The sequence below is a fragment of the Parabacteroides sp. AF48-14 genome, assembly GCF_003477465.1.
Lineage (GTDB): Bacteria > Bacteroidota > Bacteroidia > Bacteroidales > Tannerellaceae > Parabacteroides > Parabacteroides acidifaciens.
In genome coordinates this window covers 1-45,695 of the sequence record NZ_QUDI01000043.1, presented here as the reverse complement: position 1 = coordinate 45,695, position 45,695 = coordinate 1, and the positions used below count along the sequence as shown (strand labels likewise).

Genomic DNA, 45,695 nt, shown 5'->3' with positions numbered 1-45,695 from the left:
CGACCGTGCTAATGTGTAGTGCACTCGGCACCTCGCGAAGATTAGCACGGTCGTAATGGCGATTTGGACGGTCGTAATTGGAAAGAGGACCGTCTTTAGGGCAAAAAACACCCTGAATTTCCTTGGGATATTTGGGACGCCGTCCGTTTTATTTTCAAATATTCGATTCTCCGGGAGTTAAGGTTTATCACATTGTCGGCGTTTCTGCCTTCCAACAATCAAAAAGAATGCTTTTCAGAACGGACTGCGCACCTCGTTTTTCCTATTGTCAGAAAGGGGAGCTTAAACCGTAAAAAGAGTCAATCCAAAATCGATCAAGATTTCAGACGAAATAGAAAAACGGCCGAAACAGGGGGTTATTGTAATATTTATATTTTATTCGGGAACTAATAATTACAGTTCACAAAAAACGCCACATAAACTTTGATTTTCAAACAATAATCACCTACCTTTGCCGAAAAATAAAAAAACAACATTAAATCTTAAATGATCTATTAGGGTAGAATTTTAAAATTTATGCAAAAAAATCAGACACTACATATTTATTTTCTGATTTGTATTCTATCAATCCTGACAGGTACATCCTGCAACGATTCCTATGAAAAGAGGAGGATATTAGTTATTCACTCATATGAAGCGGAATATGCCGGCTATAAACATAACGGAGAAAAGATACAACAACAGTTCCACCGGCAAAAAATCCACGCCGATATCCGGACTTTCTATTTGGACTGCGACAGTTATCGGGAAAAAGACGAGCTTAACCGGATGTATAACTTTCTGGACACCACTGCCAACTGGAAACCGGAGATTATCCTGGTGTATGACGACCAGGCCACTTATTCCCTGATGGCTTGCGAACATCCTTTGGTAAAGCAGACACCGGTCGTATTCGCGGGAGTCAACTATCCGAACTGGAAACTGCTCAAACAATATCCTAACGTTACCGGATTCTGGGACAAGCCGGAATTCATGAAAACCGTCGAACAGATAGAAAAGTTGTTCGGCCCCATGAGAATCCATTTTTGGCTGGACAACACCTATTTGGGTCGGCAAACCATGGAGCTATTTATCAGTGAGATAGACCCCTTACGCATGAAAGAATATGCCCCTTCTCTCAACGTCATAAATGAAAACGGTTTTTTTCACGTGCTAAGAGATACCATCCAACATAATAACCAACTATTCACAAACAACAGCATACTGCCGGCAAAGCCAGCACATACAATTTTCAATTTTATCAATTCAAGGGAAACCAGTTCCAATAATTTATTGTGGGTCTTATCCGGCTTGCACCGGCACTCGGTCTTCGTACAGAGCAAACGTGATTTCACATCCAAACGCCTCGGCCTGTTTGCCAGTAGCCCCACCTTTACCGTTATAAACGAAGGATTCGGAGTCGGAGAAGGATTGACAGGCGGATACCTGACCTCTACGGAAGATGAAATAAAGATATCTGTAGACAGGGCTATCGAGCTGTTAAGAGGCAAAGCCATATCCGAAACTCCAATCACCCAATCTCCCAAACAATTCGTACTGGACTGGATAGAAATGCAACGGTGGCATATCAGCAGAAAAAACATTCCAGCTTCCTACCAGATTATCAATATGCCGCTGACAGAGCGATATAAAACACTGTTCATAACGCTCGGCATCCTTCTGTTACTCATTGTCACGACGGTAATCCTGTCCCTTTTACGTCTCTACCGGAAAGAAAACAGGACCAAGAAGGAAACACAGAAAAGCCTGAGGAAAAGCGAACGATTCCTGTCTCTCGCCTTGAGCGGAGGAAAAGTTTTTGCCTATCAGCTCAAGGACTACACTTTCTATTTTGACAACGAGTTTTATACGAATGCCGGACTTGAACAAAAACCGATTCTGATAAACGAATACCTAGACCATTTGCATCCCGGTGATATCCAAGTCTTTAAAAAGGATATACAGAGAGCTTATTCCGGAGAAATCATGGAAAACATATCCCAGATACGTTGTAATTTCGACGGAAAGGGATACCAATGGTGGGAGTTCCGCTATACATATAATAAAGAAGATGATGCCTTCAATGGCCTCTGCCTGAATATTCAACAAAAAAAGAAGGCAGAACAGGAGCTCATAGAAGCCCGGCAAAAAGCGGAAGAATCCGATAAGATGAAGTCTACATTCCTGGCCAATATGAGTCACGAGATACGAACTCCTCTAAATGCCATCGTTGGCTTTTCCAATATCATCGCCAGCAATGAAGTTGAGTTGGAGATAGAAGAAAAGGTTGAATTTGTCAGGCTGATTAACAACAATTGCGATTTACTTTTGAAACTGATCAATGATATCCTTGATTTATCACGCATCGAATCCGGCCGTATGGAATTCACCTTCACCCGGCAAAATCTGACAACCTTGATAAACGACATTTATCAGACGCACCAGTTATTGCTTCCTGCCGAGGTCAAATTGATACAGGAAACACCCGAAACCCCTATATTTATAGAGACAGACCGGCACCGCCTGACACAAGTCATCACAAACCTCATTAACAATGCGGTCAAGTTTACCCAAAAGGGATATATTAAACTGGGCTATAAATACAGTGAAGCAGATTCGTCCGTATATATTACGATAGAAGATACGGGTATCGGTATCCCTAAAGAAAAGCAGAAAGCCATATTCGAGCGTTTCAACAAACTGGACGAGTTCGCCCAGGGGACAGGGTTGGGATTATCGATTTGCCAAGTGATTGTCAAACGCTTAAAAGGCCATATCACGTTGCAATCGGAAGAAAGAAAAGGCAGCCGGTTTACCGTCTGCCTCCCTTTGATAGATCATCAACAATAAGTTTTATTGTATAGAAAAGGTATCTGCATCTTTCCAAGCCGGAAACTTGGCTCGCAGATCATCCAGTTCGGTACGGGTCAGCGTACAGGTCCGAGTTACCTCTTCGCGTTTGCCGGCATCGGCCATCTTCTTCCTTTCGGGGAGAATACCATCGAGTCGCCGCGATAGACAAAACCTTTCCCGTCAATGCCTACCCGGTTTACGCCACAGACATATGCCATATTCTCCATTGCACGTGCCTGAAGAAGCGTTTTCCAAACCTTTTTGCGGGCTTCCGGCCAGTTGGCGACATAAATCAACAGGTCATATTCGTTGTTCACATTCCTGCTCCACACCGGGAAACGCAGGTCATAGCAAACTTGCAAACAGATATTCCAGTCCTTATACCGTACGATCGTCCGTGTGTCTCCAGCCGTGAAATGCCGGTCTTCACCGGCCATCCGGAACAAATGACGTTTATCATACAAATACGTTTCTCCTTCAGGAGTGATGAAAAAAGCACGGTTAAAATATTTACCATCCTCTTTTGCAATAAAACTACCGGCCACAGCCAGTTTATACTTCTTCGCCCACCCTTTAATAGTGGGGATAGTCGGGCCGTCCATCGTGTCGGCCAGTTTTTCAACTTCCATAGAGAAACCGGTTGTGAATGTCTCCGGCAAAATAGCGATGTCGGTCTTTCCACTGACACGCCGGAGCAATTCTCCATAATAACCCAGGTTTTCATCTCTGTCCTCCCAGATAATATGGGACTGGACCATACTGATTCGCAAATTGTCTGCCATAATATTAAATTTGAACAAAGTTTTCAGGATGACAAGCCGTCACCCCTCTGTAGTTCTTACGGATTTCATAGAGATCTTTCTCCACGTCACCCGTCGGATAGAATATCCCTTTAAAACCGGCCTCTTTCTTTTTATAATCCAAATAGGCCACCAGGATAGGAACATTGGCTTTCTGCGCGATAAAATAGAACCCTTTTTTCCACTCTTCCGCCCGCTTACGGGTTCCTTCCGGAGTAATGGCCAGTTGAAACTCTTCCCTGCTGTTGAAAAGTTCAACCATCTGGTCCGTCACCGACGTCCGTTTATGACGGTCGACAGGCACACCCCCCAGCCAGTTAAACAACAAATTGAACGGGAAAAAGAACCATTCTTTTTTAATCAAGAAACGAGCATTACGCCCGATCGAGGTGTAAAACAGTTTTCCGACTAAAAAATCCCAGTTACTGGTATGCGGCGCTACACATATCACGCATTTAGGCACATCTTCGACCACAGGTCCGAGTTTCCAACCCGCCAGGCGAAGAAGCGCCTTACTAATCGCTTTCTTCATTATTTGCGTTAATTTGCTCTTATTTGCTCAGCTCACCTATTTCTGTAGCGATAGCGTTTACTTCTGCTTGCAGATCAGCGAGCAATTTATTATAATACTCTTTCACACGCGCTTTGTTATCCTTTCCATCCGGACGGTTGGCACGACGAATATATTCATCCTGCATATCGAGTATTCTCGACATCACTGCGTCTGCCTTATCCGAATCCACGCCTGGGATATACAATTTACAAACCAATGCTTCTGAAAACAAATCGCCAGCCACATAGCTGATGTCTTTCTTTAAAATTCTTCTTTTAGCCATAGTCGTTTATATTAAAATACCCACAAATCTACATATTTCATTTATTAAACAAGCTCTATAGTTGAAAAAAAGACAAAAATTCGTATCTTTGCCCCCGCAAAATATCTGATTATAAACAAAATCGTTTATGGATAATATAACAACAACGCCAGAATATCTTTTTGAAAGCAGTTGGGAAGTGTGTAACAAAGTCGGAGGTATCTATACCGTCCTTTCAACAAAAGCGCATACGTTACAACAATCTTTTAAAGATAAATTAATCTTTATTGGACCAGATGTGTGGGCTAACACAAACGCCCCCGACTTTATCGAAGATGATATTCTGTTCGCTGAGTGGAGGGCTTATGCAAAGACCACGGGCAACCTGAAAGTAAAAGTAGGCCGATGGAATGTTCCGGGAACACCACCCGTAATATTAGTTGATTTCAAACCATTCTTCAAGGAAAGGGATGCCTTCTTCTATTCTATGTGGGAAAATTTCCGCGTAGACTCTATCCACGCATACGGCGATTACGACGAGTCTTGTATCTTCGCCTACTCCGTAGGTAAAGTAATTGAAAGCTTCTACCATTTCTATAAGTTGGAAGATAAAAAGGTCGCAGCCCTGTTCAACGAATGGATGCTGGGAATGGGTGCTCTTTACATCCAGAAACAAATTCCGGCAATAGCGACGCTCTTTACGACACATGCCACTTCCATCGGACGTTCCATAGCGGGCAATAACAAAGCATTGTACGCCTATATGGACGGCTATAACGGCGACCAGATGGCGAAAGAACTGAATATGGAAGCCAAGCATTCGCTGGAAAAACAGGCCGCCCATTATGTGGACTGCTTCACAACAGTGAGCGACATCACGGCCCGCGAGTGTAAACAATTGCTGGACAAAGCGCCGGACATCGTGACCCCGAACGGTTTCGAGCCGGATTTCGTACCGGAAAAAAAGGAATATGAAAAGAAACGTGCCGAAGCGCGCCATGCCCTGCTGAATGTAGCGGAAAAGTTATTAGGATGCCCCATTTCACCGGATGCATTCCTTGTCTCTACAAGCGGCCGCTACGAATATCGCAATAAAGGTATCGACGTCTTTATCGAAGCAATGAACCGGGTACGTACTTCCGGCAAGTTGCAACGCGAAGTGGTAGCCTTCATCATGGTACCCGCCTGGGTGCGCGATGCCCGTGCAGACCTGAAAGAAGTGATCGACAAAAATATCCGTACCACCTCCCCCATGCAGATGCCGTTCGTCACACATTGGCTGAACCTGATGGAGCAAGACAAGGTACTGAACTATATCTCGCATTCCGGATTCACCAATTCGGCAACCGACAAACTGAAAATCATTTTCGTACCCTGTTACCTGGACGGACGCGACGGCATCCTCAACAAACCGTACTACGACCTGTTGGTCGGTATGGACGCAACGGTCTATCCTTCGTATTACGAACCGTGGGGATACACTCCGTTGGAAAGTATCGCTTTCGGAATCCCGACCATCACGACCGATCTGGCCGGATTCGGACTCTGGGCTAAGAGACACGTGACAGGCAACGACATCAGCGAAGGTGTTGCAGTCGTGAACCGTGACGACTTTAATTATTTCGAAGTAGCAGACGCTATCACATCCTCCATCCTGACTCTCGTCAGCAAGAATAAAAAAGAAACGGTCGAGATACGGAAACGCAGTTTCGACCTGGCGGCAAAAGCGGAATGGAGCAAATTTATCGTCTATTATGAAGAGGCTTTCAGGATCGCTTTGGAGAATGCGGCCAAAAGAAATAATTAAAATAGGCTCATAATTAAACAGATAATCCCTATCTTTGCTGCGTTTTAAACAAAGATCAGAGATTCTATAATATTAAATTGAAATTGAAACATTTTAAACTTCACAATAATGAAAATCAAAGCGAATAACGCAAACAGCCCGATTTGGAAAGATGTTTATTCTCATTCTATGCTCCCCGAGCCATTACAGCCATTATACGAAATGGCAACAAACCTATGGTGGGTGTGGAACCATGAAGGAGCCAAATTATTCGGTAAGATCGACCCGGAACTGTGGGCCTCTACAGAAGGTAACCCCGTACTTTTACTTCAAAGCTTATCCTATAAACGTATTGAGGAAATTCTGGCAGATAACGTCCTGATGGCCGAAATCAAAGCTACTTACTCAATATTCAAGGATTATGTAAATGTTAAGCCGGACAAGACGAAACCGTCTGTTGCCTATTTCAGTATGGAATATGGTTTGACAAACGTTCTGAAGATTTACTCCGGTGGTCTGGGCGTATTGGCAGGTGACTACCTGAAAGAAGCCAGTGACAGCAATATCGACCTGACTGCTGTCGGTTTCCTGTACCGTTACGGTTATTTTACCCAATCCCTGTCTATGGACGGACAGCAGATTGCCAACTATGAACCGCAGAATTTCAACGCACTGCCTCTTACACAGGTGATGCAGGCTAACGGCGAACCGATGGTACTGGAAGTACCTTACCCCGGCCGTACCGTTTATGCCCACATCTGGAAAGTAAGCGTAGGACGCGTTCCTTTATATTTGATGGATACGGACATTCCTCAAAATAGCGAATGGGACCGCTCTATCACTCACCAGCTCTATGGCGGCGACTGGGAAAACCGTATGAAGCAAGAATACCTGCTGGGTATCGGTGGTATCCTGATGCTGAACAAGTTAGGTATCAAAAAACAGATCTACCACTGCAACGAAGGACATGCAGCCCTGATCAACGCACAGCGTTTGGTAGACTTCATTCAGAACGACGGTCTGACATTCAACCAGGCTCTGGAAGTTGTCCGCGCCTCTGCACTGTACACGGTTCACACTCCGGTTCCCGCTGGTCACGACTACTTCGACGAAGGTCTGTTCGGCCGCTACATGGGTGAATTCCCCGGCAAGTTAGGTATCAGCTGGCAGGAGTTTATCGACATGGGACGTGAAAACCCGGGGTCGAACGAAAAGTTCTCCATGAGTGTATTCGCATTGAATACATGCCAGGAAGCAAACGGTGTAAGCTGGTTGCACGGAAAAGTATCCCAGCGTATGTTCGCACCGGTATGGAAAGGTTACTTCCCCGACGAACTGCATGTAGGATATGTGACAAACGGCGTACACATGCCGACATGGGCTTCTACGGAATGGAAACGTTTCTTCGCAGAACATTTCGACAAGAAATTCTTCAAAGACCAGTCTAACAAGAAATACTGGGAAGCCATCCAGAACGTACCGGACGACGAAATCTGGGAAATCCGCAAGAGACTGAAGAACAAACTGTTCGAATACATCAAGAATCAATACAAGAGCAACTGGCTGAAAAACCAGGGCGATCCGGCAAAGGTTGTTTCCATCTTGGATAAGATCAACCCGAACGCTTTGATTATCGGTTTCGGACGCCGTTTTGCAACATACAAACGTGCTCACCTGTTGTTCACAGACCTGGACCGTCTGGCTAAGATCGTAAACAACGAAAAATACCCGATCCAGTTCGTATTCACAGGTAAAGCTCACCCGGCTGACGGTGGTGGACAAGGCTTGATCAAGCACATTGTCGAAATCTCACGCCGTCCGGAATTCTTAGGAAAGATTATTTTCCTGGAAAACTACGATATGCGTCTGGCCCGTCACCTGATTGCAGGTGTGGATGTTTGGTTGAACACTCCGACACGTCCTTTGGAAGCATCCGGTACATCTGGTGAAAAGGCAGAAATGAACGGTGTTCTGAACTTCTCCGTATTAGACGGATGGTGGTATGAAGGTTATAAAGAAGGTGCAGGTTGGGCTTTGACCGACAAGCGTACTTACGAAAACCAGCAGTACCAGGATCAGTTGGATGCTGCAACAATCTACCATACACTGGAGACACAGATCATCCCGACTTACTATGCAAAGAACAGTAAGGGATACTCTCCCGAATGGATCCAGTACATCAAGAACTCCATGTCTGAAATCGCTCCTGACTATACAATGAAACGTATGTTGGACGATTACATCAGCCGTTTCTATGACAAACTGGCAACCCGTTCCGCCCACTTGCGCGAAAATGACTTTGCTGAAGCAAAATCTCTTGCAGCATGGAAAGAAGAAGTGGTTGAACATTGGGATAGCTTCCAGGTAGAATCGTTTACAAGCTCTCAGGATTTGTCTATCGATGGTCCGGTAGTAGGAAAAGAATACACATTCAACCTGGTCATCGACCGCCACGAACTGCAAGGCATGTTAGGTGTAGATATGGTTGTTACCAAAGAAAACTCTGACACCCACCAGTTGGAACTGCTGTACGTCGAACATTTCAAACTGAAAAAAGAAGAAGGTTCCAAACTGTTCTTCGAACTGAAAACAAACCCGAGCGAAGCAGGTCTCCACAAAATCGGTTTCCGCGTTTACCCTGTAAACAAAGAATTGCCTCACCGCATGGACTTCGCTTACGTTCGCTGGATTCAGTTATAATCGAAACGATCCGATCCAAAATAAAAAAGGTTGTTCTCCTTCAAAGGGGGACAACCTTTTGTTGTTTATGTCATCAAATCAGTATAAAAAACCGAATTACCTCCATAGCAGCTCCCCGTACTATTTGGTAATCCCAACATTCTTCCGTAACTTTGTTACCACCGTAACTGTTACCACCGTAACAAAACACAATATATATATGAAATTCTACAACCGGACAAACGAATTAGCTGAGCTACAGCGCATACAAGACTTATCATTCACGGATCATTCGCGGCTGACCGTAGTGACAGGCAGGAGGCGTATTGGGAAAACGAGTCTGATCATGAAGGCTGTTGAAGAGACACCGACTGTCTATTTGTTTGTCGGGCGGAAGAATGAGGCGACGCTTTGTGCCGAATTTATTCCTATGATAACACAGTCGCTAAACATTTATGTTCCGGATGGGATCAAAACATTCCGTTCGCTTTTCCAGTTCCTGATGGAACAGGCTACGACCAAAACGTTCAACCTCGTAATCGACGAGTTTCAGGAGTTTTATAATATCAATGAAGCCGTATATAGCGACTTACAGAATATATGGGACCAATACCGGTTGAAGTCGAAGATGAATCTGATTGTCTCCGGTTCGGTATATTCCCTGATGCAAAAGATTTTCCAACAGTCCAAAGAACCGTTGTTCGGCAGGGCCGACAATATCATCAGACTTTCGGCTTTCAACCTTCCTACCCTGAAAGAAATCATGCATGATTACAGGCCCCAATACACAAACGACGACCTGCTGGCACTTTATGCCTTCACAGGGGGAATCCCTAAGTACATCGAACTGTTCTGCGACAACAGAACATTGAGTGTAACGGAAATGATCGATTTCATGATACGGGAAAACTCTCCGTTTACCGACGAAGGAAAAAACCTGCTGATAGAGGAGTTCGGAAAGAATTACGCTACATATTTTTCTATCCTGAGCGCCATATCCGGAGGAATCAATACACAACCGGAAATAGAAGCAGCATTAGGAAACAAAAGTATCGGAGGACAGCTCAAAAGACTAATTGAAGACTATAATATTATTGCCCGCCAACGTCCTATTCTGGCAAAAGAAGGGACACAGAACGTCCGCTATGAGATTACGGATAATTTCATCCGCTTCTGGTTCAACTACTTCGACCGTAACCGCTCGCTGATAGAGATCAAGAACTTCACGGGGCTACGTTCCATCGTCAAAGCCGACTATCCGACCTATTCGGGTAAAATCCTGGAACTCTATTTCAAGCAACAGTTTGCGGAAAGTTTCCAATACCGTGCTATCGGCTCCTGGTGGGATGTTAAAAACGGGGAAAATGAGATTGATATCGTTGCTTTGAAACTGGAGAAAAACAAGGCCGTCATAGCCGAAGTTAAAAGACAGAAGAAAAACTTTAAACCGGAACTGCTGGACGCCAAAGTCGAACACATCAAACACAAACTTCTGGCTAAATATGAAATCGAAAAACGATGCCTCTCATTAGAGGATATGTAAAAAAGGGGGAATTGCAAAGCATCCCCCCCTTTTTCACTGATATAATATTTATCGATTAAAAAGCATAAGAAAGTCCGATAGCCGGCATTAAGGCCACCGTATCGTAGTTGCCACCGAATGTTCTCGGCTGTTTCAGCAAGTCAAGGTCCGTATAGGATCCGTCACGATCGAAGCCGCTTACATAAGAGAACGCGACATCCACAGACAGGTTTGTCAACGGACGGAAACTCAAACCGGCTGTCAACCCCAATTTATTCATACTCGGAGTTTCCGGATTCAGATAATCCTTTTCAACCGGTGATTCATCCAAGTAAACACCCAAACGGACATCCAGACGGTTGGTAGCAGCAAACTGGCCACCGATACGATAAATACAGGAATTCTTATATTTCTTCGGAGCATTGATATCATATTCGCCTAACTCTTCCGTAGGGTTGAAATTAACCGTTAGTGCATCATAAGCACTCCATCCAATTACCTGAACCTCACCGGAAAGCGTCCAGCGATTTGTCGGACAATAGGTAATCCCTACACTCCAAACACTCGGCAAAGGCAGTTCGGCTGAAAAAGTTCCTTTATCCAGTTCCGGTACTTCAATTTTTTCCGGCACGCCTGGAGTTCCCGGAGGTAGCATTCCCAACAAGCCGTTTACCTTCTGTAGCAGTCCTTTTAACTCCAACTCATTAGCATAATCTAACGCAACATCGCCCTCTTTAACGCGAGCCATCACCTTTGAACGATAAGAAGCTCCGATAGTAATCTTCTCGTTAATATCGAACATCGCTCCGACATTATATCCCAAGCGTACACCGGCATCACCTTTCAAACCGACAGAAACAGCCGAGATATTATCATATTTAGCCATAATTTGTTTCAACTCCTGAGGGATCATGGCGCCCAAAGCCGGATTGCCTGCCGTCAGTTTGTTTGCCAAGTCGCTCATGGCTCCCGGAGCAATCAGTGAACGATTCAGCGAGATATTACCAAACTCCATCATCAGACCTGCTCCAATACTCAGGCGATCCATGATTTTCCAAGAAACCGTAGGTTGTATATTAAACGCTTTCAAAGAAATATCCTGGATCAGATGTGAACCTCTCCAGTCATTTCCCCAATGGATGCCACTGCCAAACGGGGTGTTTACCATCACTCCGGCAGCCAGATTATCATAAATCTTAAATCCGGCATATAGATATAAAGGCGTACTGGCCTTATTATCCGTTTCAAAAGAATAATCGTCTGTTAATGATTTATATTTTGCCGTAGCAAAAACGCCTGATACACCGGCAGACAAGTCTATACTATTTTCCATAAACGCCAATCCGGCAGGATTGAAGTGCATGCTTTCCGCACCCAACTTCATAGCAACACCTACATGTCCCATACCGGCCTGCTTCGTACTTTGTGCATTTACTTGATAGCCTTCTGCGGCCACATACGTCATTGGAAGCATGGAAAGACATGCTAACGCGATAACTTTCTTCATAAAAACTTTATTTGTTAATACTTTATTTATTATGCCTTCCCGGGCATAAACGGCGGCAAAGATAAAGACTTTTTTCTAATACTGCACACTTTTAACAAGAATGTGCAGCACAAAACCCCAAAAGTTGTGCAACCGGTAGGCCGTTTTTGTCCTCTAATTTTTAATTTTCAATTCTCAATTTTCAATTAATAAAGTATCTTTGCAGTGAAAAGGAACGTTTCCTTTTCCGTGTGCTTGCTAAACCACGTACTAAAAACAAGAAAGATATGAAACATCAAGAAGCCGCTTTGGTCTGCTTCTCAGGTGGACAAGACTCCACGACCTGCCTGTTTTGGGCAAAGAAGCATTTTTCCCGCGTAGAAGCCGTTTGTTTTACTTACGGACAAAAACATTCCCTGGAAATCGAGGTTGCACGAAAGATCGCAGCCAACGCCCATGTTCCCTTCCAAGTATTGGATGTATCGTTGATCAGCCAGTTAGATTCAAACTGCTCGCTGACCCACACCGACATTGCGATGGATCAGGAAAAGCCGGCAGACAGCTATCCGAACACGTTCGTTCCGGGACGTAACATGGTATTCCTCACCTTCGCCGCCATCCTGGCACGCTGCAAAGGAATCTTCAACCTGGTAACAGGCGTTTCGGAAGCCGACTACAGCGGATATCCCGATTGCCGCGATACGTTTGTGCGTTCCCTTAACGTCACGCTAAACCTCGCGATGGATGAACAATTCGTAATCCATACCCCGTTGATGAACCGCGATAAAAGCGAAGTATGGGAACTTTCCGACCAGTTAGGCGTATTCGACCTCGTACGGACACAAACCCTCACCTGCTACAATGGCGTTATAGCCGAAGGCTGCGGCCATTGCCCTGCCTGCAAATTGCGCAATGAAGGATTAAAAAAATATATAGAGAGAAAAGGTAAATAGTATGGATACAAGAAAAGAAGAAAACGAACTGCATCTCTTGGGCGGTTCAACGGTCTACAAGCAAGATTATGCACCGGAAGTGTTGGAAGCTTTTACCAATAAACATCAAGGAAATGACTATTGGGTACGTTTCAACTGCCCGGAGTTCACCAGCCTTTGCCCTATCACGGGACAACCGGACTTTGCCACGATCTATATCGACTATATTCCCGACGTGAAAATGGTGGAAAGCAAAAGCCTTAAACTGTATCTGTTCAGTTTCCGCAGTCATGGAGCCTTCCATGAAGATTGTGTCAATATCATCATGAAAGACTTGATACGCCTGATGGACCCGAAATATATCGAGGTCACCGGAATCTTTACCCCTCGCGGCGGTATCAGTATCTATCCGTATTGTAACTATGGCCGTCCGGGTACAAAATATGAGCAGTTAGCCGAACAAAGGCTGTTCAACCATAAACAATAAAGGACATTTTTAAATGATTCCATAAAAAAACGGCAATATGGGAACTATAGTATTGCGTTTTTTATACATTTGCAACTAATAAATTCTAAACCATATAAAATATTTAGACCATGAACAAAAGCATTACAATGAAGACGGCTCTGGCCGCCTTGGCTTGTACAGCCTGTATCAGTGCAAGTGCACAAAAACAGTATCCCGAACAAGAAAAGATGAGACCCGGTATGTCCGAATACTGGACACCGCAACCGAAAATCGTCACTCCGGGTGACATAAAGACGAACAGCGCTCCTTCAGACGCTATCGTTCTATTTGACGGCAAAGATCTTTCAGCGTGGGAAACACCGAAAGGCGGTCCGGCTGAATGGACTGTAAAGAACGGAGCTTTTACAGTCAATAAGGAAAAAGGAGACATCCAGACAAAACAAAAATTTGAGAATTTCCAATTGCATATCGAATGGTGTGTACCGAAAAACATAAGCGGAAAAAGCCAGGCACGTGGAAACAGCGGTATCTTCCTGCAAGATATGTATGAAATCCAGGTATTGGATTGCTACGACAACGAAACGTATGTAAACGGACAAACCGGTAGTGTTTACAAACAGACTCCTCCTTTGGTAAACGCTATGCGCAAACCGGGTGAATGGAATGTATATGACATTATCTATACCGCACCGATCTTCAAGGAAGACGGAACTTACCGCGTTCCGCCTCATGTAACAGTGATCCAGAACGGTATCGTACTGCAAAACAATACGACTATCCTGGGAACTACGGAATATGTCGGCTTCCCGAAAGTAATCAAACATGGTGCAGGTCCGATCCGCTTGCAGTCACACGGAGATCCGAGCGAACCGATCAGTTTCCGTAATGTTTGGATCCGGGAAATGTAAGTAATTGAAAATTGAGAATTGAAAATTGAAAATGATAAGAGCGCGAAGCTAATTTTCAATTTTCAATTCTCAACTTTCAATTAATCGAGCGTCAGATTAAACTCATCCTTCAACTTAGCCAAAACCGGATTTATACTCAATAAATGCTCATACTTTTCAGCGGATGTGTAGGCCAGATGCTTCTGGTTCGTTTCGTCTATACGGACGCGCATCTGGATACGGGTATTCTTCAACTGCCCCCGCAAATAGCTCAAAATATCAATACAGTTATTCGTCAATTCGTCCTGTTGTCCGGGATTGTGCACACAGACCTCAAAATAATAATTATCCTGCAAAACCGGTTTGCAGTTGATCATCGTATTCTTCAGATAGACTTTCTTATCGATAGAAGCGGCAAACGCATCCCAATAATGCACCAAGGCTTCCTGGCTGAACGGGCTCTGCATCTCTTGCACGACAGTTTCCACATGTGTGGCAGACTGTGCCTTCGGATGCTCCACTCCTATCTCCTTTATGGATGTTCCGAATTGCGGCGGACGCGCCACTCTTTTCGGAGCGGTGGCGGGAGGCGCTTGCGGAATAGCTGACGAAGGCGGCACATGGGTGGAGACAACCTGCTGACGAGGTATAGCTCCTGTCATTTCCTGCGGAGACTGTACGGGCTTCTGCAAAGGGGGAGCCGATTGCACGGTATAAGTCTGACCGGCTGCCTGTTGGGATTGCGGCTGGACAGGAGCCTGCCCATTAGAGGCAATCGGTTCAATCAGGCCTTTTTTTTTATCCTCGACCGGTTGTCCGGTACTGCTCAATTGGCAAAGTTGGATAAGCGTCAACTCCAGCAACAGCCGTTTATTCCGGCTGGCGCGGTAATTCAGGTCGCAGGTGTTAGCCAGTTCAATCGCTTTGAACAGCAATTGATCCGGACAACGTTTTGCCATTTCCTTATAACGTTCGCGTATGGATGCTCCTACCTCAAACAAAATCAAAGTCGATTCATCCTTGCATACAAGCAAATCGCGGAAATGCGATGCCAACCCCGTTATAATATTCTGCCCGTCGAAGCCTTTGCTTAAAATATCATTCAATATCAGAATAGCGGAACGGACATTTCCCGAAAGCATGGCATCCGTCAAACGAAAATAGTATTCGTAATCCAGCACATTCAGGTTATCGATCACCGCCTGATAGGTAATGTTACCATTCGTAAAGCTGACAACCTGGTCAAAGATAGACAAGGCATCACGCATACCGCCGTCCGCCTTTTGCGCAATCACATTCAGGGCTTCCGGTTCAGCCGTCACTCCTTCACAAGAAGAGACATACTCCAGATGCTCCACCATATCGGCAATCGAGATACGCGAAAAGTCGTATATCTGGCAACGTGACAGGATGGTTGGCAAGACTTTATGTTTTTCCGTCGTAGCAGGATAAACAAGGCATGGTGGGGCGGTTCTTCCAACGTCTTCAGAAACGCATTGAAAGCTGCCGAACTCAGCATATGTACCTCATCGATGATAAACACCTTATATTTTCCGATTGGAGGCGGAATACGCACCTGGTCAATCAGCGAGCGTATATCGTCCACCGAGTTATTGGAAGCGGCATCCAGTTCATGTATGTTATACGAACGCTGTTCATTGAAAGCCTTGCACGATTCGCATTCGTTGCAGGCCTCTCCGTCGGCAGTCGGATTCAGACAGTTGATTGTCTTGGCAAAGATACGGGCACAAGAGGTCTTGCCGACTCCGCGCGGACCGCAAAAGAGATAGGCATGAGCCAGCTTGTTACTTTGTATTGCATTTTTAAGAGTAGTAGTCAAAGACTTCTGTCCCACCACGCTACGGAATGTAGAAGGACGATATTTCCTTGCCGATACAATATAATTATCCATTCTCTGCTTTTTTATTAATAAGACAAAGATACAGATAAAATTTTATTTACCTTTGCAAAAAGCAATTCCGATGTCACGCATAAAAGACTTTTATAATAAGTACCTATCTCGAATCAATGCCTACTGGCTGATAACGATTCTGTTTCTTGCCCTGACTTTTACGATGGGCGACAGCAGCTTGTATAAACGTTATACCTATGATGAAAGGATTCGCAGCCTGGAAAAAGAGATTAAACATTATCAGAAAGAAATTGAAGTCAACAGCAAAAAGCTGAACGATCTGCATACCGACAAGGAAGGACTTGAACGCTTTGCCCGGGAAGAATATTATATGAAGAAGCCAAACGAGGATGTCTATATTATCAAGAATAAGTAAATGAACGAAAAAGCAAGAACAATCGTTTTTAATATCTCCGCCCTCCTGTTACTCGCCGGAGCCGGATTATATCTGGCATTGCCTGTTGTCGCACCTTATCTGTTTGCCGTAGGAGCTGCAGGTATAGCCGTCAGCTATCTGACAATATCGACTAAAGAGATGGATTTCCGCAGGCGCAGGCTCCACCGTTATAATATCTTTGCCGGACTGTTGTGCATATTTGCCTCCGCACTGATGTTCAGCGGACGGAAAGAATGGGTGATCTGCCTGACCATTTCAGCACTGTTGCAGTTATACACAGCATTTGTCGCCCCTAAAAAAGAATAACGGTTTTCCTGTATCCGGAGAAAAGAGACCGTACCACACAAAATACCTACTTATAGTTACAATACTGTCAAAAATATAATTACAGAGACAAGTAAAATTACCTAAAATCCGCGATTGATGCGCTTCCCTTTTATAAAGACCTTTGCATCGTTTTATTAACGATACAAAACTCTTTATAAATTGAAAGCAACGATTCTTAAGATTTCCTTTTTATTCATACTCTTGTTACCAGCCGCATTTGTCTATTCACAGGACAGGGCAATGGTTTCCGGGAAAGTATTATCGACGGAAAAAGAAATTGTAGATTTTGCTACCGTCTATCTGAAAGGCACCACCTATGGAGTCACGACAAACGAACAAGGCATCTACCATCTGAAAGCGCCTGCCGGCAACTATACACTAATTATATCCGCCATCGGATATGAGACGGTGGAGAAAAAAGTCACGCTCATCGAGGGTGAAAGAGTGAAACAAAACATCACAATCGCACCTAAAACAGAAGAGTTGGAAGAGGTTGTCGTTGTCTCAAACGGGGTTAGCCGCCTGAAACGTTCAGCCTTCAATGCGGTGGCGCTTGACACCAAAGAGCTGCAAAACTCAACCCGGAGTTTGAGCGACGCATTGGCTAAAGCGCCGGGAATGAAAGTACGCGAATCCGGCGGTGTCGGCTCGGACACACAGCTTACGCTGGACGGCTTCAGCGGAAAGCATGTCAAAATATTTATCGACGGCGTGCCGCAGGAAGGTGTGGGAAGTTCTTTCGGGCTGAACAACATTCCTGTAAACTTTGCCGAGCGCATAGAAGTATATAAAGGTGTTGTCCCGGTAGGCTTCGGGACAGACGCTATCGGAGGTGTAATAAACATCATCACCAAGAAAAAACGTGACAGATGGTTCCTGGATGCATCCTATTCTTACGGCTCGTTCAACACACATAAATCCTATGTAAATTTCGGGCAAACATTCAAAAACGGTTTCACTTACGAGATCAATGCATTCCAGAACTATTCGGACAATGACTATTACGTAAACGCCCCGGTAGAAAACTTCGAAACGGGAAGTATCGACAGAAGCAAGAAAGAGCGTGTAAAACGTTTCAACGATACATATCACAACGAGGCAGTCATCGGCAAATTAGGCATTGTAGACAAGAAATGGGCGGACCGCCTGATCTTCGGTTTCACCTACTCGAATATGTACCAGGACATACAGACCGGCGTACGCCAGGAAATCGTGTACGGCCGGAAACACCGCAAAGGCCATTCGCTGATGCCGTCATTGGAATACGGCAAGCGCGACCTGTTCACCAAAGGATTGGACATGGTGTTGACCGCCAACTACAACAAAAACCTGACGACAAATGTGGACACCTCTTCCTACGAATACAACTGGCGCGGAGAAAAACACCTGATGAACTCCGCCGGAGAACAGTCCAGACAGTATTCACGGGCAGACAATAACAACTGGAACGGAACAATAACCCTCAATTACCGGATCGGCAGAATACACACATTCACCTTCAATCATGTGCTGAACACCTTCCACCGTTCCAACACCTCCCTGCTCGCAGCAGAAGAGATGAAAAGTGCCATTGCCAAAGAAACCCGAAAGAATATATCCGGTTTGTCTTACCGGTTGATGCCATCCGAGCACTGGAACTTCTCCGCATTCGGAAAATATTACAACCAGTTTGTAGCCGGTCCGATGGCTACTTCCTCCGCACAAGATGAATATATCCGGAACAGCCGTACCGTCAACTCATTCGGATACGGGGCGGCCGGAACTTATTTCATCCTGACCGGCCTGCAGGCAAAATTGTCTTACGAGAAAGCTTACCGCCTGCCGACCATCGAAGAAATGTTCGGCGACGAAGATTTGGAGATGGGCGAGTTAGGCATCAGACCGGAGAACAGCGACAACGTAAACCTCAACCTGAGCTACAACAAAACATTCGGCAAGCATTCCATATATGTGGAAGGCGGAGTCGTTTACCGCAATACAAAAGATTATATCCAACGCAACATCACAGACCTGAGCGGTGGCAAACAGGCCGCCACTTACATCAACTACGGCAAAGTGGAGACTAAAGGCTTCAATCTCTCCCTCCGTTACAACTTCGCCAATTGGGTGAGTGTCGGAGGTAACTTTACCCAGATGGACGTGCGCGACAGGATGAAAACCTCCATTTCCAGCAGTGCCGAAAACCTGGCCTATGGGGAACGGATGCCGAACCTGCCATACCGCTTTGCGGATTCGGATGTATCGTTCTACTGGCGCAACCTCTGGAAAAAGGGCAATGTGCTGACCGTTACCTACGACAATCAGTACCTGCATCGTTTCACTTACTATTCTTCCGCCATCGGAGCACAAAATAACGACTATGTGGTGCCCAACCAGTTCTCTCATAACCTGTCTCTTTCTTACAGCCTTCAGAACGGGCGGTACAACCTGTCATTCGAATGCCGCAACTTCACAAATGAAGACCTGTACGACAACTTCAGTTTGCAGAGAGCCGGACGTGCTTTCTACGGCAAAGTAAGAGTTTACTTCGGAAATTAATTCATTATCATAATTACTAAATATAAATACATTTACAAGATGAAAAAGAATCATTTACTCATCGGTATCACCTCTGCCCTGTTGGCAGGCGGCATGTTTATTTCCTGTAGCGACAACGAGATTCCGGCACCCAACCCGGGACCGGGAACAGGCGATGCACAAAGCGCATTCATCATCCCGGCTTCCGTTACGGCTTCCGGAAATACGACCAATGTCCTGCTAACAGCCGAAAGCATAGACGAAGGAACGATCACAACACAAAATAACGGCCTCGTCAATGACGGTGCGACACAATGGGTGTTCTACAAAGATCAGTATCTATATGGTTTGACTTACAACCAGGGCAACGCCGGAGACACCCGTTCGTATGTCCTGAATGCAGATGGCAAACTGGAGACACGTTCACAGAGCTATAAGGTGAAGCGGTTCACAACCTACGGCATTTACGACAAGTATATCATGACCCTCTCATCGGGCGACGGTCCTACGGAATGGGCGGACGAAAACGGCTACGTGCCTCAGTCGTTCCTGGTTTCATGCCTGGACGTGGCAGCCGAGACGAAGACAGACAACGATACAAAGGATAAGAACTTTCTGTCCGAGAACTTTCTGGGCAACGGCGAGTACGTGACACTGGCGGGCATCTTGGAACACAACAGCAAGATTTACAGCGTGGCAGTCCCGATGGGATTGAGCCAGTACGGAACGAAAGACGGAAACGGGAAATGGATCTTGCCGGGCAACGAAGACCTGGTTAAAACCGAATCCGGAGGCTCAAACAGCAGCGCCTACGAAAAAGACGAATTGTTGTGGACACAATACCCCGATTCCTGCTGGGTGGCAATCTTCAACGACGAGACATTCGCGACGAAGAAGATCATCAAGACCGGTAAAATCAGCTATGCTTGCGGACGTTTCAAATCTCAATACTACCAGATGATCTGGGCAGCTGACAATGGCGACATTTACGTCTTCTCTCCCTCATACGCCAAGACCATGACTGATCCGCGCCAGCAAACCAAACTGCCGGCCGGTGTAGTCCGCATCCCGAGCGGAAGCGAAGACTTCGACGATTATTATTGCAATATCGAAGAGCAAAGCAACGGAAAATCATTCCTCCGCAGCTGGCATATCACGGAAGATTACTTCCTCTTGCTGATGTACGACCGCCCCTTCAGCGAAACCGGTTATACGGCAAATCAATTGGCTGTATTCAAAGCCGGCGACAAAAAGCTGACCTACGTCACCGGCCTTCCTTCATCAGACCTGATCTCAGGCTTCGGCAGTACACCGCATATCGAGAACGGCAACGCTTACATTGCAGTGACCTTGACCGACGGAGACCCGGCTATCTATAAAATCAATCCGGCAAATGCCAGTGCAACGAAGGGTGTAACGGTAAAAGCAACTCAAATATCCGGTATCGGTAAATTGAAATGAAAAAAGTCTTTGCAAAAATACATCTCTGGTTATCGATTCCTTTCGGTATCATCATTGCGATTGTCTGCCTGACAGGGTCGATCCTGGTATTTGAAACGGAGATACTGGAGTTCTGCTATCCCTCCCGCTATTTCGTAAAAGAGGTAAAAGGGGAACCGCTGTCGCCGGCTGCATTAATGGATGCAGCCCGGCAACAGCTGCCCGACTCCATAAAGATAACGGGCATACGGATTTCCGCCGATCCTGAGCGGACCAGCCAATTGATCTTACCCGGGAAAAAAGCAGCTTGCTTTATCAATCCTTATACGGGAGAAATAACCGGAATAGACGATGGCAAAGGGTTCTTCATGAAAATGATGCGCCTCCACCGTTGGTTACTCGATGAATACAAACGCGACGGCAGCTTTGCCTGGGGAAAAGCAATTGTCGGCTATTCGACGCTGGCACTGGCAATCATCATCATCAGCGGACTTGTCATCTGGTATCCGCGAAACAGGAAAGTACTGAAGAACCGGTTGAAAATAAAGACAAAAACCGGCTGGTTCCGCTTCTTCTACGACCTGCATGTTTCAGGAGGTTTTTATGCAGCCCTGCTCCTGCTTACCCTTTCGTTGACAGGATTAACGTGGTCGTTCGGTTGGTATCGTGATGCATTTTACACCGCGTTCGGCGTCAGCACAAACCAGACGCAGCAGGCTCATGCGTCGGCCCCGTCTACGTCAAAAGAAGCTCCAGCCCGAGGACATTCAAACTCTTCCGAAAGAGAAGGGAGACAACAGAAAAAGGTGGATTATCTCCAATGGGATGAAGTCTTATCCGAACTGCAAAGCCGTTATCCGAAATACAACTCGATTACGCTCCAGAAGGGCTCGGCAACAGTCTCTACTGCCAATTACGGGAATACAAGAGGTAGTGACCGTTATTCATTCGATCCGGCTACCGGAAAGATAACCGACATCCAATTGTATAAGGACCTTCCCAAATCAGGGAAGATCAGAGGATGGATCTACTCCGTTCATGCCGGAACATGGGGAGGCATGACGACCCGGATATTAAGTTGCCTGGTCTCATTCCTCGGAGCAGTCTTTGCCATAACAGGTTACTATTTCTGGATCAAAAAGAAAGTCAGGAAGAGAATACCCTAAGTCCTACAAACAAAAAAAGCCCGGAGTCGTTTCAACTCCGGCTTTTTTTGTTTCAGACTTTAAACGCCTTTTTTATATCTTACTTGGCGGAAGAATAGTTCTTATTCAACACTTCAAGAAATTCAGCTGTGATATCATACGCATGGTTCGCCAACAAAATATTGTCACCCATTGTATTGCTGAAAATAATCTGGTACCCTTTTGTCTGGTTGTAAGCTGTCAACTGTGCAACGATCGTATCGCGAAGTTGTCCGTTCAGTTCCATCTGCTTGGTTGCCAACTCCTGTTCTTTCTTTGCTGCATAATCCTGAAGTTCCTGCTGCTTTTTCTGCAAACGGTTTCCTTCCTGTTGAGCTCTTTCCGTAGTCAGGAAAGCATTTGCTTCATATTTACGCTGAAAATCATTCAATTCAGTCCGTAAAGCATTTGACCGCTGGGTCATATCTAAACGATAATCTTCCTGCATTTTGAGAATACGTTCATTCAAATCCTTTGAATAATTGTAATTCGATAAAAGAGAGTCTACATTTACATATGCTACAGGAAGCAAATTAGTAGAATCTCCCTCCGTTGTAAAAGCCGGAGTTACTGTGGATTCTTTTTTTCCGGAAAACTGCATAACGAACAAAATTATGACAGCCACCGCGAGCACACCATTAATTACGTAGTTAATGTTCTTCATAAAGTGTAAATTAAATCTTTATTTATTTTATTCTTCTATTTCTTTTATCTTATCATATAGATTCTTCTGCATACTATCCCGCCTATGCTGGGTTTTAGCACAACATATACCCTTTTCCCTTAGTGCCGCGTTACCCTCGATATGTGTATTGGGAAATCTTCCTCCTTTTTTGAAAAGGACTTTTACACTGAGCAACACAACACAAATAACAAGAATTATGACCGTAATCAATAACGTTGCAAGCATTTTCTCTATATTTGTGGACGCAAATATAAGAGTTTAAGTGATTGGAAAGTATGTTTTTGGTATTTAATTGTACTTTTTTTCATACCGAACTCTGTTTATAGCGGTATTATTAACTATAGAGTAGCATCTATAATATATTGTAACATTATGAAGATTACTGATTTAAAACCTGAGATCGTCTGGAAGTTCTTCCACCAAGTAACACAAGTGCCCCGTCCTTCAAAGAAGGAAGGAAAAATGATCGAATTTCTCGAATCATTCGCCAAACAGTATAAAATAGCAATCAAGAAAGATGCCGTAGGCAATATCCTGATGTCAAAACCGGCAACCCCCGGAAAAGAAAGCCTGCCGACAGTAGTCCTGCAGTCACACATGGATATGGTATGCGAAAAAAATAACGGGACTGCCCACGATTTCGACAACGATCCGATCGAAACAATCGTTGACGGCGATTGGCTTCGTGCCAACGGGACGACGTTAGGAGCCGACAATGGCATCGGTGTCGCTGCCGAGCTTGCAATCCTTGCTTCCGATGATATCGAACACGGTCCGATCGAATGCCTCTTCACGATTGACGAAGAAACCGGGCTAACCGGAGCAAAAGCTCTCGAAAAAGGCTTTATGACAGGTGACATCCTGTTAAACCTCGACAGCGAGGACGAAGGCGAAATCTTTATGGGTTGCGCCGGAGGTAAAGACACGCAGGCAGTTTTCCACTACGAATCACAACCGACAAATCCGAACATGCAGTATTTCATCATCGACGTGAAAGGCTTGAACGGCGGACACTCCGGTGGTGAAATCCATAAAGGATTGGGGAATGCCAATAAAGTGCTGGTACGCTATCTGTATCTGTTAGGTGCACAGGTCGATTTCACACTCTGCTCGATCAGCGGAGGCAACCTGCGTAACGCAATCGCCCGTGAAGCGCATGCCGTAATCGGCTTGTCGCCCAATGATAAGGAAACGGCACGTGTCCTGCTCAACCATTATACGGCAGACATCGAAAACGAGCTGAAGCATGTAGACCCGAACGTTCGTATTTCCATGGAATCGACCGAACAGCCGGAAAAATGCATCAGCAACGCATGGAAAGACAAAGTGATCTGGGCCCTGCACGCCTGTCCGCACGGCGTAATCGGCATGAGCATGATATCGAAGGATTGGTTGAAACCTCTACCAACCTGGCCTCTGTCAAGATAGGACCGGACGATACGATTATCGTAGGAACAAGCCAGCGCAGTTCGATCGAATCCTGCAAGAACATGATTGCCAACCAGGTAGCATCCGTATTCAAACTGGCAGATGCAGTAGTTACTCACGGTGACGGTTATCCCGGATGGGCGCCTAACCCGGACTCTAAGATACTGAAAGTGGCTCAGGAGACTTACAAACGTCTGTTTAATAAAGATGCCAAAATAATGGCGATCCACGCAGGATTGGAATGCGGCCTGTTCCTTGAAAAATATCCGAATCTGGATATGATTTCATTCGGTCCGACACTTCGCGACGTGCATTCGCCCAACGAACGCATACAGATCGATACCGTAGGTTTGTGGTGGTCGCACCTGCTTGAATTATTAAAGAGCATCCCGGCAAAATAAAACGGTATATTTTCCGTTATAAAAAGAGGATTAACATTTCGCCGATGTTTTTCCTCTTTTTTTATGTTAAGACGTGAAAACTTATTTATGATAAATTTGTTTTCATAAAACATAATATGACAATCAGGCAATATCTCAACACGTAGAAGCAGAATGGGTATATTGCCACATTATTAAATTGAATAAGATGAAAAGATTAGCCGCTCCGTTACTCATACTATTTTTAATGGTATTCAACCTGTTGTCGTGCGACGGGCTGGACGAAAACTATTCAACCAATCCGAACCACCAACTGAGCTTCTCGGCAGACACGCTCTCTTTTGATACGGTGTTTACGACAATAGGTTCCGCAACCAAAGAGTTCATGATCTATAACCGTAACGACCAACCGTTGATGATCGGCGAAATCATGCTGGCAAGCGGTGAAGAGACCGGTTTCCGCATCAATGTGGATGGCCGCAAAGGCGACCATTTCCAGGATGTAAGAATACAGGCGCAAGACAGTTTGTATGTTTTTGTTGAAGTCACAGTCAATCCGAATGCCTCCAACCAACCGTTGCTGATCGACGATTCCGTGATCTTTATAACAAACGGAATCAAACAATCCGTGCGCCTCGAAGCATACGGACAAAATGTAAACCTGTATAAAAATGGGATAACATTAACACAAGACACTCATTTCACAGCCGAACGCCCCTATCTGATTTACGACAGCCTGATGATTGCTCCCGACGTTACGCTGAATATAGACCCGGGATGCATCTTCTATATGCACGACGCGGCAAAGATCATCACCTATGGGACTTTGCTCGCCAAAGGGACACGCGAACAGCCGATCCTGTTCCGGGGAGACCGCCTGGATTTCATTTTGGACGACGTCTTGCCTTACGACCGCACGCCATCCCAATGGGGAGGCATCTTCTTCCGTCCGGAAAGCTACAATAATATAATGGACAACGTGATTGTACGGAACGGAAAAACCGGCCTCACATTTGAGAAATCCTCTCCGGAAGAATCCAAACTGAAATTGAGCAACTCCCAAATCACGAATATGGGCGAGAACCTCTTCTCCGCAATCAACTGCAATATCGAAGTCAGCAATACGGAACTGACCAATGCGAAAGACTGTGTCGTGGTCCTGATCGGAGGAGAATACCATTTCGTCCATTGTACGCTTGCTAATTTCATGACACTGAATAAAAGGGAGCAACCTTGCCTGACCCTGACCAATAATAAAATAGTCGATTCGCAAAAAGAGACGTATCCGCTGAAAGCGACTTTCGACAATTGCATCATTGACGGCAGCTTCAGTGCCGGCGAAAAGGAACACCAGGGAGAGCTGAACTTGTCTATCGACGGCATCGCTTCGTTCGACTACCTGTTCAACCACTGCGTGATCAAGACATCGGGCAGCAACAACGACCAGTTCAAAGATGTACTGTTCACTAAGACAAGCCCGTCTTACCGACTGAAAGGCGGTGAAAAGAATAAATACCGTTTCGACTTCCGTCCGGATTCGGCAACGACATTAGGCGTAGGCAAAGCCGATATTTTCATTACGCAACAATATCCCGTGGACCGCTACGGCGTAAACCGCCTCACGAATGACGGCCCGGATATCGGAGCATACGAATTTGTACCGAAAGAAGAAGATGAAAAATAAAACGATATGATCAGAATCTTAACTATGACGTTTTTCATCCTGCTCCTGTCCGTTATCTCTTCAAAAGGGCAAACGGATTTCCGGGTGATGAGCTATAATGTCGAAAACCTGTTCGACGCGGAAGACAATCCACTGACAGCCGACGAAGAATTTCTTCCTTCCGGCAACCGCCACTGGACGGGTGGACGGTTTTACCATAAATTGCAACAAGTGGCAAAAGTGATCACCGCCGCTGGCGAATGGAGCACTCCGGCTCTGGTCGGCCTTTGCGAAGTGGAGAATGACTCCGTTCTTGTCCGGTTGTTGCACCAGACACCTCTCCGTCAGCAATATTACCGCTATTGCATGACACATGGAGAGGACACACGCGGCATCAACGTGGCGCTGCTCTACCAACGGGACAAGTTCTGTTACTTGGGACATGCCGAACAGCCGGTCCGTTTCACGCGGAAACAACACAAGCACACCCGCAACATCCTCCACGTATGGGGAGAAGTCCTCACCGGCGACCGTCTCGACGTCTTTGTCTGCCATTTCCCCTCCCGCTACGGAGGAGAGAAAGAGAGTGAACAGGATCGCTTCGACGCCGCCCGCACATTACGGTCGTTATGCGATTCCGTCTACGCCCTCCACCCCACTCCGCATATCTTGATCATGGGAGACTTCAACGACACTCCGGACGACATCAGCATCCGGCAAATATTGGATGCGCATCCGTTTCCAATCCGATGGGCATCCGTTCCGGATTCCATGCGCATCGAATCCCAAACGGACAGGCATCCGTTTCTCCGCCTGTGCAATCTCTTCGCCGAACGGAAGACACATCCTTCAGGCAGCCATAAATATCAGGGCGAATGGAGCCAACTGGACCAGATCATTGTCTCTTCCGCCCTGGCCGACACGACAGCTGCCATGCACCTCGTTCCCGGAAGCGCCCGCATCTTCTCACCACCCTTCCTGCTCACCAAAGATAAAACATGGCGCGGCGAACGCCCTTTCCGCTCTTACTACGGCTTCAAATACGAGGCGGCTACAGCGACCACCTGCCTATAATCGCGGACTTTCTTTTATCGAAATAAATTATTACTTTTGTAATCAACTATAATGTTACAAACATGACTACAATAGAATTACAAGCAAGAAAAGCGATTCTCATCCAGGAGATTCTAAATCTCAACACGGAGACAGCAATTGCAAATCTGGAAAAATACATACGTAAGCTTAGCAAAAGTGCGGAATGTCCAGATTTATGTTGCTATACGCACGAAGAAAAAATCAATCGGTTAAATAGTGCTGAAGCGGAATTTGAAAAAGGGATATACACTTCACACGATGAAGTCAAAAACCGTATTGAAAAACTGAAACTATCATGGAAACATTAACTGTTCGCTGGAACAATGATGCTTCGGATAAATTCATTGAATTGGCACAATGGTTCGAGACTCATATGGGAGAAAAAGCAGCCAACAAATTCATCGAAGGTATCATGCATAGCATTGAATTACTTACAACCAATCCTCAACTTGGATTTGTGGAACCGGAATTGTCTGGACGAAGTAAGCAATATAGGGCCATTATTGAGCATAAACGCTACAAGATTATTTATTTCGTAGAAAATGACGCCATTCACATCGCTGATATATGGAATTGTCTACAAGATAATTCAAACTCTAAAATCAAATGATTATATGTATAAACTATATATCGCCATTCTTGTCTTTTGCATACAAACAATCAGCGCCCAACAACTCCGGCAGCCGCTCGATCTTCCGATTCTGCTGAGCGGGAATTTCGGGGAGCTGAGAAACAATCATTTTCATTCGGGAATAGACTTTAAGACACAAGGGGTAGAAGGAAAAGCGGTCCATGCCGTGCAGGAAGGATATGTGTCCCGTATTTCCGTCAGTCCCTGGGGATATGGAAACGGTCTGTACCTGGCGCATCCCGACGGGACGACAACCGTTTACGGACACCTCCAACGTTTCGCCCCGCCCATCGCCGAATATCTCAAAACCCAACAGTACGAACAGGAAAGTTTCAACGTCAACCTGTTCCTCACACCGGACCAGCTTCCGGTCAAAAAAGGCGAATTAGTCGCCTACAGCGGTAATACGGGAGGCTCAGGCGGCCCGCACCTGCACTTCGAAGTACGCGACACAGAAAGCGAAGAAGTCCTCGACCCTATCGAATATTTCAAAGAGAAGATACCGACACCCGTTCCCCTAAAATACAAGGCATCCTGGTCTGTCCGATAGAAGGCAAAGGCGTTGTGAACGGCAGCAAACGGAAACTGGAGCTAAAACCCGTCACAGCTAAAAACGGCAAGCAGGCACTCACAGGCAAAATAGAAGCTTGGGGAGAAATAGGCCTCGCAGTGAAAGCATACGATTACATGGACAACACGACCAATATATACGGAGTAAGAGAAATCACCCTCCGGCTGGACAGCCAGATTGTCTATCACAGCGACCTGGACCGCTTCGCCTTCGACGAGACACGTTTCCTGAACAGCTACGTGGATTACGAAGAGTGGAAGGAGCACCGTTCCTTTTATATGCGCAGTTTCGTCGAGCCGGGTAACCGCCTCCGCTTTATCGAAAGCGCCAACCGGGGAATCATCAACATTGATGAAGAAAAAACATATCATCTTACCTATACATTGGCCGACGTATTCGGCAACACCACCCAACTGTCTATTTGGATAGAAGGCAAAGAACAGGAAATACCGGAAATCAAAATGGAAGGGACCGAACTGTTCCATTGGGTTGCAGACAACCGTTTCGGAGCAAAAGGCATCCGGATAGTCCTTCCGAAAGGCAACCTGTATGATGACCTGTATTTCCGTTATTCCGTGAAAGAAGACAGTACGAAATTGGCCGATATACACACCCTGCATAACCGCTCTGTCCCGATTCACAAATCGGCGCAATTATCCCTGCGTCTGCGGATCGACACACTGGAAAACAAACAGCAATATGGCATCGTACGCATCCAGAAAGGCCGTCAATCCTGGATAGGCGGCACTTACCGGAACGGCTGGATAGATGCGGATATCCGTGAATTAGGCAACTATACGATCAGTCAAGACACGCAGGCGCCGACCATCACTCCGCTCAACGCCAATCTCTGGATCAGCAAACAGGCATTCACATTCCGCCTGTCCGACAACCTGAGTGGCGTGCAGACATATCGGGGAGAGATAGACGGGCAGTATGTTTTGTTTGAAATGAACAACAAATCAGTCATCACCTATCACTTCGACAAGGAACGGCTCGAAAGAGGAAAACACGCGCTCCAGCTGACCGCGACTGATGCCGCAGGAAACCAATCGGAGTACACATACTCTTTTACCTGGTAAATATCAGCCTTAAATGTTGGAGATTACCAATTTATTCGTACCTTTGTTAAATTTAAAAACATAAAATTCTAAATTAAAAAGCAAATATATAGGTCATGGAGAACAATGGACTGTTAGAAATGGTAAGAAGCAAAGCACAAAGCTGGCTTACAAAAAGTTATGACGCTGAAACACGTGCACAAGTACAGGCTCTTTTGGACAACGAAGATCCGACAGAACTTATCGAGTCATTCTACAAAGACCTGGAATTCGGCACAGGCGGCCTGAGAGGCATCATGGGAGTCGGTTCAAACCGCATGAATATCTACACGGTAGGAGCAGCCACACAAGGCTTATCCAACTATCTGAAACAGGAATTTGCAGGTCTGGACCAGATCAAAGTTGTAATCGGCCACGACTGCCGCAACAACAGCCGCAAATTCGCTGAAATCTCCGCAGATATTTTCTCCGCTAACGGCATCAAGGTTTATCTGTTTGAAGACCTTCGCCCGACACCGGAAATGTCATACACAATCCGCAAGTTAGGATGCCAGAGCGGTATTATCCTGACAGCTTCGCACAATCCGAAAGAATACAACGGCTACAAGGCTTACTGGGATGACGGCGCACAGATGATTGCCCCGCACGATAAGAACACGATCGCCGAAGTAAACAAAATCCGCAATGCCAGCGAAATCAAGTTTAAAGGCAACAAGGAACTGATCGAAATCATCGGTAAGGAAATCGACGAACAATATATCAACGATCTGACAAAAATCTCATTGTCACCGGAAGCAATTGCACGTCACCACGACATGAAGATCGTGTACACTCCGATTCACGGAACGGGTGTCACTGTTGTTCCGCCGACATTGAAAGCATTCGGTTTCACCAACATCATCCACGTTCCCGAACAGGATGTGGTAAGCGGCGACTTCCCAACTGTTGTTTCTCCGAACCCCGAAGAACCGGCAGCATTGGCTATGGCCGTTGAAAAAGCAAAAGAAACAGACGCCGAACTGGTTATGGCTTCCGACCCGGACGCAGACCGCGTAGGTGCAGCTGTTAAGAACAACGAAGGCGAATGGGTATTGCTGAACGGCAACCAGACAGCCTGATGTTCGTCTATTACCTGATCACCCGCTGGAAAGAACTGGGCAAGATCAACGGTAAGGAATACATTGTAAAGACAATCGTTACAACCGAACTGATCCGCACGATTGCAGAAAAGAACGGCGTTGAAGTATATGATGTTTATACCGGTTTCAAATGGATTGCCGACGTGATGAAAAAGAACGAAGGCAAGAAGAACTATATCGGTGGCGGCGAAGAAAGCTACGGTTTCCTGTGCGAAGATTTCGTCCGTGACAAAGATGCCGTTTCCGCCTGTGCTATCCTCGCTGAAATCGCAGCCTGGGCCAAAGACCAGGGCATCACAATGTATCAGTTATTGCAGAACATCTACGTTCAGTATGGTTTCTCCAAAGAAAAAGGTATTTCCGTTGTAAAGAAAGGCAAGAGCGGAGCTGAAGAGATCGAAGCGATGATGAAACACTTCCGCGAAAATCCGTTGCAGGAAATCGCAGGTTCCAAAGTAACGTTATTCTATGACTACTCTTCCCTGAAAGGAAAAGACTATATCGAAAATGAAACGTTAAGCCTGGATATGCCGACAACATCCAACGTTTTGCAGTATTTCACCGAAGACGGCACGAAAGTATCCATCCGTCCTTCCGGTACGGAACCCAAGATCAAGTTCTACTGCGAAGTTCATTCCAAAGTGAAGAGCATCGACGAACTGCCCGCAGCAGAAAAAGCCGCAGCAGAAAAGATCGAAGCGATCAAGGCTTCATTGGGAATCTGATCCCGCGATTCGGAAACATATACATAATTATAAGGAGAGGCTGTCACAGTCTCTCCTTTTTTCTTTACTTTTGCCTACGATCAGTTTTCCTGCATTGGTCATCATGGAATTGCTGGCCGGTAAGTAATTTACTCCACCTTATTGTAAAAAACAGCAGAAAAGAGGTCTACAACACATCCTCAAAGTGTCTCTCAGACAATTCCCTCTTGGATGAAAAATCCGTATATTTCCAGTCTATTGCCGTGAGGTGCGCAGAAAATTCCCCTAAAGTACCGGTTCATCGCTCTGAAGTTTACCTTCGTCACCCATGAAGTCAGACTTCAAAGCAACGAAGTTCCGGGTCAGCGCGATGAAGTCCGGCTTCATGGAAATAAGGTGCCGGCTCCTTCCGAAATCATCTTCTGCTCCTTCCCATATTTCCATATCCTCCCCTTTGTCGTTTCAAATATTCGATTCTCCGGAAGTTAAGCTTTATCGGAATGTCAGCAAGTATATATTATGGCTTGACAATTGTCCTGCAATTTAAACGAGCCGTGCAGCTCGTTTGCCCGCATGTTATAAAAAGCGTTGTTCCGGCAGCTAAATGTCAAACCGGAACAGTGCCTTTTTTACGGTGAAATAGAAAAAAGGGGGTTATTGTAAAAAACGTTCCATACAAAAGGATAACTTTTAGTTCAACCTCGCCAATATATTGAAAATAAAAGCGTTCTTAGAGAGATAATCTCATTGGTTATGGCTATCTTTACAACTGAAACTCAAAGCCTCAATTACAAATGGCAAAAATTACAGTTCAGAATACAGATATTAGCGTTGTCCAGTATAATGAGGAAGATTATATCAGCCTTACCGATATGGCACGAAGCCAACTACAAGAGCATATAATCTTCCGTTGGCTAAGCCTTAAAAATACTATAGAATATCTTGGCGAATGGGAAATACTGTATAACCCCAATTTTAATTGTACCGAATTCGGTACAATTAAAAATGCAGCAGGAAGCAACAACTTCGTACTTTCGGTAAAAACGTGGATTGAACGGACTAATGCGATAGGTATTTGTTCTAAGGCTGGTCGCTATGGTGGAACATATGCACACAGGGATATAGCGTACCATTTCGGTATGTGAATTTCCCCTAAATTCCAGTTGCTTCTCGTTAAGGAATACCAACGATTGAAAACTGAAGAACAACGGCTGCTTGGTTGGTCGGCAAAGCGTGAATTGTCAAAAATCAACTATCGCATACATACTGATGCCATAAAGCACAACCTCATACCTGTAGAAGTTACACCAGCACAGGCAAGCATTATATATGCTAACGAAGCTGACGTACTGAACGTTGCAATGTTTGGCGTGACGGCAAAGCAATGGCGTGAAGCCAATCCTGACTTGAAAGGTAATATCCGTGACTATGCCACAATTAACGAACTTATCTGCTTGTCTAATATGGAGAACTTAAACGCCGTGTTCATTGAACAGGCTATGCCGCAGGGTGAGCGGCTTGTCAAACTCAACCAAATAGCCATTCATCAAATGAGCGTGTTGGAAAATGGCGACAACAACGACCGAAAGTTGTTGAAGTAAAGCATTTTTAAATATTCATTTTCCCCTTTTTATCTGTTGTACCTTTATCATTTTTAATCAGATAGATAAAGGCTTATGCGAAAAAGTGATTTTAGTGAAAGTATGCGGTTGTTGGAAAGGCGCAAGCGGGAGGCGGGCGCTGAGAGTACGGCGGACTTGTACAGGGCAGTGCGGAACCGGTTTGGACGGTACTGCATGAAGGAGAGGCTGCTGTTGCAGGAGGTGACGGCGGCAAGGGTTGCGGGGTTCAGGGCGGCGCTTCGGAAGGAAGGGCTGCGGGTGAACACGGTGAACAGTTATATGAGTAGCCTCAGGGCGATGTATAACGCTGCCTGCCGGGAGGCGGGTGGTCGCTGGAAGGAGAATCCTTTTGCGGGGTTGCGGCTGAAACGGGAGGAGACGAAAAAACGGGCTGTGCCGGTCGAGGTGGTCGAAAGGATTGCCGGGCTGAACCTGCGGGGAAAGCCGGAGCTGGCCGGGGCGGTTGATCTGGCGCTGTTCAGCTTTATGGCCTGCGGGATGCCGTTTACGGACTTAGTGCACCTCACACGCGAGAATATCCAGGATGGAGGGCGGCTGCTCGTCTACCGGCGGCGGAAAACGGGCGTGCTGATCCAGATCGGTATCAATACGGGGATGCGTCAACTGATCGAACGGTATGCCCGTCCGGATTCGGTGTATCTTTTCCCCGTCTTGCCTGCGGATGCCGGCCATGAGACCTACAAAGCCGCTTTGGCCCTTCATAACCGGCATCTGAAAGAGATCGGCCGCCTGTTGGGACTTGCCGTGCCGCTAACCAGCTATGTGTTCCGGCATACCTGGGCCTCGGAAGCCTATAGATGCCACGTCGAGATTAGTGTGATCAGTCAGGCATTGGGACATACGACGGAGAAAATGACCCGTAATTACCTGGCGCGTCTTGCCCCAGAAGAGATCATAAAAGCGAATGAAAAAGTATCACACAGGATCGAAAAACTGATTGGAAAAGAGGCGAGACCTTATTTATGAAATAAGGTTAATCATGTTGTTTAATACTATATTACAGCGTTTTATACCTGTTGAAATTCATTTATCCAACAAACTTGCTGCAAAGATTACAATAAAATTGATGAAAACCAAACAGAATCGCGAAATTTGATAAAAATAAACCATTCGATTAACATTAAAGTAAAGAAAATCGGACTAATGTCCTCCTTTTCCTTAAAAAACAAAGTTTAGGGATGAAGAAGGTCTGGAATAACCATGCTTTTAACGAGTATTCATAAAAGAAACAAAATCATTCTGTTCCAATTCTTAAATTACTTCATCAAAAATAGGCCATTCTAATAATTCAAGGTTGTTTTCTAACGGTAGAAAAACCTCTTAGAAGAGTGTTTTCGCCTTATTTCATAAATAAGGTGCGTCAAACTTGAAAATCAAAGGGGTAAAACTAAAAAACGGAATGACAGGAGTTCGGAATATATTATTCTATTTAATGACGATCGGTAGCATTTGTCTTTTAACCGGTTGCAGCCGGTCAGACGTGCCCATACCACCGGGCCCGCCTACGCCGCCGGATCCCGATCCCCCGGCAGTTGCGGTTCCCATCCGGCTGAAAACACAGCTATTGAGCCGTGCGGCAATCGAAAACTTCGACAGTACAGCTATCAACGTCGCCAAAGGGAGTGGCACCCTGCAATTTGACGAGATATGGGAGGCAGTCGCTACAGACTCCGAAATCACATTTGTACCGGAACGCTATTATCCGGCAGACAGTTCGGAAGTATATCTGACCGGTTACTATCCGAAAGGCACTGTGAAAGACGGTTTTGTCGAGTACCATCTCGACGGGGAGACTGACATCATAACGACAAAGGCACAGTCCGGTTCATTGGTGAATCCTTTCGATAGGCAGGACAGCCTATTTTCGTTTTCCCATCAATTGTCGTTGCTGAAAATCACGGTTCGCCTGGCCGAAAACCGTCCGGAAACCTATTACCTGAAATTCGCGGGGTTGGAGGGCTCTTCCCGGGAGGCATGGCTCGAATTGTCAAGCGGTGAACTGTTGTTCGGGACGGAAGCGCCGAAGTTAGTGCTGTATGAGGCAGAGACGGAAACCAGCATGGAAATCTCGACGGAAAGCACCTTTAATAGCAGCCTGCTGGTACAACCCCGTACGGAGTTGACGGTCGATATTGTGCTGACGCGGGATAACAATCCGGAGCATGACCTGTCATACACCGGTCTCCCCGTGCATTTTGAAGGCAGCGGTTCGGAAGGCAATGTCGCCTACAATATCGACATCGTGATCGGCTCGCCTGACCTGCCGGTCGGGCCGGACACTCCGGATGTTCCCGACCCGCCTACTCCACCGGATATCCCGGATGATCCGGACGAACCTGATATTCCGATCCCTCCTGTAATACCGCCAGTGATTCCGCCGGCCTCGAATCCGTCGATCACGATTACGGCTACTGTTACAAGCTGGGAGGAAGTCTCCGGCGGAAACATCGATTTCAGACCCTCAAATGAATAATAAATAAACAATCAATAAAATAACAACGAACATGAAAACAAATCACATTTTACTAACTGCGGCCCTTCTCCTTAGTGCCGCAAGCTGCACCAAGGAAGCGACCGAGATACCGGACACGAACGACGATAATACCTTATATCCCGTCACGTTCAGCGGGGGGATTGATTTGGTACAGACGAAGACGGATAATAATAATACTACGCTGATGCGGAAGGACGTAAAGGCGAAAGTCTACGTTTATAAATCGGATGCAACAGTTGCTGAGGTGTCAAACCCTGTAAATAAAGAATATGAAGTAGGAACCAATGGCGATCTGACTATTGGAACAAGCGATACGATCTATCTGGCAAAAGGTACTTATAACTTTTATGCTGTCTCCACGGATTCAATAACAGAATCAACGGGAGCTTCCTTCCCTACGTTTACAAGCGGCGTCTCTGCTGAACTAAGTAACGGGTTCAACTATCTTTGGGCAAAATCAGAAAGTAAAGCGATAACAGGGACGCCAGACAAACAGAATGTTGCGTTGAATTTTGAAAGAAAGGCGGTAAAAATTGTCATAAATATAGAATCGGGAACCAATAACGGAATTACCTTAAAAGGCTGGATGCCAAGCGGCGACTCCGCCAAGATTACGCCTCCGAAGATACCAAGTCCCAATTCAAGTAACTTGTGTAAAATGACACTGTCAACGGGAGTAATAGCACCGGCAACATCTGTCGATGCTGATAATCCTGTAAAAATGACCTGTGGAGAAGTTGCAGAGAATAAAGCAACAGTCTCTTACATTATGCTTCCATTAATTGATGCAACAGGTACCCCTGTTCCCACGGTCACCCTAAGGGTTAAAGTGCAGAATACGGGAGAATCGGAAGATGGGAAAGAACGGACCTATACCACCCAACTGAAATATCCGTCAGGCGGTTTTGAATCCGGCAAACAATACACCTACACGGCCACCCTGAAAGCCAACGGCATCACCTTTACGGGTGCAACGGTAACAAATTGGAATCCGGTAACATTCGAGAATGGTGAAGGCAACTTAACCCCGATAGAACCGGATAACAATTAAAACCGTGCAACAACATCCATCCATAATCGCCGGCCCATTATTGGCCCTCCTTCTTTTGTTCTCTTGTTCCTTCGGGGAGGAGATTCTGAAAGAAGAGATTCCTCCTGTTCAACCGGAGGAAAAGATCGCCGTGTCGTTTAGCGGCAGGATCGACTTAGTCGAGACAAAGGCTGGGAATGAAGGTGCACCGGAAACGCAGGCCCTCCGGAAGGATGTGAATGTCACGATCCGGGCGTATATGCAGCCGTCAATCAGTCAGCCCGCTGTCGCGCCACAGTCCTGTCGGGATTATCTGGCTGCGGATGGCGGAGGCCTGACGGTAAAAAACGGAGAAGAAAAGATGTTCCTGACAGCCGGAACCTATACGTTCTATGCCCTTTCGGTCAATGCTGCCGGGACGGCGACCGACTCCGTTCCACCTGTACTGGCTACCGGTTCGCATTCGGAAACGGAAGTGCTAAAGAACAATACCGACTATCTCTATTGCGCTGTGAGTAAGAAAATCATATCCAATCCGGACGGTGATAAACAAAACGTAGAACTTCCGTTCATTCGCCTTGCCAGCCGTATAAAAATCACCGTTACAAGCAAAGGTGGTACAGGCAGCGAAGAAATCATCAAGGCGGACGCCCCCAAGATCACCCTGCCGCTGACAAATCCGGCAGGCTCGAAGATCACTTTGGGAGCCAATGATCCTATCGGGCAATACCCGGTAGCCACCAACACTGCCGACGGGGACATAACCGGCTATACCACTCTGGAAAGCACAGGCAACCTTACGGACGGCTTTACCGCCGGTTGCATCCTGCTTCCGATGCAGGCAGGCCAAAAGATTCCGGTCCGTATCGTCTTCCCGTCGATCACCTTCAACGGATTGGCAGAACAGAAGGACAAGCTCTATACAGCAGAGGTCACCACTCCGACGGGAGGATTCGCTTCGGGGAAGCAATATAATTACACGGTTAATATCACCGGTAACCAGGTTGGGTTTTCGCAACTGACTGTCACCCCCTGGACATCGAAAGACGGAGAATTTCCCAAAGACAGTGTGGAAGAAGATTATTAATATACAGAAGATATAGAGGGAACAACATGAGACATCAGACAGGTATAATCAATATATTAATGGCGTGCATCAGCCTATGCGGATGCACCGGGGAAAAGCTGTTGGACGGGCCTGTGCCGAACGAACCGGAAAGTCCCGTCGAAGTCCGTTTCTTCACCACTTCCGCATCTACCGTGTCGAAAGTATAGGGGTAGATGTGGGTGCGGATACGCTGGTTACCGATGCTCACGTACGTCTCTATCCCTACCGGCAAAAGGAGGGCGTGACTGATGTGACCGTAACAAAGAATTATACCGTTAAGACCGAAACAACCGAAACAAGCAAAGTGCAATCCTTAATTCCTGATAAAGTGGATGGCAACAACGGCATCGAAATGATCCTTCCTTCGGGGACCTTCAGATTCTATGCCGTGTCGACCAATAGTCAAGACCTGACTGTTCCCAACTTCCATACGGCTGATGCCGTAGGCGGAGTGCCGAGCGCTTCCAAGGGAACAGTTTCTGTCACGAATGGCGTCGATTACCTGTATGCCATGACCCAACAAACGATTGCGTTCGGTACCCAGATAGCCCATGTTCCCTTGGCGTTCAAACACGTAGGTACGCAGGTGCAACTGACGATCAAGTTCGGGGAGAGCGCCCACGCGGCAGATTATAATACAGCCAAAGATTTCAATCTGGCGAAAGTTTCGATCCAGGCGACCTCGGAAACAAATGCCGCCATGTATTTGTATAACGGGCAAATACAGATTGATGGCAAGTCAGGAGGGACGCCCGGTAGCGATGCCGCCCTTAAAGAGATGACTGTCGTGAGATCCGGCACGGTTTCGGATGGAAGCAATATCCCTGCCGACCAGGTTGCCACCTATCATCTGCTGCCGCTCGCCGGGGCCTCCGGGCAGAAAATGAAGGTCAAGATCGTTATTGGCAATTTAATCGTCGGAGATGCGGCAGCCGCCACCCATACCTATACCGGCAGTCTCGATGCCACAGGCGGCTGGTCGGCAGGGACAAGCAACCAGTACACGCTGACCCTTTCGGGTACGGAAATCAAATTCTCAACCGTTACGGTAAAACCTTGGGAAACCGGAACCTCCGGCGGGCAAGTGGGAGACATCGAGCATACGGATGATGCAAGTTCCACAGGAGCAACAACCCCTTAAATGTAAGTGTATTATGAATCCACTAAAAAAGATATCGGGCATTTTGAGCCTCTTTTGCCTGCTTGTGGCATGTCGCGGGACGGACGAAGGGGTGCCATCAGCAACGGGGTATGCCGATGTGCGGTTCACCGCTTTGCCTGCGACAGACGCGCAGACCAAGGCGGACGGCAGCACAGAAGGACTGAATGAGGGTGGGCGTGTCGTCGTGTATGCCTGGCAGGGAAAGACACCGTCGGAAACAGATAAATATGCCTACTCGAACCGGTACACGTTTCATTTGAATAATGGCGTATGCAATCTGGCTCCTCTTAGTGCTGATATGAAACTGCCGGTAGGGAACGGATATGCGTTTTACGCCTTGTCGACCAATCATGTGGACTTGCCTGTCCCGGCAATGGAAACCGGCAGCCGGACCGCAATCCTGCAAAACGGGGTGGATTACCTGATGGCGGTAAGCAGTTCACAAAGTGTTTCCGGCAGTGATGCCGTCACGATCCCTTTGGCCTTCCGCCATATCGCCACCCAAATAGTGCTGACGGTGAAACCAGCCGGTACGAACGGCTACACTTCCGCCGAAAGCCTTACGGCTGCTATAGCCCCGATCGACAGTAGCGGCAGTTATATCGACCTGTCGGCAACCTGGGTGGATGATACTCCTAATGGGATGATTTACTGGGGGACAGGTGCTACCGGAGGGATGCCCCTCGGACAGGCGAACGGGCAGGTGAAAGCGGGCGATAAAGTTGACAGCGGACCGAACTTCACCGTCTCTTTTATCCTCCTTCCGGTAGCGGCGAATGCACAAATACCCTTGCAATTCGATTTTAAGGGCATTGAATTTGACACAGGCGGCAAGCAAGCGGGGAAGAGATATACAGCCCGGCTGAATGTTTCGTCTAATGGCTTGAAAGGCGGATATACATACGCTTTCGATGTCTTGATCTCACGGCAGGCAGCCTCCTTTAGTCCTTTACCCCAGGTGAATCCCTGGGTGGTGGATGGGATCAATTTGGATGAGGTGATAGAGGTGGACCCGAAGTGAGGGGAGAGTTGAAAGTTGAAAGGGGAAAGTTGAAAGTGATAAATATTGGATATGAAAGGAAAATTTCATACAGGGATATTGGCGTTGTTGTTGCTGCTTGCGGGTTGCGACAAGGCGGACGTTGGGCGTGGAGAAAATGACGGGAAGGGGTATCCGGTCAGTTTTACGCTGGCGGAACTAAGGCCGATGCGTGCGGCGGATGGGGATGCAACGGACTTGCAGGCTGGAACGGCGTTGACGATTGCGGCCTATAATCCCAATAGCGGCAAGTTGGTTGCGGCGAGGCAGTATAAGGTGAACAGCACTGCGGACGGCTTGGAGCTCGATGGAAGTATTACGGACAACGAACCGATGTACCTGCCTGTCGGCACATACGATTTTTGCGCGATGACGCCGGTGCAAACGCTGACGGGTGAAGGCAAGCACGGCACTGTGGCGCAGGGAACAGATGCCTTAGGCTCTGTCACCCGGGCACAAATGGGGGCGGATGCGACCACTATTCCGCTGAATAACCTCGACCATCTTGCCTCGCAAATCAGTTTTACCGTGCAGGTGGTTAAGCAGGAGGTCGACTCGGTACTGTCGTTTGCCGTCCAAAGCATCGAAATCGAGGGGATGGTTAAGGCTACGACAGACAACTACCTGCTGCCTGAAAACAAACTTGTGATACCGGCGATCGAAGAAACAGACCGGTTCGAAAAGTTGACAATCGACGGGAGTGACGCTTTTACTGCCGGGGAGAAAGGAAACGGCAGCGGGCCGGGCTATATCAATACACAGAAAACGCCCCGGGTGGTTTTTCCCAAGGCGGAGAGCACGTTCAACGCGATAATCAAGGTTAAGATTCAAAGGAACAAAGAAGCGGAAGCGACAGACAGGCTATTAAGCGTAAAAATCAACCGGCTCGCCTTCGAGCCCAGCAAGCGTTATCTGTTTGAAGTCAACTACGGATGGGACTATGTCCGTTTCAATATCACGGTGGCTCCCTGGACAACCGTCACGGATGACAGCGAAGTGGGAGGCGGCGTACAAACGGTGACCCATACGATAAACATTAATCCCTGGGGTGAAGATATTAAATTGGATATGGATATATAATATGAAAACGAATTTATACATACTGATATTGTTCTTGATGGAGATCGGAATGTTGGTCGGCTGCTCGGCAGACGGGATACCGGAGGAGACAGACGGTAACCGGCCGGGCAGCCTTACCTGCATCCGCTTTGGTCTGGAGGCCGCTCACGGGCAGGTGGTGGCTACCGACGGCGAACAGACGATCCGGCTGGAGACGGGTAGCGCAAATACCGGTGAGAATACTTTGCAGAACCTCACGGTTTTACAATTCGACCTCGATCAGAGTGTGACAGACGGAGCGATGCAAGATGCCGCCGTATGCGTTACCGCCCGCTACCTGCGCGCCCCCGAACCGGAGAAGGACGAATCTGCGACGGAACCGTACTACCTGATCGGGTTGCAGGCTTCGAAAAAGGACACTCAGTATCTCGTCTTTATCGCAAATGCCGGTTCCGCCTTCCAGAATTTTGGAGGGAAAACGTTGGGTGACTTTAAAAACGTTGAGATCCCTTTCGACCAGAAGACAAACAACGGTGAAAACCAGCTGATGCTTGCGGCCTTGTATGTACCGGTTAAAGGTGTGGAAGACCAAACAATCCATCTGGTCGAACTGAAACGGCTGGTGGCACAGGTGCATTTCAAATACACGAAGTCATTGGCAGGCGTGGTAGATGCCGATTTTACCCCTTTGAGCCTCCGGTTGCGAAACGTGCCGAAGGTCCTGAAATATGCCGACGGGATTACGGAGGCCACCGACTATCCGGAGAAAACGGCTGCCAACTTCACCGACTATACTTTTATCATCGGCCAGGTCGAAGACGGTTTTACCTGGTATATCCCGCAGAACGTACGGACAGCGACAGATGCCCGGCCCTCCGGCGATTCTTTCCATACCTGCGTGGAACTTTCCGGCATCTACAAGGCCCCTAATATGCCGGACCAGCTGGTCACCTACAGGTTTTATGTCGGCCAGGGAAGTCCCGGTTATAATGTCTACCGCAATTACGACTACGAGATACTGCCCGTCCTGAGAGGCGTCAACAGCTTTGACTCTCGCGTGACGAGACGTAACCTGGTGCTCAGTCCGTCGGCGAATTGCTTCGTCCTCTCGCCCGAATCCGGCAGCGAAGTGACTTTCAACCCCTATCTGGCGCCGGGGACGGATGTCGGGGAGGTTGGCGTCAGCTATACGGATCAGGTGAAGGAAAACCGGTACAGCCGGATTGCAGCGGTTAAAACGGTCTGGCAAACGGCGAGCGGCCTGATCGATGTCTCGTTCGGCGAAGGAGTGGTGCGCGTGTTGCCCAACACCGCCGGGATAGGTGGCAATGCGCTGATCGCCGCCTACGATGCCGATAACACGATCCTCTGGAGCTGGCACATCTGGGTGACGCCCTATGCCAAAGTGCTGGACGGGACAGGGAAAAACGGATATATATACGATTTCGGCGGATATACGTGGATGGACCGCAACTTAGGAGCTTTGAACGTATTCCGGGAAGACAATAACCGCAATCTTTACTACCAGTGGGGGAGGAAAGATCCGTTTTATGACACGGGCAAAACGACTGTTACCGGAACCAGTCTTTCGTCTGCCAACAAAGGAACTGCCCTGAATATCGACGAGTCGATCAAATGTCCGACTGTCTTTTTCACCCACCAAAGTACGACGGGAACCTGGCATGGCGGAACAGCGGCAATCCCTAACCTCTGGTTTTCCGATACGAAAACAGTGTTCGACCCTTGCCCTGCCGGCTGGCGTGTGCCGGCGAAAGCCGCATGGGATGCTTATAAATGGGGTAGCGATGGCAATATTGCTTGGGATACAACCAATTCATACGGGGCGGTTTTGACGGTTAATTCCGAATATTCCTGGTTCCCGAGGGGAGTGCTTGGAAACAGCAATATGACCTTTAATGCAAGTAACACTTATATGTGGTCGGCATTATGTGAGAACGGTTTTCCACGGACTTTCAGCTTCACCAGTTCGGGCGGAAGTATAGTCAATGATATTGCCGGTTCCTTCGGCGGTTCGGTACGTTGCGTAAAAGAGAAATAACCGGTAAAACAAAAACAGAATGAAAATGAATAATACTTTTTGGCTTTTAGTACTCTGGACTACTTTGGTAGGCTTGACTACCGGTTGCACGGAGAACGACGAGGTACAGACGGAGAAGGGAACGCCGGTAGAGGTCGTTTGCCGCTTGCAGGTTGCGCCCCTCGATGGCGGACAGACGACGCGGGCCATCGGTGAGGCGGAAATCCATGACCTGGCAGTGATCCAGTTCGACGGGACAGATGACGAAGCCCCGGCAGTGATTGCCCGCGCTTTTGATAATCCGGCCTCGAAGTTGACAGTCGGGCTGATGCAACCCATAGGCGATGCAAACAAACTGCAAACCCTTTATTTTATAGCCAATGCCGGCGGGACATTCGATAACTTCAGCGGGACATTGGGCGAGTTGAAAACGAAGCAATTTTCCCTCTCGGAAACGGATGTTCAGAACTGGAAAATACTGATGACCGGAAGCAGTGTGACGAAAATCTATACGGAAACCGATGTCACTGCCACCCTGACCCGGCGACTGGCGAAAATCGTTTTCAGCATAGACCAGAACGGGCTACCGTCAGGTGCCGCCCTCGAACCGCTCTGGCTGCAATTGAGGTCGGTCCCTTCCGTCGCCTGTCCGGAAGCCCCGGCAAGTGAGATCTCCTACCCGGAGGCAAGCAGTGAACTGTACGCCGATTGGCAGCCGTTCGTCAATGATATAGAGGGAACCTATACCTGGTATATTCCGGAAAACAGGCGGGGTAAAAAAAGTGGTACGACTGTAAACAATCCAAAAGATAAAAACAAAAACAAACCGGACGACTATTGTACTTATCTCTATCTCGAAGCCAACTATTATCCGGATGCAGCCCAAAGAGATCAGGGAGCAAAAAGGGTCTATTACACATTATATCCGGGAGCAAACAACACCGACGATTTTACGATAGAAGGGAACCGGTCGTACACCGTCACGCTGAAGGTCACCGGAATAGAAGGAAAGGAGGATGATTCGCGCCTTAGCGCGACAGATATACCGCCATCTACCGGGAGCTAATTGTTACATGGTTCAACCGAACTCATTCCTGACCTTTAATCCGCATAATGCACCGGGTGAAGCGGTGAGCAATACAATCGACTATCTTAAACGGGTAGGAACCGGTGTTAATGGTGATTGCAACATCGACCATGTCGGGCTTGTCTGGCAGACCGATCCGGGATTAATCCGGGCAATCTACCATTTGAAAGCCAATGGGGAGTTTCGGATACAAACCGCCGATATGCAGGGGAACGCCCTGATTGCCGCCTATGATAAAGATAGTAAAATTTTATGGAGCTGGCATATCTGGGTGACGGATTATGTGCTGGATAATGTCGGTAATGATATGTCCGGAGATTCTCTCGATGTTCCCGGAGGACATGTATATAAATGGAGCGATTATATCTGGATGGACCGGGGGATCGGAGCAAAAAGGGCGGGCTTGGGTATCGGTGCCTCGGAATGTGTTACCAATGGGGACGGAAAGATCCTTTCTTGCCAGCTATCCAAAATACGGAATCAGGGGATTCACAGGATAAGTTCGAGGCCCAAGCAACTGCACAGACAGTACCGATGTATAATAGTGACGGAGAGCGAATATATGTAGGCGGGCAAAAAATCACTACTTCAGGGAACGATTTTGGAACGCCAATGAATAATCCTACCCTGTTCTATTCAAACAGCTCTCAATTATGGTATGGAGGTTCTGCTAACAATTCTCTATGGCAAGATGGCGTAAAAACATGCTTTGACCCTTGTCCGGCAGGATGGCGTGTTACTCCCTCCGGGGTACGAAATAATTTTACAACCGCTAATCTGAAATTTGTTTATACAAGTACTGTTAGCGATATGGATATTTGTGGTATCACATGTTATGCTATACCCGGATTACGTTGGCCTTATGGTGGATACCGGGATATTAGTAATGGAAAATCAAAAGGGCCTGGCCACGAAGGAATGTTCTGGGCATCAGGTAGTAGCTCTGGATCTGGATATAGATATGGAGGGAATGAGAATAAAGCCTCTACACTTAGTCGCGGTCAGTCCGACGGTCAGTCCGTCCGTTGCGTAAAAGATACAACAAAATAATAGATATGAATAAAAAAGAACTATCACAGACCCTTGCCCATCGATTGGGAATTACTTGTAAAGAATCCCAACAATACCTCGACACCTTGTGCGACGTCTTTAACGAAGAGTTGCGGAAAGGCAATTCCATTTGCCTACAAAACTTCGGCCAGTTTAGCTGCTGGCATCAGCCCGGCCGCATGGGGCGCAACCCGCGTACAGGTGTTCCCGCCCCCATCCCTCCCCGCAAGAGTGTCAAATTCAAGCCGGGCAAGGGGCTAATGAAAATTCTGAACCCTTGAATAGTTAGCGCTAACAGGGGTGAAGGGGCAAATGCTGATTTATCGGTGTGCTCTCTTTTAATGGGGCGTTGCCCCATGCCGCAGGCTCTCTTTTGCCGTTGATTTCAATCAACGGATTGATAAATGCCCGGCTATGCCGGACTCCTCTGTGGGTTTCAACCCCTTTCAATTATTTACAGGGAGCTATTTATTAAAGGGGCTAAAGCCCACAGAGGAAGAGGCTTTGCCTCTAATCTTCAAAACCGTTCGTTGAAGAGACTGTGTGAAAAAGACTTATTCTCCAATCAGATCAATACGCAGCCACGTTGTTTTTTGAAAAGTGAGATAGCCCCAAAAAGGCTGTTTAGAACGATAAAAGTCGA

At 46.9% G+C, this 45,695-nt stretch carries 34 protein-coding genes and 7 pseudogenes; 33 read left to right on the top strand and 8 right to left on the bottom strand.

The features are described 5' to 3' along the window. Positions 1 to 516 precede the first annotated feature (516 nt). Complete coding sequence (locus DW083_RS17660; RefSeq protein WP_122333295.1) at positions 517 to 2,829, top strand: HAMP domain-containing sensor histidine kinase; 2,313 nt, start codon at positions 517 to 519, stop codon at positions 2,827 to 2,829. Between the two features lie 3 nt (positions 2,830 to 2,832). Here DW083_RS17660 and DW083_RS17655 read toward each other — a convergent pair. The 3 genes and pseudogenes from DW083_RS17655 to DW083_RS17645 form a co-directional block, all read right to left on the bottom strand. Beyond that, positions 2,833 to 3,614: pseudogene (locus DW083_RS17655) on the bottom strand (amidohydrolase). A gap of 4 nt (positions 3,615 to 3,618) precedes the next feature. Next, positions 3,619 to 4,164, bottom strand: a complete 546-nt coding sequence (locus DW083_RS17650; protein ID WP_115499837.1) for a 1-acyl-sn-glycerol-3-phosphate acyltransferase — start codon at positions 4,162 to 4,164, stop codon at positions 3,619 to 3,621. Between the two features lie 19 nt (positions 4,165 to 4,183). Beyond that, entirely contained in the window at positions 4,184 to 4,468 is a 285-nt protein-coding gene (locus tag DW083_RS17645; RefSeq protein WP_115499838.1) for a hypothetical protein, read from the bottom strand. A 127-nt stretch (positions 4,469 to 4,595) separates the two neighbouring features. Between DW083_RS17645 and DW083_RS17640 the strand changes: the two genes are divergently transcribed. From DW083_RS17640 to DW083_RS17630, 3 genes are all read left to right on the top strand, one after another. Further along, on the top strand, positions 4,596 to 6,254 hold the full coding sequence (locus tag DW083_RS17640; RefSeq protein ID WP_122333294.1) for a glycosyltransferase: 1,659 nt from the start codon (positions 4,596 to 4,598) through the stop codon (positions 6,252 to 6,254). 108 nt (positions 6,255 to 6,362) lie between these two features. Beyond that, complete coding sequence (gene glgP, locus DW083_RS17635) at positions 6,363 to 8,933, top strand: alpha-glucan family phosphorylase (RefSeq protein ID WP_115499840.1); 2,571 nt, start codon at positions 6,363 to 6,365, stop codon at positions 8,931 to 8,933. 199 nt (positions 8,934 to 9,132) lie between these two features. Further along, the gene (locus DW083_RS17630) at positions 9,133 to 10,455 is read left to right on the top strand and encodes an ATP-binding protein (RefSeq protein ID WP_122333293.1); all 1,323 of its coding nucleotides are present in this window, start codon (positions 9,133 to 9,135) and stop codon (positions 10,453 to 10,455) included. Positions 10,456 to 10,510: 55 nt separating this feature from the next. Here DW083_RS17630 and DW083_RS17625 read toward each other — a convergent pair whose 3' ends face one another. Then, positions 10,511 to 11,941, bottom strand: coding sequence for an OmpP1/FadL family transporter (locus tag DW083_RS17625; RefSeq protein ID WP_122333292.1), 1,431 nt, complete (start codon positions 11,939 to 11,941; stop codon positions 10,511 to 10,513). A 266-nt stretch (positions 11,942 to 12,207) separates the two neighbouring features. On the opposite strand from DW083_RS17625, the gene queC reads away from it, so the two are divergent. The 3 genes from queC (at position 12,208) to DW083_RS17610 (ending at position 14,229) form a co-directional block, all read left to right on the top strand. Further along, positions 12,208 to 12,873: a 7-cyano-7-deazaguanine synthase QueC gene (queC, locus tag DW083_RS17620; protein ID WP_122333291.1), complete on the top strand. Its 666-nt coding sequence runs from the start codon at positions 12,208 to 12,210 to the stop codon at positions 12,871 to 12,873. Between the two features lies 1 nt (position 12,874). Beyond that, complete coding sequence (gene queF / locus DW083_RS17615) at positions 12,875 to 13,339, top strand: preQ(1) synthase (protein WP_115499843.1); 465 nt, start codon at positions 12,875 to 12,877, stop codon at positions 13,337 to 13,339. Positions 13,340 to 13,449: 110 nt separating this feature from the next. Then, positions 13,450 to 14,229: a DUF1080 domain-containing protein gene (locus DW083_RS17610; RefSeq protein WP_115499844.1), complete on the top strand. Its 780-nt coding sequence runs from the start codon at positions 13,450 to 13,452 to the stop codon at positions 14,227 to 14,229. Positions 14,230 to 14,309: 80 nt separating this feature from the next. Here DW083_RS17610 and DW083_RS17605 read toward each other — a convergent pair. Continuing rightward, positions 14,310 to 16,120: pseudogene (locus DW083_RS17605) on the bottom strand (DNA polymerase III subunit gamma/tau). A gap of 70 nt (positions 16,121 to 16,190) precedes the next feature. Between DW083_RS17605 and DW083_RS17600 the strand changes: the two are divergent. The 5 genes from DW083_RS17600 to DW083_RS17580 all read left to right on the top strand — a co-directional run bounded on the left by DW083_RS17600 (position 16,191) and on the right by DW083_RS17580 (position 21,967). Next, the gene (locus DW083_RS17600; RefSeq protein ID WP_115499846.1) at positions 16,191 to 16,496 is read left to right on the top strand and encodes a septum formation initiator family protein; all 306 of its coding nucleotides are present in this window, start codon (positions 16,191 to 16,193) and stop codon (positions 16,494 to 16,496) included. Further along, on the top strand, positions 16,497 to 16,823 hold the full coding sequence (locus DW083_RS17595) for a hypothetical protein (RefSeq protein WP_122333290.1): 327 nt from the start codon (positions 16,497 to 16,499) through the stop codon (positions 16,821 to 16,823). It begins immediately after the preceding gene. A gap of 261 nt (positions 16,824 to 17,084) precedes the next feature. Beyond that, a complete protein-coding gene (locus DW083_RS17590; protein ID WP_370039346.1) occupies positions 17,085 to 19,382 on the top strand; it encodes a TonB-dependent receptor domain-containing protein in 2,298 nt (765 codons plus the stop codon). A 39-nt stretch (positions 19,383 to 19,421) separates the two neighbouring features. Further along, positions 19,422 to 20,822 (top strand): DUF4374 domain-containing protein, encoded by a 1,401-nt coding sequence (locus tag DW083_RS17585; RefSeq protein WP_122333288.1) that lies wholly within the window; start codon positions 19,422 to 19,424, stop codon positions 20,820 to 20,822. After that, a complete protein-coding gene (locus DW083_RS17580; protein ID WP_122333287.1) occupies positions 20,819 to 21,967 on the top strand; it encodes a PepSY domain-containing protein in 1,149 nt (382 codons plus the stop codon). The genes DW083_RS17585 and DW083_RS17580 overlap by 4 nt, the downstream gene beginning before the upstream one ends. A 79-nt stretch (positions 21,968 to 22,046) precedes the next feature. Here DW083_RS17580 and DW083_RS17575 read toward each other — a convergent pair whose 3' ends face one another. Together DW083_RS17575 and DW083_RS23100 are read right to left on the bottom strand one after the other, a co-directional pair. Next, the gene (locus DW083_RS17575) at positions 22,047 to 22,649 is read right to left on the bottom strand and encodes an OmpH family outer membrane protein (RefSeq protein WP_115499851.1); all 603 of its coding nucleotides are present in this window, start codon (positions 22,647 to 22,649) and stop codon (positions 22,047 to 22,049) included. A gap of 27 nt (positions 22,650 to 22,676) precedes the next feature. Continuing rightward, complete coding sequence (locus DW083_RS23100; RefSeq protein ID WP_115499852.1) at positions 22,677 to 22,895, bottom strand: hypothetical protein; 219 nt, start codon at positions 22,893 to 22,895, stop codon at positions 22,677 to 22,679. 147 nt (positions 22,896 to 23,042) lie between these two features. Between DW083_RS23100 and DW083_RS17565 the strand changes: the two are divergent. The 7 genes and pseudogenes from DW083_RS17565 (at position 23,043) to DW083_RS17535 (ending at position 31,363) form a co-directional block, all read left to right on the top strand. Next, a pseudogene (locus tag DW083_RS17565) lies at positions 23,043 to 24,499 on the top strand (aminoacyl-histidine dipeptidase). A gap of 187 nt (positions 24,500 to 24,686) precedes the next feature. Next, the gene (locus DW083_RS17560) at positions 24,687 to 26,162 is read left to right on the top strand and encodes a hypothetical protein (protein ID WP_115499854.1); all 1,476 of its coding nucleotides are present in this window, start codon (positions 24,687 to 24,689) and stop codon (positions 26,160 to 26,162) included. A gap of 6 nt (positions 26,163 to 26,168) precedes the next feature. Then, positions 26,169 to 27,241 (top strand): annotated as a pseudogene (locus DW083_RS17555) (endonuclease/exonuclease/phosphatase family protein). 36 nt (positions 27,242 to 27,277) lie between these two features. After that, entirely contained in the window at positions 27,278 to 27,544 is a 267-nt protein-coding gene (locus tag DW083_RS17550) for a hypothetical protein (protein ID WP_115499856.1), read from the top strand. Continuing rightward, positions 27,532 to 27,846, top strand: a complete 315-nt coding sequence (locus tag DW083_RS17545; protein WP_122333286.1) for a type II toxin-antitoxin system RelE/ParE family toxin — start codon at positions 27,532 to 27,534, stop codon at positions 27,844 to 27,846. The genes DW083_RS17550 and DW083_RS17545 overlap by 13 nt, the downstream gene beginning before the upstream one ends. Positions 27,847 to 27,850: 4 nt before the next feature. Further along, a pseudogene (locus DW083_RS17540) lies at positions 27,851 to 29,520 on the top strand (peptidoglycan DD-metalloendopeptidase family protein). Positions 29,521 to 29,615: 95 nt separating this feature from the next. Then, positions 29,616 to 31,363: pseudogene (locus DW083_RS17535) on the top strand (phospho-sugar mutase). 264 nt (positions 31,364 to 31,627) lie between these two features. Here the strand turns inward: DW083_RS17535 and DW083_RS22150 are convergent. Beyond that, on the bottom strand, positions 31,628 to 31,786 hold the full coding sequence (locus tag DW083_RS22150) for a hypothetical protein (RefSeq protein ID WP_158582134.1): 159 nt from the start codon (positions 31,784 to 31,786) through the stop codon (positions 31,628 to 31,630). Positions 31,787 to 32,136: 350 nt separating this feature from the next. Here DW083_RS22150 and DW083_RS17530 point away from each other — a divergent pair. The 14 genes and pseudogenes from DW083_RS17530 to DW083_RS23090 form a co-directional block, all read left to right on the top strand. Next, positions 32,137 to 32,943, top strand: a pseudogene (locus tag DW083_RS17530) (KilA-N domain-containing protein). A gap of 75 nt (positions 32,944 to 33,018) precedes the next feature. Then, positions 33,019 to 33,951, top strand: a complete 933-nt coding sequence (locus DW083_RS17525) for a site-specific integrase (RefSeq protein WP_199659193.1) — start codon at positions 33,019 to 33,021, stop codon at positions 33,949 to 33,951. A gap of 433 nt (positions 33,952 to 34,384) precedes the next feature. Then, the gene (locus tag DW083_RS17520; RefSeq protein ID WP_122333284.1) at positions 34,385 to 35,458 is read left to right on the top strand and encodes a fimbrillin family protein; all 1,074 of its coding nucleotides are present in this window, start codon (positions 34,385 to 34,387) and stop codon (positions 35,456 to 35,458) included. Between the two features lie 31 nt (positions 35,459 to 35,489). Beyond that, the gene (locus DW083_RS17515) at positions 35,490 to 36,530 is read left to right on the top strand and encodes a fimbrillin family protein (RefSeq protein WP_122333283.1); all 1,041 of its coding nucleotides are present in this window, start codon (positions 35,490 to 35,492) and stop codon (positions 36,528 to 36,530) included. 4 nt (positions 36,531 to 36,534) lie between these two features. Further along, entirely contained in the window at positions 36,535 to 37,596 is a 1,062-nt protein-coding gene (locus tag DW083_RS17510; RefSeq protein WP_158582133.1) for a fimbrillin family protein, read from the top strand. Between the two features lie 64 nt (positions 37,597 to 37,660). Continuing rightward, on the top strand, positions 37,661 to 38,758 hold the full coding sequence (locus DW083_RS17505) for a fimbrillin family protein (RefSeq protein ID WP_147382158.1): 1,098 nt from the start codon (positions 37,661 to 37,663) through the stop codon (positions 38,756 to 38,758). Positions 38,759 to 38,771: 13 nt separating this feature from the next. Then, positions 38,772 to 39,800: a fimbrillin family protein gene (locus DW083_RS17500; RefSeq protein ID WP_158582132.1), complete on the top strand. Its 1,029-nt coding sequence runs from the start codon at positions 38,772 to 38,774 to the stop codon at positions 39,798 to 39,800. A 51-nt stretch (positions 39,801 to 39,851) separates the two neighbouring features. After that, positions 39,852 to 40,898, top strand: coding sequence for a fimbrillin family protein (locus DW083_RS17495; protein WP_122333279.1), 1,047 nt, complete (start codon positions 39,852 to 39,854; stop codon positions 40,896 to 40,898). A 1-nt stretch (position 40,899) separates the two neighbouring features. Next, on the top strand, positions 40,900 to 42,936 hold the full coding sequence (locus tag DW083_RS17490) for a DUF4906 domain-containing protein (protein ID WP_122333278.1): 2,037 nt from the start codon (positions 40,900 to 40,902) through the stop codon (positions 42,934 to 42,936). Positions 42,937 to 42,961: 25 nt separating this feature from the next. Beyond that, positions 42,962 to 43,981, top strand: coding sequence for a DUF4906 domain-containing protein (locus DW083_RS17485; protein WP_158582131.1), 1,020 nt, complete (start codon positions 42,962 to 42,964; stop codon positions 43,979 to 43,981). After that, a complete protein-coding gene (locus tag DW083_RS17480) occupies positions 43,932 to 44,570 on the top strand; it encodes a hypothetical protein (RefSeq protein ID WP_147382157.1) in 639 nt (212 codons plus the stop codon). The genes DW083_RS17485 and DW083_RS17480 overlap by 50 nt, the downstream gene beginning before the upstream one ends. Next, entirely contained in the window at positions 44,537 to 45,052 is a 516-nt protein-coding gene (locus tag DW083_RS22035; RefSeq protein ID WP_147382156.1) for a hypothetical protein, read from the top strand. The genes DW083_RS17480 and DW083_RS22035 overlap by 34 nt, the downstream gene beginning before the upstream one ends. A 5-nt stretch (positions 45,053 to 45,057) precedes the next feature. Continuing rightward, complete coding sequence (locus tag DW083_RS17470; RefSeq protein WP_122333274.1) at positions 45,058 to 45,333, top strand: HU family DNA-binding protein; 276 nt, start codon at positions 45,058 to 45,060, stop codon at positions 45,331 to 45,333. 123 nt (positions 45,334 to 45,456) lie between these two features. Continuing rightward, on the top strand, positions 45,457 to 45,695 hold a 239-nt coding region (locus tag DW083_RS23090), incomplete at its 3' end, for a hypothetical protein (protein WP_233552267.1).

What these genes read in the sequence shown, in the direction of transcription:
- DW083_RS17660 (WP_122333295.1), top strand. Translation starts at nt 517, where the DNA reads ATGCAAAAAAATCAGACACTACATATTTATTTTCTGATTTGTATTCTA.
- DW083_RS17650 (WP_115499837.1), bottom strand. Translation starts at nt 4,164, where the DNA reads ATGAAGAAAGCGATTAGTAAGGCGCTTCTTCGCCTGGCGGGTTGGAAA.
- DW083_RS17645 (WP_115499838.1), bottom strand. Translation starts at nt 4,468, where the DNA reads ATGGCTAAAAGAAGAATTTTAAAGAAAGACATCAGCTATGTGGCTGGC.
- DW083_RS17640 (WP_122333294.1), top strand. Translation starts at nt 4,596, where the DNA reads ATGGATAATATAACAACAACGCCAGAATATCTTTTTGAAAGCAGTTGG.
- glgP (WP_115499840.1), top strand. Translation starts at nt 6,363, where the DNA reads ATGAAAATCAAAGCGAATAACGCAAACAGCCCGATTTGGAAAGATGTT.
- DW083_RS17630 (WP_122333293.1), top strand. Translation starts at nt 9,133, where the DNA reads ATGAAATTCTACAACCGGACAAACGAATTAGCTGAGCTACAGCGCATA.
- DW083_RS17625 (WP_122333292.1), bottom strand. Translation starts at nt 11,941, where the DNA reads ATGAAGAAAGTTATCGCGTTAGCATGTCTTTCCATGCTTCCAATGACG.
- queC (WP_122333291.1), top strand. Translation starts at nt 12,208, where the DNA reads ATGAAACATCAAGAAGCCGCTTTGGTCTGCTTCTCAGGTGGACAAGAC.
- queF (WP_115499843.1), top strand. Translation starts at nt 12,875, where the DNA reads ATGGATACAAGAAAAGAAGAAAACGAACTGCATCTCTTGGGCGGTTCA.
- DW083_RS17610 (WP_115499844.1), top strand. Translation starts at nt 13,450, where the DNA reads ATGAACAAAAGCATTACAATGAAGACGGCTCTGGCCGCCTTGGCTTGT.
- DW083_RS17600 (WP_115499846.1), top strand. Translation starts at nt 16,191, where the DNA reads ATGTCACGCATAAAAGACTTTTATAATAAGTACCTATCTCGAATCAAT.
- DW083_RS17595 (WP_122333290.1), top strand. Translation starts at nt 16,497, where the DNA reads ATGAACGAAAAAGCAAGAACAATCGTTTTTAATATCTCCGCCCTCCTG.
- DW083_RS17590 (WP_370039346.1), top strand. Translation starts at nt 17,085, where the DNA reads ATGGTTTCCGGGAAAGTATTATCGACGGAAAAAGAAATTGTAGATTTT.
- DW083_RS17585 (WP_122333288.1), top strand. Translation starts at nt 19,422, where the DNA reads ATGAAAAAGAATCATTTACTCATCGGTATCACCTCTGCCCTGTTGGCA.
- DW083_RS17580 (WP_122333287.1), top strand. Translation starts at nt 20,819, where the DNA reads ATGAAAAAAGTCTTTGCAAAAATACATCTCTGGTTATCGATTCCTTTC.
- DW083_RS17575 (WP_115499851.1), bottom strand. Translation starts at nt 22,649, where the DNA reads ATGAAGAACATTAACTACGTAATTAATGGTGTGCTCGCGGTGGCTGTC.
- DW083_RS23100 (WP_115499852.1), bottom strand. Translation starts at nt 22,895, where the DNA reads ATGCTTGCAACGTTATTGATTACGGTCATAATTCTTGTTATTTGTGTT.
- DW083_RS17560 (WP_115499854.1), top strand. Translation starts at nt 24,687, where the DNA reads ATGAAAAGATTAGCCGCTCCGTTACTCATACTATTTTTAATGGTATTC.
- DW083_RS17550 (WP_115499856.1), top strand. Translation starts at nt 27,278, where the DNA reads ATGACTACAATAGAATTACAAGCAAGAAAAGCGATTCTCATCCAGGAG.
- DW083_RS17545 (WP_122333286.1), top strand. Translation starts at nt 27,532, where the DNA reads ATGGAAACATTAACTGTTCGCTGGAACAATGATGCTTCGGATAAATTC.
- DW083_RS22150 (WP_158582134.1), bottom strand. Translation starts at nt 31,786, where the DNA reads ATGGAAATATGGGAAGGAGCAGAAGATGATTTCGGAAGGAGCCGGCAC.
- DW083_RS17525 (WP_199659193.1), top strand. Translation starts at nt 33,019, where the DNA reads ATGCGAAAAAGTGATTTTAGTGAAAGTATGCGGTTGTTGGAAAGGCGC.
- DW083_RS17520 (WP_122333284.1), top strand. Translation starts at nt 34,385, where the DNA reads ATGACAGGAGTTCGGAATATATTATTCTATTTAATGACGATCGGTAGC.
- DW083_RS17515 (WP_122333283.1), top strand. Translation starts at nt 35,490, where the DNA reads ATGAAAACAAATCACATTTTACTAACTGCGGCCCTTCTCCTTAGTGCC.
- DW083_RS17500 (WP_158582132.1), top strand. Translation starts at nt 38,772, where the DNA reads ATGAATCCACTAAAAAAGATATCGGGCATTTTGAGCCTCTTTTGCCTG.
- DW083_RS17495 (WP_122333279.1), top strand. Translation starts at nt 39,852, where the DNA reads ATGAAAGGAAAATTTCATACAGGGATATTGGCGTTGTTGTTGCTGCTT.
- DW083_RS17490 (WP_122333278.1), top strand. Translation starts at nt 40,900, where the DNA reads ATGAAAACGAATTTATACATACTGATATTGTTCTTGATGGAGATCGGA.
- DW083_RS17485 (WP_158582131.1), top strand. Translation starts at nt 42,962, where the DNA reads ATGAATAATACTTTTTGGCTTTTAGTACTCTGGACTACTTTGGTAGGC.
- DW083_RS17480 (WP_147382157.1), top strand. Translation starts at nt 43,932, where the DNA reads ATGATTCGCGCCTTAGCGCGACAGATATACCGCCATCTACCGGGAGCT.
- DW083_RS22035 (WP_147382156.1), top strand. Translation starts at nt 44,537, where the DNA reads ATGTATAATAGTGACGGAGAGCGAATATATGTAGGCGGGCAAAAAATC.
- DW083_RS17470 (WP_122333274.1), top strand. Translation starts at nt 45,058, where the DNA reads ATGAATAAAAAAGAACTATCACAGACCCTTGCCCATCGATTGGGAATT.